This window comes from Pseudomonas sp. CCC3.1 (genome assembly GCF_034347405.1).
GTDB lineage: Bacteria > Pseudomonadota > Gammaproteobacteria > Pseudomonadales > Pseudomonadaceae > Aquipseudomonas.
In genome coordinates this window covers 459,749-517,419 of sequence record NZ_CP133778.1, presented here as the reverse complement: position 1 = coordinate 517,419, position 57,671 = coordinate 459,749, and the positions used below count along the sequence as shown (strand labels likewise).

The 57,671-nt window shown below is 58.2% G+C and carries 45 protein-coding genes (1 of these 45 cut by a window edge); 23 read left to right on the top strand and 22 right to left on the bottom strand.

The window, feature by feature from the left end; translation table 11 throughout:
* Positions 1 to 172: 172 nt before the first annotated feature.
* Together RHM56_RS02375 and RHM56_RS02370 are read right to left on the bottom strand one after the other, a co-directional pair.
* The gene (locus RHM56_RS02375) at positions 173 to 934 is read right to left on the bottom strand and encodes an SDR family oxidoreductase (RefSeq protein ID WP_322238178.1); all 762 of its coding nucleotides are present in this window, start codon (positions 932 to 934) and stop codon (positions 173 to 175) included.
* Positions 935 to 955: 21 nt separating this feature from the next.
* Positions 956 to 1,693, bottom strand: coding sequence for a sulfite exporter TauE/SafE family protein (locus tag RHM56_RS02370; protein WP_322238176.1), 738 nt, complete (start codon positions 1,691 to 1,693; stop codon positions 956 to 958).
* Between the two features lie 191 nt (positions 1,694 to 1,884).
* On the opposite strand from RHM56_RS02370, the gene RHM56_RS02365 reads away from it, so the two are divergent.
* Positions 1,885 to 3,195, top strand: a complete 1,311-nt coding sequence (locus RHM56_RS02365) for an aminotransferase class III-fold pyridoxal phosphate-dependent enzyme (protein WP_322238175.1) — start codon at positions 1,885 to 1,887, stop codon at positions 3,193 to 3,195.
* A 122-nt stretch (positions 3,196 to 3,317) separates the two neighbouring features.
* Here RHM56_RS02365 and RHM56_RS02360 read toward each other — a convergent pair whose 3' ends face one another.
* Positions 3,318 to 4,811, bottom strand: a complete 1,494-nt coding sequence (locus RHM56_RS02360) for a PLP-dependent aminotransferase family protein (RefSeq protein WP_322238173.1) — start codon at positions 4,809 to 4,811, stop codon at positions 3,318 to 3,320.
* Positions 4,812 to 4,994: 183 nt separating this feature from the next.
* On the opposite strand from RHM56_RS02360, the gene tauA reads away from it, so the two are divergent.
* The 3 genes from tauA (at position 4,995) to RHM56_RS02345 (ending at position 7,817) form a co-directional block, all read left to right on the top strand.
* Positions 4,995 to 5,999 (top strand): taurine ABC transporter substrate-binding protein, encoded by a 1,005-nt coding sequence (gene tauA, locus RHM56_RS02355; RefSeq protein WP_322238171.1) that lies wholly within the window; start codon positions 4,995 to 4,997, stop codon positions 5,997 to 5,999.
* Between the two features lie 112 nt (positions 6,000 to 6,111).
* The gene (locus RHM56_RS02350) at positions 6,112 to 6,948 is read left to right on the top strand and encodes a taurine ABC transporter ATP-binding protein (RefSeq protein WP_322238169.1); all 837 of its coding nucleotides are present in this window, start codon (positions 6,112 to 6,114) and stop codon (positions 6,946 to 6,948) included.
* The gene (locus RHM56_RS02345) at positions 6,948 to 7,817 is read left to right on the top strand and encodes an ABC transporter permease subunit (protein WP_322238166.1); all 870 of its coding nucleotides are present in this window, start codon (positions 6,948 to 6,950) and stop codon (positions 7,815 to 7,817) included. The genes RHM56_RS02350 and RHM56_RS02345 overlap by 1 nt, the downstream gene beginning before the upstream one ends.
* A gap of 90 nt (positions 7,818 to 7,907) precedes the next feature.
* Here RHM56_RS02345 and RHM56_RS02340 read toward each other — a convergent pair whose 3' ends face one another.
* Positions 7,908 to 8,606 carry a CerR family C-terminal domain-containing protein gene (locus RHM56_RS02340; protein WP_322238164.1) on the bottom strand — a complete coding sequence of 233 codons (699 nt, stop codon included), beginning with the start codon at positions 8,604 to 8,606 and terminating at the stop codon, positions 7,908 to 7,910.
* A gap of 108 nt (positions 8,607 to 8,714) precedes the next feature.
* Between RHM56_RS02340 and RHM56_RS02335 the strand changes: the two genes are divergently transcribed.
* From RHM56_RS02335 to RHM56_RS02300, 8 genes are all read left to right on the top strand, one after another.
* Positions 8,715 to 9,830 (top strand): HlyD family secretion protein, encoded by a 1,116-nt coding sequence (locus RHM56_RS02335; protein ID WP_322238162.1) that lies wholly within the window; start codon positions 8,715 to 8,717, stop codon positions 9,828 to 9,830.
* Positions 9,823 to 11,409 carry a DHA2 family efflux MFS transporter permease subunit gene (locus RHM56_RS02330; protein WP_322238160.1) on the top strand — a complete coding sequence of 529 codons (1,587 nt, stop codon included), beginning with the start codon at positions 9,823 to 9,825 and terminating at the stop codon, positions 11,407 to 11,409. The genes RHM56_RS02335 and RHM56_RS02330 overlap by 8 nt, the downstream gene beginning before the upstream one ends.
* A gap of 2 nt (positions 11,410 to 11,411) precedes the next feature.
* Positions 11,412 to 12,812, top strand: a complete 1,401-nt coding sequence (locus RHM56_RS02325; RefSeq protein WP_322238157.1) for an efflux transporter outer membrane subunit — start codon at positions 11,412 to 11,414, stop codon at positions 12,810 to 12,812.
* A 21-nt stretch (positions 12,813 to 12,833) separates the two neighbouring features.
* A complete protein-coding gene (locus RHM56_RS02320) occupies positions 12,834 to 14,345 on the top strand; it encodes a PLP-dependent aminotransferase family protein (protein ID WP_322238155.1) in 1,512 nt (503 codons plus the stop codon).
* Between the two features lie 278 nt (positions 14,346 to 14,623).
* Positions 14,624 to 15,922, top strand: coding sequence for a carbohydrate porin (locus tag RHM56_RS02315; protein WP_322238153.1), 1,299 nt, complete (start codon positions 14,624 to 14,626; stop codon positions 15,920 to 15,922).
* A 79-nt stretch (positions 15,923 to 16,001) separates the two neighbouring features.
* Entirely contained in the window at positions 16,002 to 17,462 is a 1,461-nt protein-coding gene (locus RHM56_RS02310; protein ID WP_322238151.1) for an amidase, read from the top strand.
* Positions 17,463 to 17,515: 53 nt separating this feature from the next.
* Positions 17,516 to 18,865, top strand: a complete 1,350-nt coding sequence (locus RHM56_RS02305) for an MFS transporter (protein WP_322238149.1) — start codon at positions 17,516 to 17,518, stop codon at positions 18,863 to 18,865.
* 175 nt (positions 18,866 to 19,040) lie between these two features.
* Positions 19,041 to 24,821: a glycosyltransferase gene (locus tag RHM56_RS02300; protein ID WP_322238147.1), complete on the top strand. Its 5,781-nt coding sequence runs from the start codon at positions 19,041 to 19,043 to the stop codon at positions 24,819 to 24,821.
* Between the two features lie 64 nt (positions 24,822 to 24,885).
* Here the strand turns inward: RHM56_RS02300 and cyoE are convergent, their stop codons facing one another.
* The 11 genes from cyoE to RHM56_RS02245 all read right to left on the bottom strand — a co-directional run bounded on the left by cyoE (position 24,886) and on the right by RHM56_RS02245 (position 37,352).
* Complete coding sequence (cyoE, locus tag RHM56_RS02295) at positions 24,886 to 25,773, bottom strand: heme o synthase (protein WP_322238145.1); 888 nt, start codon at positions 25,771 to 25,773, stop codon at positions 24,886 to 24,888.
* A 10-nt stretch (positions 25,774 to 25,783) separates the two neighbouring features.
* Entirely contained in the window at positions 25,784 to 26,110 is a 327-nt protein-coding gene (gene cyoD / locus RHM56_RS02290; protein WP_019408632.1) for a cytochrome o ubiquinol oxidase subunit IV, read from the bottom strand.
* Positions 26,111 to 26,737: a cytochrome o ubiquinol oxidase subunit III gene (locus tag RHM56_RS02285; protein ID WP_322238143.1), complete on the bottom strand. Its 627-nt coding sequence runs from the start codon at positions 26,735 to 26,737 to the stop codon at positions 26,111 to 26,113.
* A 3-nt stretch (positions 26,738 to 26,740) separates the two neighbouring features.
* A complete protein-coding gene (gene cyoB / locus RHM56_RS02280; protein WP_322238141.1) occupies positions 26,741 to 28,765 on the bottom strand; it encodes a cytochrome o ubiquinol oxidase subunit I in 2,025 nt (674 codons plus the stop codon).
* Between the two features lie 3 nt (positions 28,766 to 28,768).
* A complete protein-coding gene (cyoA, locus tag RHM56_RS02275; RefSeq protein WP_322238139.1) occupies positions 28,769 to 29,707 on the bottom strand; it encodes a ubiquinol oxidase subunit II in 939 nt (312 codons plus the stop codon).
* A gap of 803 nt (positions 29,708 to 30,510) precedes the next feature.
* Entirely contained in the window at positions 30,511 to 31,020 is a 510-nt protein-coding gene (locus tag RHM56_RS02270) for a disulfide bond formation protein B (protein WP_322238137.1), read from the bottom strand.
* A 186-nt stretch (positions 31,021 to 31,206) separates the two neighbouring features.
* Positions 31,207 to 31,971, bottom strand: coding sequence for an amino acid ABC transporter ATP-binding protein (locus RHM56_RS02265; RefSeq protein ID WP_322238135.1), 765 nt, complete (start codon positions 31,969 to 31,971; stop codon positions 31,207 to 31,209).
* Positions 31,968 to 32,627: an amino acid ABC transporter permease gene (locus tag RHM56_RS02260; protein ID WP_322238133.1), complete on the bottom strand. Its 660-nt coding sequence runs from the start codon at positions 32,625 to 32,627 to the stop codon at positions 31,968 to 31,970. The genes RHM56_RS02265 and RHM56_RS02260 overlap by 4 nt, the downstream gene beginning before the upstream one ends.
* Positions 32,628 to 32,637: 10 nt before the next feature.
* On the bottom strand, positions 32,638 to 33,285 hold the full coding sequence (locus tag RHM56_RS02255) for an amino acid ABC transporter permease (protein WP_322238131.1): 648 nt from the start codon (positions 33,283 to 33,285) through the stop codon (positions 32,638 to 32,640).
* 63 nt (positions 33,286 to 33,348) lie between these two features.
* Positions 33,349 to 34,137, bottom strand: a complete 789-nt coding sequence (locus RHM56_RS02250) for an ABC transporter substrate-binding protein (RefSeq protein ID WP_322241679.1) — start codon at positions 34,135 to 34,137, stop codon at positions 33,349 to 33,351.
* 167 nt (positions 34,138 to 34,304) lie between these two features.
* Complete coding sequence (locus RHM56_RS02245) at positions 34,305 to 37,352, bottom strand: aminotransferase class III-fold pyridoxal phosphate-dependent enzyme (protein WP_322238129.1); 3,048 nt, start codon at positions 37,350 to 37,352, stop codon at positions 34,305 to 34,307.
* Between the two features lie 139 nt (positions 37,353 to 37,491).
* Between RHM56_RS02245 and RHM56_RS02240 the strand changes: the two genes are divergently transcribed.
* Positions 37,492 to 37,932 (top strand): Lrp/AsnC family transcriptional regulator, encoded by a 441-nt coding sequence (locus RHM56_RS02240; RefSeq protein WP_322238127.1) that lies wholly within the window; start codon positions 37,492 to 37,494, stop codon positions 37,930 to 37,932.
* Between the two features lie 106 nt (positions 37,933 to 38,038).
* On the opposite strand, the gene hmpA is transcribed toward RHM56_RS02240, so the two are convergent.
* The gene (gene hmpA / locus RHM56_RS02235) at positions 38,039 to 39,211 is read right to left on the bottom strand and encodes an NO-inducible flavohemoprotein (protein WP_322238125.1); all 1,173 of its coding nucleotides are present in this window, start codon (positions 39,209 to 39,211) and stop codon (positions 38,039 to 38,041) included.
* A 155-nt stretch (positions 39,212 to 39,366) separates the two neighbouring features.
* Here hmpA and norR point away from each other — a divergent pair, with 155 nt between their 5' ends.
* The 3 genes from norR (at position 39,367) to RHM56_RS02220 (ending at position 42,494) form a co-directional block, all read left to right on the top strand.
* Entirely contained in the window at positions 39,367 to 40,911 is a 1,545-nt protein-coding gene (gene norR / locus RHM56_RS02230) for a nitric oxide reductase transcriptional regulator NorR (protein WP_322238123.1), read from the top strand.
* Between the two features lie 201 nt (positions 40,912 to 41,112).
* On the top strand, positions 41,113 to 42,012 hold the full coding sequence (locus tag RHM56_RS02225; RefSeq protein ID WP_322238121.1) for a chemotaxis protein: 900 nt from the start codon (positions 41,113 to 41,115) through the stop codon (positions 42,010 to 42,012).
* Positions 42,013 to 42,017: 5 nt separating this feature from the next.
* A complete protein-coding gene (locus RHM56_RS02220) occupies positions 42,018 to 42,494 on the top strand; it encodes a GNAT family N-acetyltransferase (protein WP_322238119.1) in 477 nt (158 codons plus the stop codon).
* Between the two features lie 4 nt (positions 42,495 to 42,498).
* Here the strand turns inward: RHM56_RS02220 and RHM56_RS02215 are convergent, their stop codons facing one another.
* The 3 genes from RHM56_RS02215 to RHM56_RS02205 form a co-directional block, all read right to left on the bottom strand.
* Positions 42,499 to 44,085, bottom strand: a complete 1,587-nt coding sequence (locus tag RHM56_RS02215) for a PAS domain-containing methyl-accepting chemotaxis protein (protein WP_322238117.1) — start codon at positions 44,083 to 44,085, stop codon at positions 42,499 to 42,501.
* A 153-nt stretch (positions 44,086 to 44,238) separates the two neighbouring features.
* On the bottom strand, positions 44,239 to 44,490 hold the full coding sequence (locus RHM56_RS02210) for a hypothetical protein (RefSeq protein WP_322238115.1): 252 nt from the start codon (positions 44,488 to 44,490) through the stop codon (positions 44,239 to 44,241).
* 83 nt (positions 44,491 to 44,573) lie between these two features.
* Complete coding sequence (locus RHM56_RS02205; RefSeq protein ID WP_322238113.1) at positions 44,574 to 44,903, bottom strand: hypothetical protein; 330 nt, start codon at positions 44,901 to 44,903, stop codon at positions 44,574 to 44,576.
* A gap of 193 nt (positions 44,904 to 45,096) precedes the next feature.
* Between RHM56_RS02205 and RHM56_RS02200 the strand changes: the two genes are divergently transcribed.
* The 7 genes from RHM56_RS02200 to RHM56_RS02170 all read left to right on the top strand — a co-directional run bounded on the left by RHM56_RS02200 (position 45,097) and on the right by RHM56_RS02170 (position 54,891).
* Positions 45,097 to 46,260, top strand: a complete 1,164-nt coding sequence (locus tag RHM56_RS02200; protein ID WP_322238111.1) for an efflux RND transporter periplasmic adaptor subunit — start codon at positions 45,097 to 45,099, stop codon at positions 46,258 to 46,260.
* On the top strand, positions 46,257 to 49,352 hold the full coding sequence (locus tag RHM56_RS02195) for a multidrug efflux RND transporter permease subunit (RefSeq protein WP_322238109.1): 3,096 nt from the start codon (positions 46,257 to 46,259) through the stop codon (positions 49,350 to 49,352). Before RHM56_RS02200 ends, RHM56_RS02195 begins: the two co-directional genes overlap by 4 nt.
* Positions 49,353 to 49,360: 8 nt before the next feature.
* Positions 49,361 to 50,035, top strand: a complete 675-nt coding sequence (locus RHM56_RS02190; RefSeq protein ID WP_322238107.1) for a heavy metal response regulator transcription factor — start codon at positions 49,361 to 49,363, stop codon at positions 50,033 to 50,035.
* Positions 50,028 to 51,407 (top strand): heavy metal sensor histidine kinase, encoded by a 1,380-nt coding sequence (locus RHM56_RS02185; RefSeq protein ID WP_322238105.1) that lies wholly within the window; start codon positions 50,028 to 50,030, stop codon positions 51,405 to 51,407. The genes RHM56_RS02190 and RHM56_RS02185 overlap by 8 nt, the downstream gene beginning before the upstream one ends.
* A gap of 137 nt (positions 51,408 to 51,544) precedes the next feature.
* Positions 51,545 to 51,769, top strand: a complete 225-nt coding sequence (locus tag RHM56_RS02180; protein WP_322238103.1) for a hypothetical protein — start codon at positions 51,545 to 51,547, stop codon at positions 51,767 to 51,769.
* Between the two features lie 192 nt (positions 51,770 to 51,961).
* Complete coding sequence (locus RHM56_RS02175; RefSeq protein ID WP_322241678.1) at positions 51,962 to 53,281, top strand: OprD family porin; 1,320 nt, start codon at positions 51,962 to 51,964, stop codon at positions 53,279 to 53,281.
* A gap of 158 nt (positions 53,282 to 53,439) precedes the next feature.
* Positions 53,440 to 54,891 (top strand): sensor domain-containing diguanylate cyclase, encoded by a 1,452-nt coding sequence (locus RHM56_RS02170; protein WP_322238101.1) that lies wholly within the window; start codon positions 53,440 to 53,442, stop codon positions 54,889 to 54,891.
* 87 nt (positions 54,892 to 54,978) lie between these two features.
* Here RHM56_RS02170 and lpxC read toward each other — a convergent pair whose 3' ends face one another.
* The 3 genes from lpxC to ftsA form a co-directional block, all read right to left on the bottom strand.
* The gene (gene lpxC, locus RHM56_RS02165) at positions 54,979 to 55,890 is read right to left on the bottom strand and encodes a UDP-3-O-acyl-N-acetylglucosamine deacetylase (protein ID WP_019408608.1); all 912 of its coding nucleotides are present in this window, start codon (positions 55,888 to 55,890) and stop codon (positions 54,979 to 54,981) included.
* A 112-nt stretch (positions 55,891 to 56,002) separates the two neighbouring features.
* Complete coding sequence (gene ftsZ / locus RHM56_RS02160; RefSeq protein WP_019408607.1) at positions 56,003 to 57,217, bottom strand: cell division protein FtsZ; 1,215 nt, start codon at positions 57,215 to 57,217, stop codon at positions 56,003 to 56,005.
* 71 nt (positions 57,218 to 57,288) lie between these two features.
* Positions 57,289 to 57,671, bottom strand: partial view of a cell division protein FtsA gene (gene ftsA, locus RHM56_RS02155; protein ID WP_019408606.1) — the end only. It continues 877 nt past the right edge of the window; 383 of the gene's 1,260 nt are visible here — the last part of the coding sequence; its start codon lies beyond the right edge, outside the window — the gene reads right to left on this strand; the stop codon is at positions 57,289 to 57,291.

Genomic DNA, 57,671 nt, shown 5'->3' with positions numbered 1-57,671 from the left:
AGAAATATACGAGGCCGATCCCCTAAAAATCCGTAGCAGTTGCCGAGCCTGCGAGGCTACGTCCGGCGACGCAGTCGTCGTAAATCGACTATCGCGATCATTCAGCCCTATCCGGCTATCAGGTTTTGCGATCGCTGCGCAATCGGACGTAGCCTCGCAGGCTCGGCAACTGCTACGAGGCTCGCTCAATCGCAAAATTGCTCCACGACTGGCTCACGGGCATCAACTCAAGGCTATTGATGTTGATGTGCTTGGGCTGGTTGAGGATCCAGAAAATCGTCTCGGCAATGTCCGCGGGCTGGATGGCCTGGGCACCCGCGTACACCGCGTCGTACTTGGCTTGGTCCCCGGCAAAGCGCACCAGTGAAAACTCGCTTTCGCACAGCCCCGGCTCAAGGTTGGTGACCCGCACGCCCGTGCCTTGCAGATCACAGCGCAGGTTGAGCGAAAACTGGCGGACAAACGCTTTGCTCGCCCCGTACACGTGACTGCCGGGGTACGGCCAGTTACCCGCAATCGATCCCACATTCACGATCCCGGCCCCAGCACCATGGGCGATCAAACGCGGCAGCAATAAGCGCGTGCTGTACAGCAGGCCTTTGATGTTGGTGTCGACCATGGTGTCCCAGTCATCGAGCGAGCACTGCGGCGCTGGCGTGGTGCCCAGCGCCAGCCCGGCGTTGTTGATCAGCCCGCGCAAGGTGCTGAAGCTGGGCGGCAATTGCTCGATGGCGTGTTGCATGGCAGCGCGATCACGAACATCAAGCACCAGCGGCAACACCTCGGTGTGCGTCGAGAGTTCGTCAGCCAGCGCCTGCAAGCGCTCTTGTCGACGCCCGGTGAGCACCAGCGACCAACCGGCAGCAGCAAAGCGCCGGGCGCAGGCTTCGCCGAAACCCGAGGTGGCGCCGGTGATAAACACAGTCGAGGTCATAAAAAAGCTCCTTTGAGAAAGTCAGGACCACACCCGGCCCAGCAGGCCTACGCCTGCCAGCACCAGCAATAGCCATTGAGTGAAACGTGCGGCCTGTTCGGCCTGAACCCGCAGGAACAATTGCTGGCCCAGCCACAACCCGAGCAGCAAGGCGGGCAACATCAGCAGGGCTTGCCAGGCGGTGTCCGCGGGGATCGCCGACGCGGCGGCCAAGCCGAGCAGTGCCGCCATATCGACGGCGAAAAAAAACATGATCAAGGTTGCCCGCAACGCGTGTGCCCGCAGCCCGCAATGGCTGAGCCAAGCCACCACCAACGGGCCGCCAATCGAGAACGCGGCAATCAACGCGCCGCTGCTGCCGCCAATCAACCAGGCGCCCGCGCGGCCATCGCCCATGGGCAAGCGAATTCGCGCCAACCCCAGAATCGCCAGCAACCCCACCAGCACATACACGCCGACCGTGAGCCCGCCGCTGTCGAGCCCGGTCAACAGCCAAATCCCGCAGGGCACGCCACAGGCGGCGGCCAGCAACAAGCGCTTGAGCAAGCGGTAATCCGCTTCGCGCCAGGCGCTGCGCAACAGCATCACGCTGGAGGCCACTTCCAGAAACAGCACCAGCGGCACCGCGCGCTGCAATGAACCGAGCATCGCCAGCCCCACCACTGCAATCGCGGCAAAACCGAAGCCGGTCAAGCCGCGCACAATCGCCGCCACCAGCACACACGCCGCGCTCAAGGCCCAACAGACTTCAGGGTTCATACACCGCTCCGGGGGGCTCAATGGCGCCACTGTAGTCAGCCGCGAGGCGTGGACTTAGATCCAGCCGGAGCTTTCGATGGTGCCAAGACTGGACCCATCAAAACCCCTGACTGGATCTAAGCCGCACGCCTTGGCGTGACTAGTCTGCGAGCAACTGGACCGCCCAGACCTTTCACTCAGGAGTGACCCGCATGGCGACGAATCTGAACCACCAATGGATGCCTTTCACTGACAACCGCGAGTTCCAGCGCGCACCGCAGTTGTTTGTCCGCGCCGAGGGCGTGCGCTACTGGAATGCCGAAGGTCGCGAGTTGCTCGATGGCAGCTCCGGGCTGTTTTGCAGCGCCGCTGGCCATGGCCGTACCGAAATTGCCGAAGCGGTGTGCAAGCAACTGCTGACCCTGGACTTCACCCCGCATTTTCAACGTGCCTCGCCGCTGTCCTTTGAACTGGCCGAGCGCCTGAGCGAGTTGCTGCCACAGGGCCTGAACAAACTGTTCTTTACCAACTCCGGTTCCGAGTCGGTGGACAGCGCCATGAAGATTGCCCTGGCCTACCACCGCGCACGTGGCGAAGCCCAGCGCACCCGATTTGTGTCCCGCGAGTGGGCGTATCACGGGGTTAACTTCGGCGGCGTCGCGCTGTCCGGGATGATGCGCAATCGTCAGGCGTTTGCCGCAGGCGGCCTGCCCCACGTCAGCCATATGCGCCACACCTGGCAAGAAGATCAGCGCTACCAGTTGGGTGAGCCGCAGCACGGCGCCGACCTGGCCAGCGACCTGGAACGGATCATCGCCATGCACGGCGGCGACAGCATTGCTGCGTGTTTTGTCGAGCCGATTGCCGGATCAATTGGCGTGTACGTGCCACCTGTTGGTTACCTCAAACGCTTGCGCGAGCTCTGCGACAAACATGGAATTCTGTTGGTCTTCGATGAAGTCATCACTGGCTTTGGCCGCACCGGACAGGCGTTTGCCGCACAGAGCTTTGAGGTCAAGCCCGACCTCATCACCATGGCCAAAGCCTTGACCAATGGTGCGATCCCGATGGGCGCGGTGGCGGTCGACGAATCGGTTTACGACACCGTCATCAACGCCAGCAAAGGGGGCGGCCCGGAATTTTTCCACGGCTACACCTACTCTGGGCATCCGGTCGCCTGCGCGGCCGCGTTGGCTTCGCTGGATATTTACCGCGATGAGGACCTGTTCAACAAAGGCGCACAACTGGCGCCGTACTTTCTGGAATCGTTGGGTGCTTTGAAAGGTTTGCCGCACGTCAGTGACTTGCGGGGCTACGGGTTGCTCAGCGGTATTCAACTGACACCGGGAGACGCACCGGGAGCAAAAGGCGCACGGGTGCAACGGGCGTTGTATGACGCGGGCCTGCATGTAAAAACCACGGGCGACGCGATCATCTTTGCCCCAGCACTGGTCACTGGACGGGCGGATCTGGATGCGATGCTCGGCATTCTAAAAGACACCTTGGGGCGTGATGTTTTGTAGTTAACCATCAAGACAGCGGCCATTAAATCGAACGCAGCCCTGTAGGAGCGAGCTTGCCTCGCGATCTTTTCCAGGATCAAAAGATCGCGAGGCAAGCTCGCTCCTACAGGTTTCAGCCCGCGTTACAAAAGAGGTCGCTGTTGCATCTCCCGCCAAGCCGCACCCAGCGCGGCTATCCCAGGCTCTATCAAGTCTTCGGCAATCGCCCCAAACCCCAGTCGAAAGCAGTTGAGTGGCCGTGGCTCGCTCACGTAATGAATATCGCCCGGCTCAATCAATACCCCACGCTTGGCCACCAGCCGTTGCAGCACCCACGCATCCACCCCCGCCGGGCAGTTGACCCACAGCGATGAACCGCCCGCCATGCCGCTGGCATGAACCTCTGGCAAGTGCTCGGCCATCGCCCGGCTGATCACTCGCCACTTGCGCGCCAACCGGTCACGCAATCTGCGCGCATGCGCGTCGTAATGCCCCATCGATAAAAACAGCGCCAGGGTGCGCTGGTTGTTCGACGGCGGGTGCCGGTAGATGTAGCGCCGCATCGCCCGCAATTCATGAATCAACTCGGCATCGGCGGCAATAAACCCCAACCGCACGCCCGGCAACAGGCTTTTGGTCAGGCTGCCCAGATAGATCACCCGCCCGCTGTCATCAAAACTCTTGAGGGCCGGGTGGTTACTGCCCAGAAAATTTTGCTCGTTTTCGTAGTCATCTTCGATGATCAAAAAGTCTCGCTCGCGGGCGCTGGCCATCAGTTCCAGACGTCGATACAGCGGCATGGTCACGCCTGTCGGTGATTGATGGCTGGGGGTGCAAAACAACATTTCGCACGCGTCGAGCTGTTCATTCACCACCAGCCCTTGGCGGTCGATGCGCAGCGGTTTAAGGGCACAACCGCTCTGGCTGAAGATGTTGCGCGCATCGACATAGCCGGGCTCTTCCAGCCCCATGACCAAGCCTGGACGGCCAAGCAATTGCGCCAGCATGTACAGCGAGTTTTGCGTGCCGATCGTCACCAGCACTTCTTGCGCCGACACGCTGATCCCGCGTTTGGGCAGCACGCGCTGGATGATCTGCTCAATCAGCAGCGGATCGTCGAGCATCACTTGGTCGTCAACCCAGCTGCGCATGTGGGCGCCGGTGCTGGCGATGCGCGCGCAGTCTCGCCAGCGCGCAGCGGTCTGTTCGTCAGCTTCGACCTGACCGTAGATAAACGGGTAGCGGTATTCGCGCCAGTTGCGCGGTTTGACGATGGCCCGCAGCTGCGACGAGTGGCTTTGCAGTCGCGCTTCCCAGTCCGGCGCATGGTCGGGGCGCTCGAAGATTTTTTCGGTGGCCGGTTTGAGGCTGACGTTGAGTTGCTGGCGCAGGTATTTCTCGTTGATGAAGTAGCCGCGTCGGTCCGATGGAATCAAGTAGCCATCCTGCACCAACTGCTCGTAGACCAGCACCACCGTGTTACGCGACACCTTGAGCAATTCACACAGCTTGCGCGACGACGGCATGGGCTCGCTGGGCGGCATGGCGCCATCCAGAATTGCGCTGAGCAGGCTCTCGCGCAGTTGCTCCTGTAAACCACGGCCCGCTTCAAAGGGACGGAAATAACGCTCCAACATGGTTCAAGCTCCTTTTGCGGCGCACCCTTATGACGCACCTGTTTCGCTACAGCCCTTGTCACACAAGGCCTGCGGCGACCTCTGGCACCACAGATTGCGGCAACTGGATCTAAAGCAAGCTTTGGGCCGCCGCCTAAGATCGGGCTGACTCAAACAACGTCTTCCCCTTCCTGGAGCCTCACCATGCTCAAGCCCCTGAATACCTGGATTCGTCGTGCTGTCTTGTTGCCGCTCACCGTACTGACCTTGAGCGCTGGCGCTGCGGCGCACGCACAAACCGTGACCATCGGCGTGCAGAGCATGTTTGCCCCCTGGAAAAACGCCATCGTCCAAAAGGAGTTTGAAAAGGCCACCGGCTGGGACATCAAGTGGCGCAACTTTGACAGCGGCGGCGACGTGATGATGGCCATGGCCTCGGGCGATGTGCAGATCGGCGTGGCAGGCAGCAGCCCGATTGCCGCCGCGGTCAGTCGCGGGGTCGACGCGCAGTTGTTCTGGATTCTCGACAACATCGCCGACGCTGAAGCGCTGGTGGTGCGCAACGGCAGCGGCATCGTCGCACCGCAAGACCTGGCCGGTAAAACCCTCGCCGTGCCGTTTGTCTCGACCACGCACTTTCACGCGCTGTTTGCCCTGGAGCAGTTCGGCCTGAGCGGCAAGGTCAAGGTGATCAACCTGCAACCCTCGGACATCCCGGCGGCGTGGGAGCGCGGTGACATCGACGCGGCCTTTATCTGGGACCCGGCGTTGGGCCGCCTCAAGCAAAGCGGCCATGTGCTGCTGACCTCTGGTCAATTGACCAACTGGGGCAAGGCCACGTTTGACGGGTTGGTCGTCGATAAAAAATTCGCCGAACAAAACGGCCCCGGCATGCAAGCGTTTACCAATGTGTTGCAGAGCAGCACGGCGGACTACGTCAACGCGCCGAAAACCTGGACCGCCGATTCAGCGCAAGTGATCAACGTGGCCAAGCAGTCCGGGGCCAAGCCTGAAGAAGTGCCTGCGGTGCTGGCGCTGTACCAGTTCCCGCTGGCCCAGGAACAGGCCAGCGCCACCTGGCTGGGCGGCGGCGCAGCCAAAGCCTTGAGCGCCACCGCAGAATTTTTGAAAGCGCAGAAAAAAATCCCCGCGCTGCTGCCCGACTACAGCGTGGCGATCAACCCGACGTTTGTGCAGAACACAAAATAGCCCGCTTTGTAGCCGCTGCCGCAGGGGCTTCAAAAGCAGGACTGCTGCGCAGCCCATCGCAGCCTTCGGCAGCGACTACAGAGAATCAATTCGCTTGAAAGAGGAACACCCCATGAGCCTCAGCCTCAAAATTCATGATGTGTCGGTGCTCTATCCAGGGCAGCAAAAAGGGCAGCCGGTGCGGGCCTTGTCCGGGGTCAATCTGGACATTGCCGCCGGTGATTTTGTGGTCGCGCTCGGGGCTTCGGGCTGCGGAAAAACCACGTTGCTCAATCTGATGGCCGGGTTTATTCAGCCCAGCAGCGGGGTGATTACCTTGGGCGATTACCACGGCCAGGTCCCGGCGCAGATCAGCGGCGCCGAGCTGCGTGATCAAGTCACCGGCCCAGGCGCCGAGCGCGGGGTGGTGTTTCAAAAGCACGCGCTGTTGCCGTGGCTCAACGTGATCGACAACGTGGCCTTCGGCCTCAAGCTGCGCGGCATTCCCAAGGCTGAACGTGAAGAACGAGCCCTGCATTTTTTGCAGTTGACCGGCTTGGCCGAGTTTCGCAATCACGCCACCTATCAACTCTCGGGCGGCATGCAGCAGCGGGTCGGCATCGCCCGCGCACTGACCAACGACCCGAAAATGCTGCTGCTCGACGAGCCGCTGGGCGCACTCGATGCGCTGACCCGCGAACGCTTGCAGGAGCTGATTCTGGACATCTGGAAGCGCACGCAAAAGATGATGTTTTTCATCACCCATGACGTCGAAGAAGCGCTGTTCATGGCCACTCGGTTGATCATCATGTCGCCGCGTCCGGGGCGCATCACCCATGAGTTTTCGGTGGACTTCGGACAGCGTTTTCTCAAGTGCCGGGATGCGCGGGCGGTTAAATCCAGCCCCGACTTTATCGCCCTGCGTGAGCAGATCCTGAGCATCATCCACGGCGATGAGGAAGCCGCGTAATGAGCCTGTTAGACGAGAAGCAACGCAACGCCATACTGCGCACCCTCAACGAATTTCGGCGCGCCGCGCCCGCCAAACCGGGCGAGCAATATGGCGCGCCGGGCAATGGTTCGAGCACCGCCCTGAGCCTGGGCACCATCGTGGTGGTGTTTGCCCTGTGGTTTATGGCCACCAACAGCGGCTGGATCAAGCCGCTGTTCCTGCCCTCGCCCCAAGCCGTGTGGGCGCAAATCATTGACGTCAGCCGCGATGGTTTTGCTGACGCCAGCCTGTGGACGCACATCGGCTGGAGTGCGCTGCGGGTGTTCGGCGCCTTTGCACTGGCGGTGGTGACGGCGATTCCGGTGGGTATTTTGATGGGCGTTAACCGAGTCGCTCGAGGCGTGTTTGACCCGCTGGTGGAGTTTTATCGCCCGTTGCCACCCTTGGCCTATTTGCCGTTGGTGGTGATCTGGATGGGCATCGGTGAAGGCTCAAAAGTGCTGCTGATCTATCTGGCGATGTTTGCACCGCTGGCCTTGAGCGCCCGGGCCGGGGTCAAGTCGGTGGCCATCGAACAAATCCACGCTGCCTATTCGATGGGCGCCAGCCGCGGCCAGGTCCTCAAGCACGTGATCATGCCCGCCGCCCTGCCGGAAATTCTGACCGGCATGCGCATTGCGATTGGTTTTGGCTGGACAACGCTGGTGGCCGCTGAAATGGTCGCGGCCACCGCCGGGCTTGGGTTCATGGTGCTCACCGCGTCCAAGTTCATGGCCACCGACGTGGTGATCATGGGCATTTTGGTGATTGGTGCACTGGCGCTGCTGTTCGACCTTGGCATGCGCTGGCTGGAACGCAAACTGGTGCCCTGGAAGGGCCGCGGCTGAATCCAATCCCGTGTAAGAGCGAGCTTGCCTCGCGATCTTTTAAAAGATCAAAAGATCGCGAGGCAAGCTCGCTCCAACAAAGGGTTTGGGTTATTTGGTCAGGCTGCGCAGCACTGCGACGGTCTGTTCACGCACAATGCCGATCAGCAAGGCGTACCGCTCAGGCGTGATGGCGTCCCAACCCAGTGCTTTCATGGATTTGGAGCGGTTCAGGTGAAACGGCAGCAACTGGCCGGTCAGGCTCACCGCGCGCAAGATGCACTCTTCGTCACTGGCTGTCGGGCCCAAGAGCTGCGAGATGATGCCGCTGGTCACACTAATAATGCTCTGGCCAATGCGCTGGTTGATCAACTCCTCCCCCGACGTCGGGCCTAGCCCCGCCTGCTCGCGGGCGTAGAACTTGCGCCAGTTGTGGGTGCGATTCGACACCAGCATGAACTCGCCGATTTTGCCCTGCACCGCGCAGAAAGACTCGATCAACTGCTCGGAGTCTGGCCGGGTATCGAGCAACGCCTGAGCCGCCTCGATGGTCGGCGCCAGGTAGTCCCAGGTGCGTTCAGCCATGTACTCGGTGCAGGCCAGGTACACCCCTTCTTTGTTCTTGAAGTAGTAATTGAGCGCTGGCGCGTTAACGCCAGCCAACTCGGCAATGTCGCGGGTCGACGCGCCTTCAAAGCCGCGTTCGCCAAACAGGGTCAGGGCCGCTTCGATAATCCGTGCGCTGGTTTCATCCCCACAGGTGTAGCCGCCTTCACTGGCAGGACGCCGCCGATGCGTGGTGGTGGTCATGGGTTTCTCCTTATTTCGATGAAGGCGCGAGTGTGCCTCAATTTATATCGGTTGACATAATTTTACCGATCGTAATAATTGTTACAACCGCTAACAATTGAGACCACCATGACAGCACATCAGCCGCTCGATCCATCGACTCAGGTTCGACACACACGCAAGCCGGTAAAAACGAAGGTCTTGAGCGTACTGGTGCTGGGCGCACTGATCGGCGCTGCCGCATGGGGCGTGCACTGGTGGAGCGTAGGCCGTTTTATTGAAAGCACCAACGATGCCTATTTGCAGGCCGACAGCCTGAGTGTGTCGTCCAAAGTGGCGGGCACCGTGGCTGAGGTCTACGTCAGTGACAACCAGACAGTGAGCGTCGGCCAGCCCTTGGTGCGGCTCGATGTGCGGCCGTATCAGGCGGCTCGCGAAAAAGCCGAAGCGGCAATCAGTGCAGCGCAGGCCGACATTGCCCGGGGCGAGGCCGAACTGGCCCAGCACGCGGCGTCGATTACTCAAGTGCAGGCGCAACTGGACGGCGAAAGCGCCAACGAGCAATACGCCGCTGCGCAGGTCAAGCGCTATGCGCCGCTGGCCCAGACGGGCGCAGAAACCCAAGAGCGCATGGCTGAACTGCGTAACGCCTTGCGTCAGGCCAGTGCCCAGCGGGCGGCACAAGCGGCCGCGCTGACGGTTGCCCAGCGCCAATTGCAAACCCAGCGCGCCACCATCGAGCAAGCCCGCGCGCAGTTGGCCAGCGCTCAGGCCAACACCCGGCAAACTCGGCTCGATGAGCAGGACACAACGGTCTACAGCACCTTGGCCGGACGCGTCGGCAGTCGTTCGGTACGTGTGGGGCAATACCTGCAACCCGGTACGCGGCTGATGAGTGTCGTGCCGCTGAACGACGTGTACCTCACTGCCAATTTCAAGGAAACCCAGATCGAGCGCATGCACCCTGGGCAAGCTGTGAACGTGCATATCGATGCCTGGCCCGAGGTTGTTTTGCAGGGCACGGTTGAAAGCCTGTCGCCGGGTACCGGCTCGCAATTCGCGCTGCTGCCGTCAAACAATGCCACCGGCAACTTCACCAAAATCGTGCAGCGGGTGCCGGTCCGCATTCACCTGCAAGCCGCCCCGGATGCGGCTATCGAGTTGTTGCCCGGCCTCTCGGCCACTGTCGATGTCGACACTCGCACGCTGCTGCCCGCCCTTGCCGTAGCGCAGCCACGTGGCTAGTGCCGCCGCTGCCCCCGCAGCGCTGAACCCGCCCCAGGCCAATGCCAGCACCAGCGACTGGATCGTGGTGTTTGCCGGTGCGCTGGGCGCGTTAATGGCCACCCTGGACATTTCGATCACCAACTCCGCTTTGCCGCAGATTCAAGGCCAGATCGGCGCATCGGGCACCGAAGGCACGTGGATTTCCACCGGCTACCTGATGGCCGAAATTGTGATGATTCCCCTCACCGCGTGGCTGACTCGGGTGTTCGGGCTGCGGCGCTTCCTGATCGCCACCGCGATTTTTTTCAGCCTGTTTTCAATCCTGTGCGGGATTTCGGAAACCTTGCCGCAAATGGTCATCGGCCGCCTCGGCCAAGGCTTTGCCGGGGGGGCCATGATCCCCACGGCACAAGTGCTGGTGGCCACCCGTTTGCCACGCCATCAAATGCCCATCGGCATGACGATGTTTGGTCTGATCGTGTTGCTAGGGCCGCTGCTGGGCCCGGTGCTGGGCGGGACCTTGACCGAGAATTTCAGTTGGCGCTGGTGCTTCTTCTTGAATATCCCGGTGTGCGCATTGCTGCTGGTCATGCTCTCGGGGCTGGAGAGAAGCCGGATCAACTGGCAGGCATTTATCCAAGCCGATTGGCTGGGGATTATTGGCCTCGCCGTTGGCCTGAGTGCGCTGACCGTGGTGCTCGAAGAAGGCAACCGCGAGCGCTGGTTCGAGTCGGCGCACATCATCGGCCTGAGCCTGCTGGCGGTGGCGGGGATTGCCTTGCTGCTGGTGGCGCAGACGCTGTCAAAAACCCCGATTGTGCGCCTCAGGCTGTTGCTCAACCCGCGCTTTGCCAGCGTGATTGCCATTGTTTTTGTGGTCGGCTGCGGCCTGTATTGCGTGGCCTTTGTACTGCCGCAGTTTCTAAGCAACATCGCCGGTTTCAACGCCCAGCAGTCCGGCGCGGTGATGCTGATGTCGGGCTTGCCGGCGTTTTTGATGATGCCGATTCTGCCGCGCCTGATCGGCCGCGTAGACCCACGCCTGATGGTCATGCTCGGTCTGGGGTTTCTCGCCGGCAGTTGTTTGTTGGCCATGGGTCTGACCGCCGACAGCGTGGGCGACAACTTCACCCGTACTCAACTGATGCTGGGGTTCGGGCAAATCTTGGCCATGATGCCGCTCAATCAGGCGTCCATGAGCTCCGTGCCGCCCAGCGAAGCCGGGGAAGCCGCAGGCATTTACAACATGGCGCGCAACCTCGGCGGCTCGGTCGGCCTGGCGCTACTGGGCACGTTTATCGAACGGCGCAACAGCTTCCATGACGACACCTTGCGTGACGCCGTCAGCGTGCAATCGGTCGAAGCACAGAACCATCTCGCAACCGCCACCCAAGGCTTCTTCGCTGAGCATGGCGACCTCGCCTACGCCCAGCTTCAGGCCTTGGGGCAACTGGCCAGCGAGATCCAGCGCCAGGCGCAAGTCATGACCTACAGCGAAACCTTTTTCGTGCTCGGCATCGCGTTGCTGCTGTGCCTGCCCCTCGCCCTCTTTCTGAAAAGGCCGCCAGCCGGTACGCCCTTGAGCACAGGACACTGACCATGATTGCTTTCAAACCCTTGAGCCTGTTGTGTCCGTTGCTGCTGGTGGGCTGCACTTTGGGCCCGGATTACCACGCCGCGCCCGACAGTTCGGTGCAGGGCACGCCTTTTGAACGACTGGTGCCCGGCACTCAGGCACACGCGCCGTTGGTTGCTGATTGGTGGCGAGCGCTCAACGACTCGACCCTCGATCAACTGATCGACAATGCCTTGCACAACAGCCCCGATCTGCAAGCCGCCCAAGCCCGCTTGCGGCAAGCGCGCGCCGGGTTATCCGAGAAGCGCAGCGACCTGATGCCCACCAGTACCGCCATGGCCGCCGGGTTGTTTACCGGCTCGGGCAATCGGGATACGGCCGCGACTCATCTGTACCTGAGCGGCTTCGATGCCAGTTGGGAACTGGATATTTTTGGCGGCGCGCGTCGAGCCGTCGAAGCCGCCAGCGCCGAAGCCGATGCGGTCGGTGCCGATCTGGCCGACGCCCATGTGCAATTGGCAGCCGAAATCGGTCAGGCCTACATCGGCCTGCGCGACCAACAACAACGGCTGCGCATTGCCCGCCAATCCGAACAGCTGGAGCGTCAGTTGCTGGACTTCACCGAGCAGCGCCTGGCCCAAGGCACCGCGTCGCAACTGGACAAGGAACGCATCGCCACCCAGGTCGATACCATTCAGGCAGCTTCCATTGCACTGGAGATGGAGGTGATCGAGTCCCTCGACGAACTGTCCCTGCTGAGCGGCCTGCCACCCGGCGCACTGAATGCCCGCCTGGGCCAGGCAAGCGACCTGCCCGTGCTGCCCGCGCAGGTTAACGTCGGCGACCCCGCACGCCTGCTGCAACAGCGCCCGGACATCCGCGCGGCCGAGCGCCGCCTGGCGTCGAGCACCGCTCAAATCGGCGAGCGCAAGGCCGCCGCTTTCCCTAAGGTCAGCCTGTTTGGTTCGCTGAGTTTCAGCGCCAGCGAGCCGGGCCACTTGCTGCGCAAAGACAACCTCAGCGCGATTGGCGTGCCGTATCTGCAATGGAACTGGCTGGATTTTGGCCGGGTGCAAGCACAGGTCAAACAGGCCGAAGCCGGGCGTGATGAAGCCTTGGCCAACTACCGCAGCAGCGTGCTGAACGCCTTGCGCGATGCCGATGTGGCCCTGGCCCGTTATGGCAATGAACGCCAGCGCCGCGAAACCCTGGCCCGCGTCGAAACCAGCGCGGTGCGCGCCTCGCAGTTGACCGAACAACGCTACCGCGCAGGCACCAGCAGCGTGCTCGACTGGCTGGATGCCGAGCGCACCCGCTATAGCGCCGAACAAGACCGCATTCACAGTGACGGCCAGCTCATCAAGGACTACATAGCGCTGCAAAAGAGTCTTGGGTTAGGGTGGCGCTCCGCGACCGAGCTTTAGACTTTCGTTTCAAGGACCGCCATGCGCGCAAGCCAGCATGATTTGATGTGGCGTCAACTACTGCCCACCGTGCGCAAGCACGATGAACCGCTGCAAGTGCAACTGTGCACCGCCTTCGTCACGGCCATGCTGGAGGGGCGCTTGCCTGCGGGCACGCGTCTGCCGTCAAGCCGCGACCTGGCGATGCTGACCGGGGTTTCGCGCAACACCGCCGTGCTGGTTTACGAGCGATTGGTGGCCGAAGGTTATGTCGACTCACGCCCCCGTGATGGGTTCTTTGTGTGCGGGGCCATCTCGCCCACGCAACAGGCCCAGCCATGGCCCGAACCCGCCGTGCAGTCCCCCGACTGGTCCACACGCATGCACCGCCCGCAGTCGACCGTGGCCTGGGCCGACCGCCCGCCGACCTGGCGTGAAGTGCGCTATCCCTTCATTTACGGCCAATTCGACCCCAAACAATTTCCGCTCACGCAATGGCGCCAATGCAGCCGTCAGGCCCTGGAATGGAAGGCCGTGGACCGCTGGTGGCAAGAAGGTGAAAACGTCGGTGCCAGCCAACTGATCGACCAACTGATTCGCCGCGTGCTGCCCCGTCGCGGGATCGCGGCCACCCATGATCAAGTGCTGCTGACGCTGGGTCGCCAGCAGAGCTTTTATTTGCTGGCCCGCTTGTTTGCCCGCCCCGGCAGCGTGGTGGGGGTTGAAGAGCCGGGCTTTCGCGACCCACGCAACGCCTTTGCTCACGATGGCGCGCAGATGGTCTCGCTGCCCATCGACGAACACGGGCTGAAGATCAGCCCCCAGCTCGCCCAATGCGACTACCTGTATTGCACCCCCGCCTATCAATGCCCGACGGGCGTGACCATGAGCCAAGGTCGGCGGCTGGCCTTGCTTGAGCATGCACACCTGCATGACCAGGTGATCTTCGAAGACGACGATGACCCCGAAACCGAATATGACGGGCGCGCCCTGCCCGCCCTGAAAGCCATCGACACGGCGCAACGGGTGATTTACCTCAGCAGCTTGTCCAAATTGCTGTCCCCGGGTTTGGGGATTGGCTACATCGTCGCTCCGGCGCCGGTGATCGAGCAATTGCGCCAGTTACAGCGCCTGATGATCCGCCAGATCCCCGGCAACAATCAGATCACCGCCGCACTGTTTATCCAGCAAGGCCACTACGACCGCCTGTTGCAACAAGCACGGGAAAAACTTCAGGTCCGGGCGATGGCGATGGCCGCGGGCCTGCGTGAAGCACTGCCCGACGCCGAGTTCGCGATGCCCAGCGGCGGCGCCACCTTGTGGCTGAAACTGGCGGGGCAGCACGACCTGCTCAGCCTGTATTACGCAGGCGAGGCCAAAGGCGTGTTGTTTGATCCGGGCAATGCGTTTTGCTCCGAGCCAAACACCATGACCCGCCCCGGCATTCGCCTGGGCTTTGGCTCCATTGCCCAGGAAATGATTGCCCCGGGCATACGCGAGCTGGGGCGGGTGATCAATGCGCACGCCAAACGACCTGTCATTGTGCGCTCCTGAGCGATTTGCCCCACAACAGCGCCTCTGGGACACCCAAATCCGTAGTCGCTGCCGAGGCACGAGGCTGCGATGGTCTGCGCAGCAGACCCATAGGGCGGTCCTGCGACACGCATCGCAGCCTCGTGCATCGGCAGCGACTACAGATTCCTCAACCTGGTCCTATCGATAGTCCCCGTTGGCCCCATCCGCTGGTCATGGATATGCAGTACTAATGCTGACCACCAAGTACCTTGGCGTCGTCCTGAAAACAACACCTAAAAGGATGGGAAGCTCTCACTATGTTTGACGCAAAGTATCCGTTAGTTGTCAGCCTTGCCGCCGTGGCGTTTGCCAACCCTGTGCTGGCCGCTGATGCGCCCGCCGCCCCCGAATGCGCTCAGTACGAAAAGCTGCTGACCCGGGCCGAGTTGTCGTTCAAGAACGTCCCGATCTGCGCACGGATCGCGCCCGACCTGTGGGGGCTGCGCAAAGAACTGGCCGAGCACGGCATCGGGTTTACCGCCACCTCTTACAACGGCTACACCTATGACGTGTTGGGCAACAATGCGAAAAAGCAGGTGTATAACGGGCAAAATCCCAGCTACAACACCTTGCTCAACCTGTACCTGACTTACGATCTGACCCGCATTGGTTTTGCCAACGACGCCCAGCTGACGCTGGCTGGCAACTGGGTCGATGCCACCTACACCCCAGCCAATCCACGGGTCAAAACCGTGTCGGTGTTCGCCATCAACCAGTCCTTTTTCAATCACCAGTTGGAACTGGAGTACGGCTTTATTCCCGGCGTGCGCCTGTTCTACGGCATGGCACTGGGCGGCAGCGCGTCCACGGCGGCCCTGGGTCCGAGCAGCGTGGTGCCGTTTCAGGTCGGCATGTCGGCCACCGAACCGACGCCCACGTTCAACGTGATTGTTCGCGACCCGTCGCTGCACTTCTACAACAGCACCGCCCTCACCCGCAGTGTCAGCCCCGAGGGCATTCAGAAAGACGTCGACCTCAACCCCAGCGGCCTGCGCCTGAAAGTGCCCGACGCCCGCGCGATGCTGATCAACGAGGCAGGCTACAAACAAGCCCCGTCGGCCACCACCAACGCCATGTGGCTGCGCGCCGGGGCGATGTACAACACCAGCCATTACACCGAGTTTCTCAGCGGTGAAAAGTCAGATAACAACTACGGCGTGTACTTGGCTGAAACGGTGCAAGTCACCAAGCCCTACGGTGATGCACGCGGCTGGTACCTGGACAGCAAAGTCGATTACTCGCCGGACTCGGTTAACGCCATCAACAAGGCGTTCCAGGTCAGCGCCTTCAACGTCGGTCCGTTCGCCAGCCGCCCGGCCGACATGGCCGCCGTGGGCCTTACCAAGAGCTATTACAGCGAAGACTTGCGCAAAGCCACCACCCGCTATGGGCTGGAAGCGGCGCCTTACACGCTGGCCGTCACCGCCTCATACGCCGCGCGCCTGATCCCTGGCGTGTACCTGATCAGCGGCCTGACGTACACCAAAAACCCGGTATTTACGCCCCTTCACTCCGATGCCTTGTTGCTGCAGGAATCGCTGAACTTCCTGTTTTAAGACACGGGTTATATCCCTGAAAACCGTCACTTTGCCTTTTGAACATTCAGGTCGAAGTGCTTTCGCGAGGCCATCGAACATGAGCAACACATTGAATCAACTCAGCCCCCGTGACTATCTGGCGCTGGATGCCACGGCCATGGTCGCGGCCATCAAAAGCGGCGAAATATCGGGCCCTGCGCTGCTTCAGGCGGCGCAGGCGCGCTGCGATGCCGTGAACCCGCAGATCAACGCCGTGGTCATGCGCCATGACGCGCATGCCCAGGCCGTACTCAAGGCCCAGCGCGAGGCGGGCACCGACCGTTTGGGCGCTCTGGCCAGCGTGCCGATGCTGCTCAAGGATTTGAACACCTACCTGAAAGACACCGTGACCACCAACGGCTCACGCCTGCTGGCCGACACCCCGCCTTCGCGCTTCGACAGCACCATCGTGCAGCGCTATCAAGCGGCAGGCATGGTGATTTTCGGCAAAACCGCGAGCCCCGAGTTCGGCCTGACCACCACCACCGAGTCCTCCTTGTGGGGTAAAACCTGCAACCCGTGGAACCTGGCCCACAGCGCGGGCGGCTCATCCGGCGGCGCCGCTGCGGCAGTGGCCGCAGGCATTGTGCCCGTGGCCCATGCCACTGACGGCGGGGGTTCGATCCGCATCCCGGCCTCGTATTGCGGCGTGTTCGGCCTCAAGCCCACGCGCTATCGCAACCCGCAAGGCCCCAACACCTTTGAAGGCTGGTTCGGCGCCAGTTGCGGGCATGTCGTGTCGCGCAGCGTGCGCGATTCGGCGCTGTTGCTGGACATCAGCCACGGCCACGAAAAAGGCAGCACCTATTGGCTGGCGCCGCAGATCGGCAGCTTCAGTGACGCCGTGCAGCGCGCACCCAAGGCGCTGCGCATCGGGGTCATCGAGCAAGCCATGACCGGCCTGGAGATGGAGGCGGATATACGCACGGTTTTGAACACCACTGTTGATGTGCTGTTGCAGCTGGGTCACCACGTAGCGCCTTTGAGCCTGCCGATTGACCCGCAGCAGGTCTACAGCGCTCACGGCGCAGTGGGCGCTGCCGCTTTACTGGCCGCAGTACGTGATCGCGAAGCCGCCCTTGGCCGCGCCTTTGAGGAAGACGAACTGCACCGGGTCAGCCGCTATGTGCTCAACAATGCCACTTCCGCCAGCGCCGAAAACCTGTACCGTGCCCGACGCGGCTTTGAGCTGATTGGCAGCCGTATGGAGCAGGTTTTCGATGACTTCGACGTGCTGCTGAGCCCAGTCACGTCGAGCGTCACCCCGCTGCTGTCGCGGGCCAGTCTGGACAACGACTACGAGGACTATATCCAGGGCGTGATCGGCAGCATTGGCTACACAGTGCTGGCTAATGTCAGCGGCCAGCCTTCCATGTCGGTGCCGCTGGGCACCAGCCGCGAAGGGCTGCCCATCGGCATGATGTTCAGCGCTGCATTGTGCCGCGAAGACCTGCTGTTTCAACTCGCCGGGCAGCTCGAACAGGCCTGCCCATGGGCTGATCGGCGGGCACCGCTGTAACGCATTCACCCCGTGAGCCCCTGCTCCTCTGAACTGTGCTGGATAGGATTGAAATGATGAACACCCAAATCTCCGGATTTCGCCGTCATTACACCTTGTTTGTGTTGTTCCTGATTTCGGCGGTCAGCTTGATCGACCGCCAGGTGATGGGCGTGGTGATTGAGCCGATCAAGGCTGAGTTTCACGTCTCCGACACGCAGATCGGTTTACTCACCGGGCTGGCGTTTGCGCTGGTCTATTGCCTGTTTGCGATCCCGCTGGGGCGTTTTGCCGACCGTGGTCATCGACGCAACCTGATTGGCTGGTGCTGCGCGTTCTGGAGCGTGATGGCCATGCTCTGCGGCTTCGCCAGCAACTTCTGGACCCTGGCGCTGGCGCGCATCGGCGTGGCCGTGGGTGAGTCGGGCAGCGGGGCGGCGTCCATGTCGATGATCGCCGACCTGTACCCACCGCATCAGCGAGCCAAAGCCATCAGCGTCTTTATGCTGGGTGCGCCCATTGGTGCGTTGCTGGGCATGAGCCTGGGGGCGTACATCGCGTACTACCATGGCTGGCGTGAAGCGTTTATCTGGATGGCCATACCGGGTATTGCGGCGGCGCTGCTGCTGCGTTTTACGGCCGCAGAACCCTTGCCCGGCCTCTGGGAAAAAGCCCGCGAGACGCGCATCGCCGCGCCCCACGAAAGCGTGATGCAAGTGATGCGTTTGGCCTGGCAGTCAAAAACCTTTGTCGGCATTGCCGTGGCCGGGGCGCTGCTGGCGTTTGCCAGTTACGCGTTCAGCATCTGGAGCACGGCATTTTTGGTCCGCAGTCATGGGCTGACCCTCAAAGACGCGGGGATCATCATGGGGCTGGCCGCAGGGCCGGGAGCCATTATCGGCTCGCTCTCCAGCGGCTGGTTAAGCTCGCACCTGGCCCAGCGTGACAGTCGCTGGCAACTGGGCGTGCCGATTGTCGGCGCGCTGATCGCGTTTCCGATGTCGGTGGCTTTTGCGTTGTACCCGGCCGGTCATCCGTGGGCACTGGGCGCGCTGCAAGTGCCGCAGGCGACCGTGTTCATGTTCGGCATGTCGGTGTTTGGCATGTGGTGGATGGCGCCGAGTTACACCGCCATCGCGCAGCTGGTGGCGCCTGAACGGCGGGCGACGATGATTGCGCTGTACAACTTCGGGATCATGGCCATCGGTGCGGGTTTCGGGCCACTGGCCGTGGGGGTGTTAAGTGATCACCTGACCCCGGCGCTGGGTGTCGAAGCACTGCGTTGGTCGCTGGTGATCTGTGCGGCAGGTTATGTGCTGGCCAGCGGGTTGTTGATCAGTGTGTTGCGCCCTTACGGGATTGCATCCGGCGTGGCGAGCGTGTTGCCGGTCTTGCCGATTGCCAGGGAAGAAGTGGCGATTTAGTTTTCAGGGTCTGTACGAAATGTTTTCGAGCGAAGGTTAGGCGAGCCTGTTTTCAACGCCGCATAACCGAGCGTAGATACATTTCGTACAGAGCCAAACCGGTTGATCTATATACCACCCGCCCCCGAACCCTCGATTTACCTTGGTGTTACTCCCCACCAGTAAGTGACATCCCATGAACACCCACAGCAGCCAAAAATTAGCGAGCATTGGTATCTATGACATTGCTAATAACCTCGGCTATCGCACGACCGACCGCAGTGACTCAGCCGCCTTTAACCTGGCGATGAAAATCATTGCCGGAATGCTCAGAGAGTGTTCCGCCATTGATCTTACGAAGGAACAGTGCGCACATCCGCTGTTCCTGAAGGCGTTTTGCACACAACTCAGTGCACGCCGTACAACTGCGCAGGCCATTGGCACTGATCTTGATAAAACAGATCATCGGCACGTACGGGACCTTGTTTCCAAGCTGGCCAATCTGATCTGGAGCCTCGAGTTTACGTCGCTGAGTTATCCCCTGCTCCAGCCGCATCGAACATCACGCGCCAGGTTCAGAGAGAGCATTATTGCAACGCTATCGAGTTTTCCGCTGAACCGGGTGATGAGCGAATGCACCACCCATTTCATCGCCAATCTGCTCGACCACCAGCACCTGAATAACCTGCAACAAGTACTGACCAACAGACTGATGACCAACAACAGCATTGAGATGCTGTTGGCCAGGCAGCCAAGCCTGATGGTCTGCATGCACGCGGAGCTCAAGGTCATTTTTACCGACCTGCCGGATACGCTGCTGCTCGCCAACTTCGACTCACTGTGGTTTGTCGACAGAACAGGCAGCAACCTGTTTGAACAAAGCCTGGCAGGCCTGATCCAGCAATCGTTAGCGACCTCAGCCCCAACAGAGCCGGGGCATCTGCCCCTTGAGATTCGCTTTTTGACGCAACAAAACTCACCCCAGGAAGAGTACCTGTCGATCACGGCGCCTCAGTACAGGGCCTTCTATGAACGCATCAAAAATCTCAACACCACCTACATCGAGTTCTTGAAACGCTACTGGAGCAGCACCACAGATACCCGCACAGAGGCCCTGACCAGAGAACAGAGCTACACGGCCCACTTGAGGTTGTTTCTGGAAACACAACTGCAGCTTTTGTGCGCCGATGGCAGCCTTGACCATGACGATCACCAGGTCATCCGCTCCCTCATTTTTCAAGACACTCCTCAAGACACTCCTCAAGCGCCAAATGCACTGCGGACTGCGCGCCTGGCCATACGCAACGCCGAATCATTAACACCGCGGCGCTGTTCATTTACCGCGGCCTTCAAGCTCAGGAGTACACCCGCAGCACCGGCGTTGACCACCTATATATTCACCCCGCAAAACGGCTTTGAAGCGTTCACCAGCATTCAGCAAGCAAGATCCGCGCTGAACCAGCGATTGAACAACCGCCAGACACTCCCTGCCTGGGTTGAGCATGTGGCCTTTGAACATAAGGCTGAAACGGCGTTTTTCAGCCACCACGTGCGCAAAACCGTGAAGGTGGAGCCCCTGAGGAAAAACATCGTTGAAACGTTGATCACTTTTCAGCTCGAACAAAGCTACCAGGACATCAACACCGTTTTTAATCTGGCCCGTGCAATTGAAAGCAAAGCACAAGCGGCACACCTGAGCATCGTGTTCGACCTCGCAACACGGCGTACATGGGAGCCCACCACTGGCGCTTTTTTAAATGCCCGCGCTGAGCGGGTCATTAAACGCATCCCCCCCGAAGCGATAGCTCAGGCTTTTTTTCTCCAGCAAAATCCGGGCATGGCGTTGCCCCTTCACCACTCGCTGCCAGTGCCCAACATCGTCAACGAACTGAAGCCCTCAGACGCACTGCAAACACTGATCACCGATGCTCAATTCAGAGCCTTCGCCAGCGACCTGCTGGCTACGCCGCACAATCAAACGCTGCTGAGGAAGGTGCTGGATGAGGGACTTGATCCAATTCCAGAAAGTGTGCCGATCACTACCGAGATTGGTCTGACGCTGATCCATAAATATGTCAGCCATACGCGAGCAATACCCGAGGTTGATAGCATCAATCACCAGGTCACCATTGCGGCGCAGCAAGCGGTTCGAAAAAGCACGTTTTTCCCCGCCGATTATCACTACCTGACGTCGTGTTTTCTGTTGCTGGGCAGTGCTGCTGCAGAAGACTCTGGCACTGGACCGATGGACTCAAGCTTTAGGGCATCGGCCAACACGCCAGTGCCCTCCTCAACGCTGGACATCAATAGTTTTATTTCAGCAGGCGAGCGCACGCCCGATATCAATGCGCTAGCGGCGTATCTGGAGTTCTTCACGTTTTTCCCTGACCCAAGGGTTCCCGACTCAGGACTGCCTCGCGGCGCGACACTCACCACGGTTATGAGTGTAGTGGTCGATTCACCTATTTTTCATCAATTGGAACGGGCCATTGTCGGCACGTCCTCATGGACAGAGCAAGAGCGCAAGGACGCAACGCCAAGCATGACCAGAGCGCTGGCGCTGGCCTGTATCACCGACTACCTCTACCCACCCGAGAACCACAGCGAAGGCTATGTCTGCGGGCTTAACTTGAATACGCCTGCAATGGGCGGCCAGCCGATCAGAGAGGTCCGGCGCCAAGTCATGGAGCATCTGCGCAGCACGCTCCATTGCACGACCGAACCCGCCATGCTTCTGGCTTTCGAGTTGATTGCAGGACGCTACTGCCCGCAGTTGATGGTGTATGACGAGCCACAGGATCTGCGCTATGGCGATACCCTCGACGCAATCAACTTTCGCCACGCCGTAGCTCTGGCCGAATCAGCCCACACCGGCGCCGCAGTCGCGCTGGGGTATAAGCGCCTGATCGAGCTCTTGAACACGACCCTCACTCAATCGCTGAGCCACGATGAACAACTGGCCATAGCCGTGCTGCGTCGAGAGCCAGTTCTGCAGTTTGCGATGTGCCGCAGGAAAATCCCCATCACCGACACGGCAGAGGTGGAACCTGTAGACGTGATGATCGCCCTCGAATACGTCAACGACCTTGAAGAGCAACAGGCCTCGGCCATGACGACTCTGGTGCAGCTCCCGCCGGATCGCAAAAAAATGGCACTTCAGCAATTGTCAGAGCAACTCCCGCTCATCAATGTGCACAAGAAAAGGCCGTTTACTGAAGCTGAAGTTCATGAATACTTCGTCCCCGGTTTCAAAACTCGCGGCCGACACATGAGCATGTCTTTGCTGGAGCGGTACATGACCTGCGGGCAGGACCGCGCCTTCACCGACAGCGTGCTGGGCTTCGAATCCAAGGGATTGGGAGGTTGCACGCTGTTGAAAGCGTTCAATGAACAGTTCGATGCATTTCAACAAAAATACAACGCAGCTCTGATGGTGTTGCTCAAACAAGCGATCAATGACTTAACCCCCGAGCTGCGTCGCGACCTGCTCAATGCCGATTATTTCCTGAGGGTATCGTTCACGGTTGAGGGCACAGAAGTACCAGGTTTCTATGGCGTGCTGGCCTTTTCAACAGCCCCGCAAACCACCGACTTTTATGAAGTGTTTTGCCCTTCCGGGACCATCAGGAAGATAAGGGCCGCGGGCAACGCACGGGTCCTGTTTGACTCTGATGACTGGGCACCGACCGATGCAAAGCAGTACGTCACTGGCGTACCTGAACTTGACCAAGAAGCCTACCTGACAGGCACGCCCGGTGCTCTGAAAGTCACGCCAGCACTGAAGTTGAGCTTTACCTGGAATAACCCGGCCGGGATCAGCGAGGAGGTGCGTGTGCACCAACTGTGCGAGAAGCTGATCGACTCAATCTTCAGCCAGAGCCTAGCGAGCCTTCGCCCCGCATTTAAGGACACCACGCCTTACGAGTTGTACAAAGATGAGTTGGTCGGCCGAACCGAAGCCATTTTCAGAGTCATTATTCCGTTCTACTCCCTGTATCGAGACATCGAGAGCAAGAACGTGAGCGCATGGACCGTGATATTTGGCGCCCTGGAAGTACTGTCGTTTGTTGTGCCCTTCGGTAAAGCAGCTTATAGCGGGTTTAGAGCTTCAATCTCACTGGGCAAGATTGTGGTGCGCAGTACCTCGTTCGGCGTATCCAGGTTTGCACTGACGTCCATGAAAGCGCTTTATGCGAGCAGAGCCTTTGCCACGACGCTGGGCAAAGGATTGATTTCTGCCGCCAACCCCTTGGCACTGGCGGGGCTTTTGTTCCGAGGCGGGCTCAAAGGGGTGGCATTCATTCAGCGCAAACTGCAAGCCGGTAAGTCGCTGAATAACGTGATTGCATTGGTAGAACTTAAAACCACACTGAACCCCGAGGCCGCTTATCCCTCATTTTTGACGGCCCCTTTGATTCAGCAAAAAATACTTAACAGCCCCCTCGTCAGTCCACCTCTGGTTCCATTCAACCCAGATTTTTCCTGGGGTTTACGAAAGCTGAACATTGCCCAACAGCATCAATTTCATATCGACGATGTTGACTTGTCCAGTGCACTGCAGGTCGATAACACTTACCAAGTGGCGGGATTAAACTACATAAAAATGCAGGGGAATATATTTGCAGTAACTCGCACGTCTGACAGTGACTCATTGAAGCTATATAAGGGCACTGTCATAGGCCCGGAGGTTCACTTCAACGCGGCTGAAAACCTATGGGAACTTGCCCGTGGCGGACTGGCAGGAGGCATGGAAACATCCTCGACCGTCACATTCTTTCAACGCAGCTTGAATGTCCCCATGGATGAAGTGACTAATCTCAATCCACTTGGGCACAAGCCCGAATATACAATTGAGCTGGACAACTACATGGTTCCAGTGACGTTTGACGCCCACCTTGGTCATTGGCGTGAACGTATCCTGCGGCCAATACGCGGGACACGCGCAGAAGTTGATATGACCTTCGGCGATCCGGTTTGGCGCAATACTGAGGGAAGATGGCAGAAAGGCAGTATTGAAACCTTAAACGCCGTTAAGTCGTCACTGCCGCCGCCCAAAAAGCTTGTGCCCTTTACCCTGCCTCAATTACCTCAACTGCCTGAAAACCCAGTGGCCATTGCGAATCAAATTCACTACCTCTGGATCGGCACCCAGGCACCGGGTAACCATTTGATTAATATCATTGCTCAAAACTTGAGGCTGTCTTCTGAGTTCACCTCGACCTTGCACCTTGATGTCAGTCCCGCTCTGTTCGAAAGCATAAAATTGACCTGTGCGATACACGCACCCAAATTGCAACTCTCGAACATCAAAGAGGAAGCTTTTTACGAAGTGTTCAAAAACAGTTCGAACGCCGAGCAATACACAAGCATTGTAGAGGCCGAACATAAAACCTGGTCTGCGGCCAGCGACGTGATGCGCTTTCCATTGATCAACCATTACGGCGGCCTATATCTGGACCTGGATGATGTATTGATCATCCCACTCGTTGCAGACGGTATTAAAGCAGCGCCGCATGACCTTTTGTTAGGTGGCATCGTCACGGAAAAAATGGTGGATTTTGAAGGCTATAACACCAGCCACTTCGCATCACATCCGAACAATAACCTGTTAACCGCCATCTCTGCCGAAATGCATAAGCGTTTTCTAGACAACAAGGCTTTTTACTTACAGCCCAAGCCCGTGCTGGATAAGACCCTGACGGGTGAAGCATTGATCAAAAACCAGGCCGATTTCAAAACCTATCATAAGAAATACTTTCAACTCACCGGCCCCACCCTGATGAATGATGTGTTGATCGAAAAAGTACCCGACGTGTATAGAACGGTGTTTCAGTTGATGCCCAAGTACAGCACATTCCAGACACAAGGTATCTATGACCTCGTGCATCACAAACACGCGATTGACTGCACCAACCACTACTTCCCGTTTGCAACTAAATACATTATCCAAGTTGGAAACGAACATTCTTGGGCTTAATGCCCTGTAAAACGAAAAAAACCGCCCTTTTTATCAAAGGGCGGTTTTTTTCAGTCTGGCTTTATCAGTGCGCGTAGGTCAGTAACAACTCACTCGGCACTTTGAAGTCCAGGGACATCATGACGCTCAGGGCGGTGATGGTGAAGATGGAGAACACGAACAGCTTGCGTGCCCACACCTTGTCGTCGACCGCTTTGTAGCCAGTCCACGCCATGTACAGCCAGTACATGCCCATCGCAGCTGCCACGGCCATATAGCTCATGCCGGCGTAACCGCCGAGGGTGAGCATCAGGGTCGCGATCAGGAACGCGAGGATGTAGAGCAGGATGTGCTTCTTGGCTACCTTGATCCCGCGCTTCACTGGCAACACCGGAATCGATGCAGCCAGGTAATCGTTGAAGCGGAAGATCGCGATGGCGTAGGAATGCGGCATCTGCCACAGGCTGAACATCACCAGCAAAGTCAGTGCGGCCATGTCGAAGTGATTGCTCACTGCAACGTAACCAATGACGGGCGGCATTGCACCAGACAGGCTGCCGATAAGCGTGCCGTGAACCGACTTGCGCTTGAAGTACAGGCTGTACAAACCCACGTAGATCACGAAGCCAATCGCGGCGAAAAATGCCGCCAGCGGGTTGGCCACGCGATACAGCAGCACAAGCCCTGCAACCCCCAGCAAGGTGGCGTAAATCAACGCCACTTTGAGGGAGATGAGGCCTTGAACCAGTACGCGATTTTTGGTGCGGTCCATCTTGATGTCGATGTCACGGTCGATGCAGTTGTTAAACACGCAACCAGACGCAACCACCAAGGAGGTGCCGATCACCGCGGCCAGGAAGAGGGCAAGATCAAAATGCCCCTTCGAGGCCAGGAAGAACCCGCCTGCCACAGAAAGCACGTTACCGAAAATGATCCCCGGTTTGGTGATTTGGATAAAGTGCTTAAAGGACATCGGGTTTACCTCACTTCGCCATCATTTCAGCGTGGATGCTGAACATAATCCACAGGGACAAGCCCACCAGCAGGACAATCACCAGCGCCGAGAACACCAGCGCTGCAACACTGTTGCGTTGTTCTGGCGAACGGTCCATGTGCAGGAAGTACACCAGGTGAACAACAACCTGGATCACTGCGGTCAACAGCACGATCGCCAGGGTGGTCGATTTAGCCAGGATTGGGTTCATCACCAGCCAAAACGGAATTGCGGTCAGGATCACCGACAAAATGAAGCCAGTTGCGTAGGACTTCACGCTGCCGTGGTTCGCGCCGTCAGAATGTGCGTTAGCCATTTACAGAGTCCCCATCAGATAAACAACGGTGAATACGCAGATCCACACCACGTCCAGGAAGTGCCAGAACAAGCTCAGGCAGCTCAGACGCGTTTTGTTGGTCGAGGTCAGGCCTTTTTTCTGCACCTGATACATCATGATCGCCATCCAGATCAGACCACAGGTCACGTGCAGACCGTGGGTGCCGACCAGAGTGAAGAACGCTGACAGGAAGCCGCTGCGGTGCGGGCCGTAGCCCTCGGAGATCAACAGGTGGAACTCGTTGATTTCCATGCCGATGAAGCCGGCACCCAGCAGGAAGGTAATGCCCAGCCAGGTCAGAACCTGGCGCTTGTTACCTTTGTAGAACGCCAGCATGGCAAAGCCATACGTGATCGAACTGAACAACAGCAGTGCGGTTTCACCCAGCACGTACGGCAGTTCGAAGATGTCGTGGCCCGACGGGCCACCGGCTACGTTACCTACCAGTACTGCGTATACCGCGAAGAGCGATGCAAAGATGATGCAGTCGGTCATCAGGTAGAGCCAGAAACCAAATACGGTTGTCTCGCCCGCGTCGTGGTGGTGCTCATCGTGCTCATGGTCGTGGCCATGAGCGTGTCCAGCATTGGTCGCTATATTCGACATGGTTTATGCCTGTCCCAACTTGGTTTCAACACGGTCAGCCGGTATTGCTTTGGCGGCCAACAGACGCTTGTGCTGCTCGGCTTCGATGCGTTCGATGGTTTCCACCGGCACCATGTAGCCTTGGTCATCACGGGCAGCGTGCAGGACGAAATACCCTACGGTGCCAACCAGGCTGATGATCGCCAACCACCAGATGTGCCAGATCATTGCGAAACCGAATACGGTCAGCAGCATGCCCATTACCAAACCGGTAGCGGTGTTGTTAGGCATGTGGATCGGCGAGTACTTGGCCGGAACCTTGTACGCAGTACCGTCCTCTTTGGCCTCGGTGAACGGGTCAATGCCGTTTACGGTTGGCACAACAGCGAAGTTGTAGAACGGAGGTGGCGACGAAGTCGACCATTCCAGGGTGTGGCCATTCCATGGGTCGCCAAACTCGCAGGCGTTCTCTGGTTTGTTACGGTCACGTACCGACACGTACAGCTGGATCAACTGGCAAGCAATACCAACGGCAATCAGTGCAGCACCGACCGCAGCAACGTACAGGTAAGGCACCCACTCAGGGTTGGTAGTGGCGTTCAGACGACGCGTCATGCCCATGAAGCCCAGTGCATAGAGCGGCATGAAAGCAACGAAGAAGCCGACGATCCAGAACCAGAATGCTGCCTTGCCCCAACCTTCGTGCAGCTTGAAGCCGAACGCTTTAGGGAAGTAGAAGCTGAAACCAGCGATGTAGCCGAATACGGCGCCGCCGATGATCACGTTGTGGAAGTGAGCAATTACAAACAGGCTGTTGTGCAGGACGAAGTCAGCACCCGGGATGGCCAGCAGTACGCCGGTCATACCACCGATGGCGAAGGTCACCATGAAGCCCAGGGTCCAGAGAACCTGGCTGGTGAAACGCAGACGGCCACGGTAGATGGTGAATAGCCAGTTAAATAGCTTCACACCCGTCGGGATGGAAATCAGCATCGTCGCCAGACCGAAGAAGGCGTTGACGCTTGCACCCGAACCCATGGTGAAGAAGTGGTGCAACCAAACCATGAAGCCCAGCACCGAGATCGCGCCAGAGGCGTAGACCATCGAGTGGTGACCGAACAGACGCTTGCCGGTGAAGGTCGAGATGACTTCAGAGAAGATCCCGAACGCTGGCAGGATGAGGATATAAACCTCAGGGTGACCCCACGCCCAGAACAAGTTCACGTACATCATTGGATTGCCACCAAGTTCATTGGTGAAAATGTGGAAATCCATGTAACGGTCAAGTGTCAGCAGCGCCAGGGTAGCGGTCAGGATCGGGAACGAAGCCACGATCAGAACGTTTGCCCAGGTGCAGGTCCAGGTGAAGATCGGCATGTCCATCAGTTTCATGCCTGGAGCACGCATTTTCAGCACGGTCGCCAGGAAGTTAACCCCGGTTAACGTCGTACCTAACCCCGATAGCTGTAGCGCCCAGATGTAGTAGTCGACACCCACGCCCGGACTGTACTGCAAGCCCGACAGCGGCGGATACGCAACCCAACCGGTCTTGGCGAACTCGCCGACGCCCAGCGACAGGTTAACCAGTACCACACCGGACACCAGCAGCCAGAAGCTCAGGGAGTTCAGGAATGGATAGGCAACGTCACGTGCGCCGATCTGCAGCGGCACTGCAAGGTTCATCAGGCCGGTGAAGAATGGCATCGCCATGAAGATGATCATGATCACACCGTGAGCGGTGAAGATCTGGTCATAGTGTTCAGGAGGCAAGTAGCCCGGCGAACCCTCGGTGGCCATGGCCAACTGGGTACGCATCATGACGGCGTCGGCAAAGCCGCGCAGCAACATGATCATGGCGACGATGATGTACATCACGCCAATCTTCTTGTGGTCGACTGACGTTAGCCATTCGGTCCACAGGTAGGTCCACTTTTTGAAATACGTAATACCAGCGACGAGCGCCAACCCGCCGAGCAGAATCATAGCGACGGTAACCATCACTATCGGCTCGTGGAACGGTATGGCGTCCAGACTTAATTTACCTAACATCGTTTACTCCTCTGCCCCGGCAGCTGAATTCGAGGTGTTGTCCAAACCTTCGGTCCCGGACACTTCTTTCTTCTCGTGCTTCACAGGCTTGCCTGGGTTCATACCTTCATACTTGTCGATGATGGTCTGGAACAGGTTCGGTGTGACCGAAGAATAGAGTTCAACAGGGTTGTTCTGGCTAGGTTTGGTCAAGGCCGCGTATTCAGCGTTATCAAGCTGTTTAGGTGACGCTTTGACTTCACTTACCCAGGCGTCAAAGTCAGCCTGAGAAGTGGCGATCGCTTTGAATTTCATGCCAGTGAAACCCGCGCCGCTGTAGTTGGCAGAGATGCCATCCATTTCGGCGTTTTTGTTGGCAATCAAATGCAGCTTGGTCGTCATGCCGGCCATGGCGTAGATCTGGCCGCCCAGACCCGGGATGAAGAACGAGTTCATCACAGCGTCAGAGGTAATGCGGAAATTGATCGGGGTGTTAGCCGGGAACACAATCTTGTTGACTGTGGCGATGCCCTGTTCCGGGTAGATGAACACCCACTTCCAGTCCAGAGAAACCACTTCAATGGTAATCGGCTTAACGTCAGACTCGAGCGGACGATATGGGTCCAGCGCGTGAGTCGACTTATAGGTAATCACGCCCAGGGCGATGATGATGAGAATTGGCACAGTCCAGATCACAACTTCGATCTTGGTGGAGTGCGACCATTTCGGTGCGTAGGTGGCGTCTTTGTTCGACGCACGATATTTCCACGCGAAGATCAGGGTCATCAAGATGACCGGGACCACGACCAGAAGCATCAGCAATGTTGCAGTGATGATCAGATTCCGCTCTTCGATCCCTACCTGCCCCACCGGATCGAGCAATGTCCAATTGCAGCCTCCCAGCAGCAACGTGCCGAAAAGTGGCAATAAGCCAAGGAGTCTGGGGTACCTTTTTTTAGTCATCTCACGACCTCTAAAACAGCTTGCACAATGCAGTTGGTTTTTTTCGCCAACACTTCGCCCTACCAAGGGTTGGCTCTTTTCCGGGCTTGAATAAATGCCTGCTCGTCACCATCAGGTGAATTCGCAAATCCCGGGCTAGCAGTGATTTCTTATTCGATACGTGGTCAATGGCCTTGTCTCAGACCAATTCCATTTGGTGCAGAACTTAGAAGGGTTGCCAGTACCTGGAAGCCGCACGGGACACCTGTCATGAACTGCCCAGGCGACCGCCGACTACCCGCTTGGGCTCAGGGACGAGCAGGCTGGACGTTCAGTGCAGGCGATTGTAGTTAGGAAGCTCTCTACACACCATGTCTCATCCAGAAATAATTCTTCTCGGTTCCAGTAACAATCCCTCACTATTGTTACGTATCGCGGGCAGACATGCTCCTCAAACAGCCTGTAGCACGCCTCTCCCCCGCACCTGATACGGCCCTTTTTAGCGCACCAATATGGGGCGCAAAACCCTGCAAACGCCCAAACAAAGAGGCTTACAGCCGATTTGCATTGAGCCGGCAAAGGGCAATTTCAAGCGCCTGATCCGCAAAAAAAAGTCTTAGCCGATAAAACCCGACTAAAACGGTTTGTGCGCTTGTGTCCTACAGGAAACGCCCTCTGCGACACTTTGTGCGTGACAATATGTCGCACAAGCACCCTCTAACTTTAGTGCGCGGATTCACATCCTGTTGACATTTTTGCGAGGCCAAAAAAACGCCCCGCATTCTCAGGAAAAGTGCGGGGCGGCTCAAGCCAAATTTAACAACTCAGCTGTGTTTTTTCCGATTGCGGTAGATGCCCAACGGCACCAGCACGCTGGTCAGCACAAAGGCCACCAGCGCCCACTGCGCCAACGACAGGCCGAATACCGGTGGATAAGGGGTGGAGCAGAAGCCGTCGACCTGAAAGCCCAGCGGGAAAACCGTCGCCAGCGGCAAACCATCAACAATCGGCTGCAGTACATCAAGGCCGCAGCTCACTTCCGGGTTCGCCAAGATAAAGACATGGCGCCCGGCGGCGACTACACCGCCAATGGCGCTCAGCACCACCAGCACCTCACACACCGTGAGACTGCGCCGTGTCGGCATTGCGGCGCCTATAAAGGCAAAGATCGCAATCAACAACAATGCGTAGCGTTGCAGGATGCACAGCGGGCACGGCGCTTCGCCGAGCACGATTTGCATGTACAACGCGCCGCCAATCAAAGCCAGACAGATAAGCCCGAGCAAGACCAAAAAGCGCTTCTCACGGCTCAGTCGTATCATTTCATCTGTCATCCCGCTTCCCTTTGCCACGTTATGTATGGAGTTTAGCCGCTGTCACAAGGCGCGCAGTTTACACCCAGGTCTTGGATCTGGATGTAGGAGACTGTGTAGGGAAAATGTCGCAAAGGGATTAATACAGAATTAACGAGGGCCTCGTGGTGGCCCCAGTAGCCGTTACCTCGCAAAGCTCGGCACCTGCTACGCGTGCAGGTGGTTTTTCAAGAATGATCGGGTTCGTTCGTGGCTAGGGTTTTGCAGGATGTCTTGCGGGGCGCCCTCCTCGACGACTACGCCGCCGTCCATGAAGACAATCCGGTCGGCCACTTCGCCTGCAAAGCGCATCTCGTGGGTGACGATCAGCATGGTCATGTGCTCGGCCGCGAGCTGTTTCATGACCAGATTGACCTCTTCAACCAACTCCGGGTCCAGGGCCGATGTGGCTTCGTCGAACAGCATCACCTTGGGCTGCATCGCCAAGGCCCTGGCAATCGCAACCCGCTGTTTTTGCCCACCGGACAGGCGAGACGGGTATTCATCAAACTTGTTGGCCAAGCCCACTTTCTCCAAGTAATCCATGGCCAACTCACGCGAAGCCTTTTTCGTAAGGCCTTTAAGTTTTACCGGGCCAAGGGCGATGTTTTCATAGACGGTCAAGTGCGGGAATAAATTGAAGTGCTGAAACACCATCCCCATCTGCTGACGCACGGCATTAATGTGCTGTTCAAATGCACGCCCTTTCAAAGGCCGATTGACTTGCTCGCCCTCTAACCATATTTCGCCGTCGTTTAGCACTTCCAGGTGATTGATTGAGCGCAGCAGCGTGCTTTTTCCTGATCCACTTGGGCCGATGATTGCGATGATCTGTCCGCGAGAGACAGAAAGATCGATGCCTTTGAGTACTTCAAGTGCGCCATAGGCCTTGCGGGCGCCTTTGACCTCAATCATGAATTCTTTTTTGATCATCGTGACATCTCTACCTTTTTTTCGAGAAGGTGCAGGCCGGCTTCGAGAACAAGGTTGGCTGCATAATAAATAACCGCAACAGCCAGATAAAACTCAAACGGGCTGTACGTTTCACTCACTGCAAGCTGTGCGCTATAGACCAACTCGGCAATGCCGATGATAGAGACCAGAGACGTGTCTTTTAACAGCACTATCAGGTTGTTCCCGAGCGGCGCAATGGTCTTGCGAAGTGCTTGCGGCACAACGATGTAGCGCTGCGTCTGTCCACGGCTGAGGCCGATAGACCGGGCACCTTCGATCTGCCCAGGGTCTACGGATAACACGCCAGCACGAATAACGTCGGCGTTGTAAACAGCAAAGTGCAAACTAAGCCCAATAATGCCGGCCACCGGCGCTGGAATATCAATGCCAACTTGTACCAGTCCGTAATAAATCACATACAACTGAAGCAGCAGTGGCGTGCCCATCAACAACCACGTCATAAAGCGCACGGGCAACGCCAGAAGTTTAGGGGCATAGAGCACGATCAGTGCAAAGGCTATCCCCGCAATCAAACTCAATAGGCTGGAGCTGATGAACATGACCACTGTCCAGCCAAGTCCCGTCGCCAGCAACTCGGAATAAGGCGCAACGATACTAAGGTCCAGGCTTTGCATATAAATACTCTCACCTAGCTGCGAAGCGGTTATCGAGATAGTCAACAACGAACCTGACCGAATAGACCATCACAATATAAAGAAGCGCAGACACGATAAAGATTTCGAAAGGCTTGTACGTAGAGCTGATAAAGCGTTGCGCGGTATAGGACAGTTCAACCACAGAGATCGTCGACACTAAAGCAGACCCTTTGATCAGTGCGACAGCATTAACACCCAGCGGTCTTATCATTAACTTTGCCGTTTGCGGCAGGGTAATAAGCCATAAGGTTTGCCCTCTGCCGAAACCAATTGAACGTGCAGCTTCTACCTGGCCGGGATCAACGTTGGCGATAGCACCACGAATGGATTCAGCCATGTAAGCGGCAATATTCAGACCCAGGCCAATGACGCCCGCCGTGAACGGTTCCAACTCAAGCCCGATTTGTGGTCCGCCAAAATAAATGATGAACAACTGCACCAGACAAGGCGTGCCGCGAAAAACACTGATATAGAGCCGCGCCAGGCATCGAAAGATGAAAACCGTCGACAACCGTGCAGCCACCAGCACGATGGCGACCAGCAAACCCAGTAACAGTGCAAGGACTGAGACTTGCACCGTTATCCAGGCCGCTTCCAGAAAAAACGGAAAGGTGCGCTGTATGAGAGTCAGATCCATGGGAACACCCAGAAAAGTCAGATTGACTGACCCGACGCTTCGTCGGATCAGGCTGAATATGAGTTAGCGGATGTCGCTGCCAATCCACTCCATCGAGATCTTTTCGTAGGTGCCATCAGCGAGTATGCCTGCCAATGCTTGTTGCAACGCGACCTTGAGTTCAGGGTTGTTCTTGCGCAGTGCGATACCCATATCCTCAACGCCTCCTTCGCTCTCGGGTGGCGTAATGATGCGGACCTTTTGCCCGGTTTTCTTGACGGCGACCAGCACCGGAACACTGTCCATCACCAACGCGCCGAGGCGACCCGCATCCAGATCGACCAGCATTTCGGGCAGACCTTTATAGCTTTTCACCTTTAAATTGCCGCGCGCGCGGGCCCATTTATCGTGAGCATCACCAAGCGTCACGCCAACCGACACATTTTTAAGGTCATCAAAGCTTTTGATCGGTGAGTCTTCCTTGACCACGATGGTGCGACCCGCGCGGTAATAAGGCCCAACGAAATCCACGGCTTTTAGGCGTTCCGGGGTGATGGTGGTGGAAGCGATAATCGCGTCGTATTTATTCGCGCGAAGGCCTGCAATGATCCCGTCGAATGGCGTGGTGATGATTTTCACTTTCACCCCCAGCCGCTCAGCCAATGCTTGGCTGATGGACGCGTCGAATCCGACCACCTGGTTTTGCTCGTTGGCAAAGCTGAAGGGCGCATATTGGCCGCTCATTGCGATGCGGATTTCTTTAGCGTCCTGGATCGATTTCAAATCATCCGCTTGAACGGCGAAGGTTGAGAGCAGCGCCGAGGCTGCAACAGTGGAAGCGATAATCAAACCCTTGAGCTTTTTAGTGAGCATCGAATGGCACCTTGGAAGAATTATTATTTTTTTAGAAGGGCTATTCACCCGGCCTTCACGAAGAGCTTTGCATAGACACTTTTGGAAAGCACCCAGCAAGGTGCCAGCCTGCCTGACACATTGCCGGAGTTGGCCGACACTATGCCGGGCAGGCTGACCTTTAACGCTTACTGAAGTGCAGCCTTAAAGCTTTCGTCCAGCACCTCAAGCAGGAAATCAGCATTGGCCTGGCTGAAGATCATCGAAGGGCGCATTTTCAGAACGTTGTCATGGGGGCCTTCAGTGCCGATCAAAATGCCTCGTTCCCTGGCGCCATCCGCGACTTTCTTGGCCAGCGCCGTGGCTGGCGCCTTGGTTTTGCGATCAGTGACCAACTCTATTCCCAGGAAAAGCCCCAGCCCGCGCACATCACCGATGGCTTCGTATCGCTGTTGCAGCCTGCGAAAGCCGTCCAGCAAGTAGTTACCGATCGTCAGTGCGTTGAGCTTCAAGTCGTCGCGCTCAATCACATCAAGCACGCTGAGCCCAACAGCACAGGACACCGGGCTCCCGGCAAAGGTATTGAAGTACTCCATGCCATTGTTGAAGCTGTCTGCAATCTCACGCGTGGTCACCACCGCCGACATCGGATGCCCGTTTCCAATGGGTTTGCCCATCGACACCGCATCGGGCACAACGCCCTGGGTTTCAAAGGCCCACCAGTGACTGCCCACACGGCCAAAGCCAACCTGAACTTCGTCCGCCAGGCACAGCCCGCCCTCGGCACGCACCATTGCGTAGACTTCTTTGAGGTAGTTTTCCGGGAAGAACAGTTGCCCGGCGACACTCGGAATGGATTCTGCCAAAAAGAACGCCGGAGCCCGACCCTGCTTGCGCATGAGGTCAATCTGGTCCGCCACACTTTCGGCAAAACGCTTGCCAAGCTCTTCAAATGCCCACTGATCCACACCCCGGTACGCATCCGGGACAGTGGCCTCAAACACATGATCTGCACGGCCTTTGCCAGCTTTGCGCTTGTACTTGTAAGGGCTGAGGTCAATCAGTTCCTGTGTGGTGCCGTGGTAGGCCCAATCCAGCACGATGGCATCGTTGCGCCCGGTGTGATTGCGCGCCATGCGCAGCATGAGGCTGTTGGCCTCACTGCCTGAGCAGCCAAAAGAGGCGACTGCCAAACCTTTGGGCAGCGTCGCAGTGAGCCGCTCGGCGTACTCGACGATGTTGTCGTGCAGGTAACGCGTGTTGGTGTTCAGGCGAGAAGCTTGCCGCGAAAGCGCTTGCACCACATCAGGGTGGGAGTGACCGAGGTGGCACACGTTATTGAAGCAATCCAGATACGCTCGACCAAAGTTGTCGATCAACCACACCCCGTCGCCGCGAACGAACTTGATCGGATCTGAATACGAGATCGACAGGTTTGGAAGCAGCAATTCTTTACGCTTGACCACAATCTCAGCCTTGGTGCGCCCGTCCTGGCGGTAGGTTTCGGGTGGAATCCCGGCCAGCGCCGAGGTGTCGGGAAACAGGTCGGCCCACACGTCTAGATAAGCCTGCTCACCGACGCCGATGAACTCGCTCGCTTTTAACTCGGTGTCCGTGGACATCTGGAAATGCACATGCGGGATCCATCCGCCATTTTCCGTGTCAGCGCCCATGTGTCCGACCAATGAGCCCGCCTCTAGGCGATCACCGGGCTTCAATCGCGCCAGGGCTTCATGGGCCATATGCCCCCACAGCGTCAAAAACGGCGGGCATCCTTCAGGCGAATGTTTGAGCATGATCAACCCGCCATAACCCAGCGGTTCGCGCTCGACCTCGACGCTCTGCACGACACCGGCAACCGGTGTATAGAGCGGCGTGCCAGCCGGCATGATCAAATCAACACCGATGTGCAAGACGCGACGCTGGCCTTCGATGAATCGCGATTCAAACGCTGTGTCGGTGTAGATGGTTCTTTCTTCACCCCATGGCCCGATCCCCAGCGGCACGTTGTGTTGCGCCGAAAAATCATCCCACCACTGGGTCGCCTCGGCCGGGCGCTGCGCGGCGGAAGCGATGGTCATGACGTGCGAAGCATCCCCGAAAGGTGCAATCACCTTGTTCATGGTCGCCGCCGATGGATGCACGATGTCGGCGAAGGTTTTGCTGTTTTCGCTCACCCAGCGGCGAATGGCACCCGCGCCTTCGATGGCGTCAAAACCGCAGGCTTTGCGCAGGATCGCCGTCGCCAGCCGGGGGTTCATGCGGTCCATCCTTTCCAGCAGACGCCAGGCTGGCGCTTCGCTGATGGCAAGGTAGGGATTGTCTTGGGTCTGGTCGTGCCGCGAAGCCGACAAGGTGACGCTGGTGACCAGGCGCATCGCAATGAGATTGAAGAGCACATCCAGCTCTTGCGGCTGCAACGGATACTTCTCGTGGAAACCGGCCGTCAGCGCGGCGGCAGCCCCTATGGGGTCTTGCATGTCGAGGATGGAATAGGCGCAGGTGATGGCCACTTCAGCGATCAGAACGGTGTGGATCGCATCGCCAAAATCGATGACGCCTGAAACCTTCTGATGATTGCTGGCGTCGACGAGGATGTTCCAGTCATTGCCGTCGTTGTGAATAACCTGGGCACGCAGGCGCGCCAGTTTTGGTTCGACGGTTGCTTCAAAACGATCAATGAAACGCTCCAGAATGGCCCTTCTGGCAGGGTCTTTGACGAAATGCAGACGTGACCTCGAACGTGCGGCGTGGCGCAAATCCCAGTCCATGTCACGTACCGCTCCTGGGTGCATGAAGCCCTGCAGTGCGCGGTCTATCTCACCGAATGATTGCCCCAGACTGCGCAGCAACTCGAACGTACGCTCGACCTCGGCCAGTGGCGTGCCGTGCAACCAGCTCACCAGACGCACCGCATGGGTTTCGCCCGAAGGCGCCACCGTGCAGGCCAGAAATTCACCGGCCAGGCTTTTCTTGAGAAAAGGCACGGCAAGCTCGGGATTATGGCTGGCCAGGTGACTGAGAATGGCCGTCTGAAACTCGCTTTCAACACGCGGCTCAGTCGAATTGACGACCTTCAGAATCCACCCCGCATCGGTTCCAGTGTTCAGCCGGTAGTTGCGGTCTCGCTCGCCGTCCAGCGGCGAGGCTGTACCGATAACGTTGAAAAGCTGCGCACTGAGCTTTTCGGCATCCCCCGTCGAGAACTGGGGTGCTGGGTGGGAAAGGTTCGTCATAGTAATTGTTTTCCAAGCCATTTTTTTCAGTTAGCTTGGCACGCGAAGTCTTGGTCAGCAGTAGGTATGCGGTCGGCTTTAGCCTGCATATTGCCGGAATCGACCGGCACAAATCCGGAAGCAAAATAAGGGGGTTCTGATGCGCGACCTAGACACGAAAGATCGCGAAATACTCGAGATTCTGTCTAAAGAAGCTCGCATTGCCCTTAAGGCCCTGGCGGCGCGAATCGGGCTTTCAAGAAGCGCGACCAGCGAGCGCGTGATCAACCTTGAACGCAATGGCGTGATCCGCGGCTACCGGGCTGACATTGGCGAAATTGATGCCCACGTGATTCGCGCCATACTGCTCGTCAACCTCAAACGCACACCGGCAATCAGCCTGCTGGACCTGCTTGCGCAAAACTCGCAGGTGCGACGTGTCTCGTCAGTGAGTGGCCAGCTTGATCTGGTCATAGAGATCGAGTCACGCACGATTGATGACCTGAACCGAGTCAGAGATGCCGTCGCCAGCCACGAAACCGTTGAAGACATCACCACCGCCGTCGTGCTTCGACGCGATATTGATCGGCAGAGTTCGTGATGCACTGGCCGACGGCTGTAACGACGTAGGAGCGAGCTTGTCTCGCGATCTTTTAAACGATCAAAAGATCGCGAGACAAGCTCGCTCCTACAGGGGGACTTGCGGGTTATTCCAGAGCTGCGGCCGGGCCGAAGAATTCGTAGCGGCTTTGCTGCTCGGGTACGCCCAGTGCTTTCAAGTGGCGTTTGACGGCGCCCATAAAGCCTTTAGGCCCCAGGAAGTACGCGTCCACATCACGCTCTTGCCCCAGCCATTCGCCCAGTAATTCTTCGGTCAGCAGGCCGACATGGTCCGCCAGCGCGTCGGCTTCCTGGTAGCAGTAGAACCGTTGCAGTTGTGGGTGCTGCGCGGCCAGTTCATCGATCCAGCCACGGAATGCATGCACGTGAGCATTGCGCGCGCAGTGGATAAACCGAATCGGGCGTTGCGTGGCCAGTGCTGCTTCCAGCATCGATAAGGTTGGAGTAATACCCACGCCGCCACTGATCAGCACCAGCGGTTTTTCACTGGCAGTGAGGGTGAACTCACCTGCTGGCGGGAACAGTTCAACAATGTCGCCCACGTGCAGGCGGTCATGCAGGTAGTTCGAGACCTGCCCACCCGCCTCGCGCTTAACGCTGATGCGATAGCGGCCGACCTGGGCCAATGCCGACAACGAGTAGTTGCGGCGCACTTCTTGGCCATCAATGTTGAGTTTGATGCCTATGTATTGGCCGGGTTCGAACTCAAGGATCGGCTGCTGATCGACCGGACGGAAGTAGAACGAGGTGATTTCGGCGCTTTCTTCCAGCTTGGCGGCCAGTTTAAAGGCTCGTCCACCGCGCCAGCCGCCGGGTGCTGCAGCTTTTTCGTCATAGATGGCACCTTCAGCACCGATCAAAATATCCGCCAACTGGTTGTAGGCCGCGCCCCAGGCCGCCAGCACTTGCGGGGTCGCGATGTCACTGCCCAGCACTTCCTCAATGGCACGCAGCAGACAGCTGCCGACAATCGGGTAATGCTCAGGCAGGATTTGCAGCGCAACATGTTTGTTGATAATGCGTGCCACCAGGTCGCCCAACTGGTCCAGTTGGTCAATGTGCCGCGCATACATCAACACGCCATTGGCCAATGCCCGTGGCTGGTCGCCACTTGCCTGGTTGGCCTGGTTAAACAACGGCCTGACCTGTGGGTATTCAGTGAGCATCATCGTGTAGAAGTGCGTCATCAACGCCTCGCCACCGCTCTCAAGCAACGGCACGGTGGATTTAACGATGGCACGATCCTGAGCGGTAAGCATAAGGTTGACTCCTGAGCATAGAGATAAAAGCTAATTACCTATTAGCAGTCAGTTTCCGTGCCAACTTTAAAACCCTTTAAAAACAGTAATTTAAAAACAATATAGTCATTATGACTAAAGCTGATTTATAGTCACTTCGACTACATGAGGTCAAAATGACTGCAAAACTGCTGCTTACCGCCCTGCTGCCCTTGGTCGCGGACTTGTCCCGCGAACTGCCCGAGAGCGAGCGCTACCGACGCTTGCTTGAAGCCATGCGTGCCGTACTCCCCTGCGATGCTGCCGCGCTGCTGCGCCTTGACGGCGAATGGCTGGTGCCGCTGGCCGTGGACGGTTTGAGCCTCGACACGTTGGGGCGGCGCTTTAAAGTCAGCGAGCACCCACGTTTTGAAGTGCTGCTGAGCAGCACCGGGCCGACGCGCTTTCCCAACAACTGCGAACTCCCAGACCCGTATGACGGACTGGTCGACGGCCTGGCCGAACACCTGGAAATTCACGACTGCATGGGCTGCCCGCTGTTTGTCGATGAGCGCCCTTGGGGCCTGCTGACCCTCGATGCGCTGGACCCAAAACGCTTTGAACCTATTGAACTGGATGCCCTGCAAGCCTTTGCCAGCCTCGCGGCGGCCACGGTCAACGTGGCTCAACGTATTGAGCGCTTAGCCCTGCGGGTGGCCGACGAACAGCAAAAAGCCGAGCTCTACCGCCAGGCCCATCACGCGCCGAATAAAGAGCTGATCGGCCAGAGCAAAGCCCATAAACGTTTGCTCGAAGAAATCGCCCTGGTGGGCAGCAGCGACCTGACGGTATTGATCACTGGCGAAACCGGGGTCGGCAAGGAGTTGGTGGCGCAAGCCATTCACGCGGCATCGCCCCGTGCGGACAAACCGATGATCAGCCTGAACTGCGCCGCCTTGCCCGACACCCTGGTTGAAAGCGAATTGTTCGGCCACGTACGGGGTGCCTTTACCGGCGCAACCAGTGACCGCCGTGGCAAATTCGAACTGGCCAACGGCGGCACGCTGTTTCTGGATGAAGTGGGCGAACTGTCACTGACGGTACAGGCCAAGTTGCTGCGGGTGCTGCAAAGCGGGCAGTTGCAGCGCCTGGGCTCGGATCAGGAACACCAGGTGGATGTGCGCCTGATCGCCGCGACCAACCGCGACCTGGCCGAAGAAGTGCGCAGTGGTCGCTACCGCGCGGACTTTTACCATCGATTGAGCGTATACCCGCTCAAAGTGCCTGCCCTGCGCGAACGCGGGCGCGATGTGCTGTTGTTGAGCGGTTTCTTTCTGGAGCAAAACCGCTCGCGCATGGGCCTGGGCAGTTTGCGCCTGAGCCCGGACGCACAGGCCGCGCTGACGCATTACGAATGGCCGGGCAATGTGCGTGAACTGGAACACCTGATCGGCCGCAGCGCCCTCAAGGCATTAGGCAACTGCAAAACCCGGCCACGGATCCTGACCTTGACCGCAGCCGATCTGGATTTGCCGGGCAGCGCCCCCGATGCAGCGGTGATTGAACCTGAAGTGCTGCCGCTTGCTGTGGGCGACTTGCGTTTGGCCACCGAAAACTACCAGCGCCAACTGATCAGTGCCTGCCTGGAACGCCATCAGCATAACTGGGCCAGTGCCGCGCGAGAGCTGGGGCTAGACCGGGCCAATCTGGGGCGGATGGCCAAACGCCTGGGATTGAAATAATCCCTTATACGGGCCGCAGGACCGCCGTCTGAGGGTCGCTTCGCAACCCATCGCAGCCTCATGCTTCGGCAGCGGCTACAGGGTTTTGCAAGGCTCTGGAGGTCGGCTCTTGTGGGGGTGCCTTGGCGACGGGGATCTCCTATAGAATTTAGCGCCCGGGTCGATAACCTTGTAAAGCTGCTCTTATCACAGAAGGTATTTATGTCATCCACCCACGCCCGCGCCGACTCGATGTCTTTGCTGCTGTTTACGTTGCGCAGCGGCAAGCTGATGGCAATCAATCTGCTGAAGGTCAGTGAGATCATTCCTTGCCCGCCTTTGACCAAAATGCCCGAGTCGCACCCGCACGTGAAAGGCATTGCTGTGTTGCGCGGGGCGTCGCTGTCGGTCATCGATCTGAGTCGCGCCATTGGTGAACAACCTTTGCTGGACCCCGACGGCGGCTGCCTGATCGTGACCGATGTCAGCCGTTCCAAGCAGGGCCTGCACGTGCAGGCCGTGAGCAAGATCGTGCATTGCCTGAGTACCGATATTCGTCCACCGCCCTACGGCTCTGGCAAGCGTTCGTACATTACCGGCGTGACTCAAGTCGATGGCGCATTGGTGCAGGTGCTGGACATCGAAAAAGTGATTCACGGCATCACCCCCGCCCGCATTGAACAGCCCACTGAAACCCTCAGTCGCGAAGACGCCAAGCTGCTGACCAACGCCCGGATTCTGGTGGTCGATGACAGCCAAGTGGCGTTGCAGCAATCGGTGCTGACCTTGCGCAATCTCGGCCTGCATTGCCACACCGCCCGCAGCGCCAAGGAGGCCATCGAGCGTCTGCTGGAGCTGCACGGCACGCCGGAACAGATCAATGTGCTGGTCTCAGACATCGAAATGTCAGAGATGGATGGCTACGCCTTCACCCGCACTGTGCGCGAAACCCCGGACTTTGCGCATTTGTATGTGCTGCTGCACACCTCGCTCAACAGTGCGATGAACAGCGAGAAAGCCCGTCTGGCCGGGGCCGATGCGGTCTTGACCAAGTTCTCGTCGCCTGAGTTGACGCAATGCCTGATCCTCGCCGCACGCACCGTGACCGAGCAAGGTTACTGAACCCGATGAGCGAGGAATATTGCCTGCTGTTGCGCAAAGACCTGCGTGAACCCTTGGCCCCTGTGCCGTGGCCAAAAGGCCTGCGGCTCACGCCACTGAACGAGCAACTGTTGCCCCGCGTGCACGCCTTGCTCGAACAGGGTTATGCCACCGGGCACGGCAGTGTTGAATCGCTGCCAGACTGGCAACACGCCCTGCTGCATGACGCCGAATATGACCCGCAATTGTGCTTTGTCAGCCTGCTCGACGATGAAGTGGTGGGCGTGGCTCAGGCCTGGACCAGCGCTTACCTCAAAGACTTGGTGGTGCATCCGCGTCTGCAAGGTCGCGGCTTGGGCGGTGCATTGCTCAGCCATGTGTTCAGCGTGTTCAAGCAACGCGGCGAGTTCTGCGTCGACCTGAAGGTCATGGAACACAATCACCCTGCCCGTCGTTTTTACCAGCGACACGGCATGCAGTTGATCCGCCGCGAAGCCCTGTAAACCGTCAGTGACGGGTCTGCCAGAACTCTTGCGCCAGCGAGCGCAAGCTCGCCGCCAGGTCAGCCACATCGCCAGAATTGCGATGACTTTGCTGCCCGGCACGCACGGTGACATCCCCGGCACTGCGAATACTGGCGATGTTGCGATTGATGTCTTCACTGACCACGCTTTGCTCTTCCACCGCTGAGGCGATTTGCAGGCTCATTTCGGTGATTTTTTTCACTTGCTGGCTGATTTCACCCAGCGCGCTGCTCGCCAGCTGCGTTTGGCTGACGCTGTTTTCAGCATGCTGGCTGCTTTGCTGCATCACCTGCACCGCGGCCCGCGCGCCGTCTTGCAGGGTGTGGATCATCTGTTGAATTTCGTTGGTGGACTGCTGAGTGCGTTGCGCCAGCCCCCGCACTTCATCGGCAACCACGGCAAAGCCACGCCCTTGATCGCCCGCCCGAGCCGCCTCGATGGCGGCATTCAGGGCCAGCAGGTTGGTTTGCTCGGCAATGCTGCGGATCACTTCCAGCACCGATGAAATATCGCTGCTGTGCCCTTCCAGGTGATGAATCACATCAGTTGCCCGCGCCAATTCGGTGGCCAGATGCTGCACCGAACTGCGACTGAGCATCACCAGTTCATGGCCCTCGCGGGTTTCATTTTCGACCCGGTCGGCCGCTTGCGAAGCTTGCTGGGCATTGCTCGCCACTTGCGCCACGCTGGTGCTCATTTCATGGATGGCCGTGGCCACCTGATCGGTTTCGAGTTGCTGGTGCAAGGTGCTGGCGTGGCTGCTCTCCAAGTGTTGCACCAGCTCACTGGCATGCCCGGCCAAACGCTGTGAAGCATCGCCGATGCGCCCGACCACCGCGCCGGTCTGAGCCTGGAGCATGTGCAGGGCGAATTCGATCTGACCGATCTCGTCACGCCGCCCGGTGTAAATATGCTGGCTCAATGGGTTGTGCCCCACGTCTTGCGCGCGGCGCGTCAAGGCATTCAGCGGGCGCAGCAGCCAGGCAATCGCAGCCGAACTCAACAGGCTGCCCAATAACCAGATCATCACCCCGGCCGGCCAGTCGATGTGCGGCAGCAAGGCTGTGCCAACGGCTGTCGCAGCAGCAAATACGGCACTCACAAACAGCGCCAGCTTGCACACCAACCCCGCGCCCGCCAAACGCTGCCACAACGACGCGCGCCCTGAACGCAGTTGCGCGTAGGCCGCCTCGGCCTTGTCCACCCGCTCAGGCGTTGGACGGGTGCGTACCGATTGATACTCGACAATTTCACCGTTTTTCATCACCGGTGTGACGTAGGCGCTGACCCAATAGTGGTCGCCATTTTTGCAGCGGTTTTTCACCATCCCCATCCACGAATGCCCGGCCTTGAGCGTTTGCCACATATGGCTGAACGCCGCTGACGGCATGTCGGGGTGACGCAGCAGGTTATGCGGGTTGCCCAGCAGTTCGCTCAACGAATAGCCGCTGACCTTGATGAAGTCGGGGTTGGCGTAGGTGATGGCACTGTTCAGGTCAGTGGTGGAAAGAATATTGGCGTCGGGTGCGAAATCAACGGCTCGGCCGGTAATCGGTAGATTGATTTTCATGACAGCGCGCTCGGGTTATGAGGAGGAAGAGTCGGCAGGGCCGTCGACTCTAAGCCTCCCCATTAACCAAACACTGATCTAGCGCATATCAAATGAGATTAATTCAGCCCAAACAAACAATAGTGGCATTGCGCCACTTTTCGAGGCATTAAATCAGCGTTTACCCATCGAGCGACGCGTGCCAGCAGGGGCTGCGCCTGGGGTTTTGCGGTGGCCGTGGCCTTCGCCCTTTTTGTAATGGGTCTGCCCTTCGGTGTTGGCCTTGGCTTTGGCAAACTCAGAAGGCTTGAACGGGAAGCTGAACGCTGGAATCACCGGCTTTTGCGGGGTGTTCACAGCGGCTTCGTGTTCAGCCTGTTCAGCGCTCACGGCATCGGGAGCAGTCGGTTGTGTAGGAGTAGTCATGAAAGCTCCGGATTACGGGTCAGGATCAGGCCAGTTGGCGCAAGACGGCGCAGTATACCTGCCCGATCTACCCCGCGGAGCACTCACCGGTAGGAAATAGTCAATACGCCTCTTTTGCCGCCAGACGGGTCGGCACTGGTTTTCAGCGCTTCAAAGGAGGTGTCAATCAGCGGCTCGCTGCCACGGGAACCCGGCAAGGCCATGTTCACGGCAATGACCACGCCGGGGGCCACGGCGATCAGTTTTGTTGCCTGCCCGAAATTCACGGCATTGGCCGGCATTATTTCGTAAGACGGCTCAGTAATTGCACCGCGAAAGTGAATCACGCCGCCACTCGTCATCGATTGCGCGTTCACCTCATTAGAGAACAGAGAAATCGTGAAAGCCGCAAAACCCAGCGCCCAGCTCTTCATAGTGCCCACCCCGCTCAACGGAAACGCTTCAGCCTTTCCTCTAAAGGCTATCGACGCAGGCCCAGTTTTCTTGACGCCGTTGACACTATTTTTACCCGCCTGTCCGTAATGTCAGTTTGCTGTCACCTTGCTGACCGGGTTGAAACGCTATAACCCTCACATCCCTTTTCCACGCACACGGCGTCTTTACGGCATGCGCATTCAAGCTAAAAAAATAGTAGTGGGCACGTTGGTTGTAGTCCTGATAGGCGCCGCTATATGGCAGTTCAAACGCCCCGCCGCGAATAAACCTGTCGCGGGCACGGCGGTCCCGGTACGCGTCATTCAAGTGGTGCAACACGATGTGCCGCGCTATGTCAGCGGGATCGGCGCCGTGTTGTCGCTGCACAGTGTGATGATTCGCCCGCAGATCGACGGCATCCTCACTCAGTTGCTGGTCAAGGAAGGTCAGACCGTCAAGGCCGGTGATCTGCTGGCGACTCTGGATGATCGCTCGATCAAAGCCAGCCTCGATCAGGCCAAAGCGCAACTGGGGCAAAGTCAGGCGCAGTTGCAAGTCGCACTGATCGATCTCAAGCGTTACCAGTTGCTCAGCGTCGACAACGGTGTCTCCAAGCAAACACTCGATCAACAGCAAGCGCTGGTTAATCAACTAAAAGCGACCGCGCAGGGCAATCAGGCGGCCATTGACGCCGCCCAGGTGCAGTTGTCATACACGCAGATTCACTCCCCGGTGACGGGCCGCGTGGGGATTCGCGCGGTCGATCCGGGTAATTTCCTGCGGGTCAGCGATACCCAAGGGCTGTTTTCCGTGACCCAGCTCGACCCGATTGCCGTTGAGTTTTCACTGCCTCAGCAATGGTTGCCAACCCTGCACGAATTGCTCGACGCCAAAGACCCGGCGCGGGTCAAAGCCTTTTTGGGTGACGCCGATCACAGCGCCACGCCGCTGGGCGAAGGCCGCTTGAGCCTGATTGATAACCAGGTGTCCGCCACCACCGGCACGATCAAGGTCAAAGCCCAGTTCGACAACCCCACACACACGCTGTGGCCGGGGCAACTGGTGAATGTCGAAATTCAGACCGGGCTCGATCAACGCGCGCTGGTCGTACCGCCGCAAGTGGTGCAGCGCGGGCTGGACAATCATTTCGTGTACCGAGTCAAAGGGGATACGGTCGAAACGGTGCCCGTGCAGGTGGTCTATCAGGACACCGAGCTGAGTATCGTCAGTGGCGTGAATGTGGGCGATACGTTGGTCAGCGATGGTCAATCGCGGCTTAAACCCGGCTCACGGATTGAAACCTTGAGCGAGCCAGATCTGGCTAACGCGGACAGCGTCAAACCGGTGCAACCATGACCCGTAGCCGTTCACTTTCAGCCTGGTGCGTTGACCATCCGGTTGCCACGATCCTGCTGACGTTTGCCCTGGTGTTGCTGGGGCTGATTGCCTTTCCGCGCTTGCCGGTCGCCCCGCTGCCCGAGGCCGAGTTCCCGACCATTCAGGTCTCGGCGCAACTGCCCGGCGCCAGCCCGGACACCATGGCGTCGTCGGTCGCAACGCCGCTGGAGGTGCAGTTCAGCGCCATTCCCGGCATGACGCAGATGACGTCCAGCAGTGCGCTGGGTTCGACCACGCTGACCCTGCAATTTACCCTCGATAAAAGCATCGATACCGCCGCGCAAGAAGTGCAGGCCGCGATCAACACCGCGTCCGGCAAACTGCCCAAGGACATGCCGACGCTGCCGACCTGGAAGAAGGTCAACCCGGCTGACAGCCCGGTGCTGATTCTGAGCATCAGTTCGTTGCAGATGCCCGGCACCGAACTCAGTGATTACGTCGAAACCTTGCTCGCCCGGCAAATCAGCCAGATCGACGGCGTGGGCCTGATCAACATCACCGGCCAGCAACGTCCGGCAATTCGGGTACAAGCCTCAGCCGACAAGCTGGCCGCCATCGGTTTGACCCTGGCCGACATTCGCCTGGCCCTGCAACAAACCAGCCTCAACCTAGCCAAGGGCGCGCTGTACGGGCCGTCGAGCATTTCCACGCTGTCGACCAACGACCAGTTGTTCAATGCCGAGGAGTACGGGCAGTTGATCGTCTCGTACAAGGACGGCGCGCCGGTGCAGCTACGCGATGTGGCGCGGGTGATCAACGGTTCCGAGAACGACTACGTGCAAGCCTGGTCCGGGCACCAGCCGGGGCTCAACCTGGTGATTTCACGCCAGCCGGGGGCCAACATCGTAGACACCGTGGACCGGATTCAAGCCGCCCTGCCCGGCTTGCAAGCCATGCTTCCAGCCTCGGTTGAGGTCACGGTGCTGAGCGATCGGACCAAAACCATTCGCGCCTCCTTGCATGAAGTGGAAATCACCCTGCTGATCGCGGTGCTGCTGGTGGTCGCAGTGATGGCGCTGTTCTTGCGCCAATGGTCGGCCACCTTGATTGTGTCGTCGGTACTCGGCGTGTCGCTAATCGCCAGTTTCGCCCTGATGTACGTGCTCGGGTTCAGTCTGAATAACCTGACGCTGGTGGCGATTGTGGTGGCCGTGGGGTTTGTGGTCGACGATGCGATTGTGGTGGTGGAGAACATCCATCGCCATCTCGAAGCCGGCGAAAGCATGCGCGATGCGGCGATCAAGGGCTCCAGCGAGATTGGCTTTACCGTGGTCTCGATCAGCTTCTCGCTGGTGGCGGCCTTTATCCCGCTGCTGTTTATGGGCGGCGTGGTCGGACGGCTGTTTAAAGAGTTCGCCCTGACGGCGACCTCGACCATCGTGATTTCGGTGTTGGTGTCGCTGACCCTCGCGCCCACCCTGGCCGCGCTGTTCATGCGCTCGCCCGTGCATCACGCCGACGCCAAACCCGGCTTTGGCGAGCGCTTGCTGGCGCTGTACGAAAAAGGCTTGAAGCGTGCCTTGGCCCACCAACGCCTGATGCTGGGGATCTTCGGCGTAACGCTGGCCATGGCCATTGCCGGCTATGTGCTGATCCCCAAGGGGTTCTTCCCGGTGCAAGACACCGGCTTTGTGCTGGGCACCACCGAGGCGGCCTCTGATATTTCATTCGCGGACATGACGCAAAAACACTTGGCGCTGGCCAAAATCGTCAGCGATGACCCGGCCGTGCAGGCCTTTTCGCACTCGGTGGGCGTCACCGGCAGCAACCAGACCATCGCCAACGGACGCTTCTGGATTGCCCTCAAGGACCGGGGGGATCGTGATGTGTCGGCCAGCGAATTTATCGACCGGATCCGCCCGCAACTGGCCAAGGTGCCGGGCATCGTGCTGTACCTGCGCGCGGGGCAAGACATCAACTTGAGCTCCGGGCCAAGCCGCAGCCAGTATCAGTACGTGCTCAAGAGTAACGACGGGCCGACGCTCACGACCTGGACCCAGCGCCTGACTGAAAAACTGCGCGCCAACCCGGCCTTCCGCGACCTGTCCAACGACTTGCAACTGGGCGGCAGCATCACCCACATCAACATCGATCGCAAAGCTGCGGCACGCTTTGGCCTGACCGCCACTGACGTCGACGAAGCGCTGTACGACGCCTTCGGTCAGCGCCAGATCAATGAGTTCCAGACCGAAATCAACCAGTACAACGTGATTCTCGAGGTCGACACCCAGCAGCGCGGCAAGGCCGAAAGCCTGAACTACTTCTACCTGCGCTCTCCGTTGACGGGCGAGATGGTGCCGCTGTCAGCCGTGGCCAAGGTCGATGCCCCCACCAGCGGCCCGTTGTCGATCAGCCATGACGGGATGTTTCCGGCCGCCAACCTGTCATTCAACCTGGCCCCCGGCGTGGCCTTGGGCGATGCGGTGCTGATGCTCAATCAGGCGAAGAATGAAATCGGCATGCCGAGCACCATCAGCGGCAACTTCCAGGGTGCCGCACAAGCCTTCCAAAGCTCGCTGGCCAGCCAGCCGTGGCTGATTCTGGCGGCGCTGGTGGCGGTGTACATCATTCTGGGGGTGCTGTACGAAAGCTTTGTGCACCCGCTGACGATCATCTCGACCTTGCCTTCGGCGGGTCTGGGGGCGCTGTTGATGCTGTGGATATGTGGCCAGGACTTCTCGATCATGGCCCTGATCGGGCTGGTGCTGCTGATAGGGATCGTCAAGAAAAATGGCATTCTGATGATCGACTTCGCGCTCGACGCCCAGCGCACCCGCGGCCTGAGCCCCGAAGAGGCGATTTATGAAGCCTGCCTTACGCGTTTCCGGCCGATCATCATGACCACCCTCGCCGCCTTGCTCGGCGCTCTGCCGCTGATGCTCGGCTACGGCACCGGCGCCGAACTGCGCCAGCCACTGGGGATTGCCGTGGTCGGCGGCTTGCTGGTGAGCCAGGCGCTGACGCTGTTTACCACGCCCGTCATATACTTGTGGCTCGAACGATTGTTCCATCGATCCCAACCTGCCCGTTCACTGGCGGCGGATCACTGAGGCGGGTTATGCGCGTTCTAATTATTGAAGATGAAGAAAAAACCGCCGACTACCTGCACCGCGGGCTGACGGAGCAAGGGTATACGGTGGATGTGGCCCGCGAAGGCGTCGAAGGTTTGCACCTGGCGCTCGAAAGCGATTACGCCGTCATTGTGCTCGACGTGATGCTGCCCGGCCTGGATGGCTTTGGTGTGCTGCGGGCCTTGCGCGCACGCAAGCAAACGCCGGTGATCATGCTGACCGCCCGCGAGCGGGTTGAAGACCGGATTCGAGGCTTGCGCGAAGGCGCCGACGATTATCTGGGCAAACCGTTTTCGTTTCTGGAACTGGTCGCCCGCCTGCAAGCCTTGACCCGTCGCAGTGGCGGTCATGAGCCGGTGCAAGTGACCGTCGATGACCTGTGGATAGATTTAATCAGCCGCAAAGCCAGTCGTGCCGGAAGTCGCCTGGACCTGACTGCCAAAGAGTTCGCATTGCTCAGCGTGCTGGCGCGGCGTCAGGGCGAGATTCTCTCGAAGACCTCGATTGCCGAGATGGTTTGGGACATCAATTTCGACAGCGACGCCAACGTGGTCGAAGTCGCCATCAAGCGCCTGCGCGCCAAGCTCGACGGGCCTTTCGAGCACAAGTTGCTGCACACCATTCGTGGCATGGGGTACGTGCTGGAACGGCGCAGTGTTTAAGCGGCCCAACGGCTTGAACTCCATCGCCCTGCGTCTGAGTGCGATGTTCACGCTGGTGGCCTTGCTGGTGTTTGTATTGATCGGCGGGGCGCTGTATCAGCAGGTCGACAAGGGCATCGGCCTGTTGCCCGAGGCCGAACTGGATGCGCGATTCAGCGTGCTGGAGTCGTCGATCAACCGCTTTGGCAACCCGGATCACTGGGCCAAGATCACGGCAAAGCTCACCTTGCTCAGCGAGGAAGACAAGCGCATCCGATTTTGGGCCGTGAGCGGTGATCCACACTACGAGTACGGCACGCCCGACGCGCAAATACGCGCGTTTGCCCAACGTCCGACAGGCGTTCGTGACCTGTATTTGCCCGGTGAGTCGGCCCCCTACAAGGTGCTGATCAATCAAATCCCGGCCAAGGAACAACGCCCGGCGCTGCGTTTTTTAATCGCCATCAACACCGAAACCTTTCGCCAGACTCAACACCATTTGCTGGTTGCCCTGATCAGCCTGGCGATCATTGGCGTGCTGCTGGCCTCCGTATTGGGTTATTGGGTGGCGCATATCGGCCTCAAGCCGTTGATCAAACTGTCGCATGAAGCACAAAAACTGGCGCCGCCGCGCTTGTCCGGGCGGCTCAAGTTGTCGCCGCTGGCGCCTGAACTTGAGCAACTGGTCAGCGCCTTCAATTCAACGCTGGACCGCGTTGAGCAGGCCTATACACGCCTTGAATCGTTCAATGCCGACGTGGCCCACGAACTGCGTTCACCGCTGACCAACCTGATCGGCCAGACCCAGGTGGCGCTGACCCGCGGGCGTTCGGCCGAGCATTATTTTGAAGTGCTGCAATCCAACCTCGAAGAGCTGGAGCGGCTGCGCAGCATCATCAACGACATGCTGTTTCTGGCCAGCGCCGATCAGGGCAGCAAGGCCAGCAAACTCACCCGCGCCTCACTGGCGGACGAAGTGGCAACCACGCTGGACTACCTGGAGTTCATTCTTGAAGACGCGCAGGTCGCGGTGCAGGTGAGCGGCGATGCCGAGGTCAACATCGAAACGGCCCATTTGCGCCGGGCGTTGATCAACTTGCTGAGCAATGCCGTGCAGCACACCGAGGCCGGGCAGCAGATTGAGGTGTTGATCGAGCACACCGGGAAACGGGCCAGCATCAGCATCAGCAACCCCGGGCAGCCGATCAGTGCAGAACATTTGCCGCGCTTGTTTGAGCGCTTCTACCGGGTAGATGCCGCCCGGCACAACAGCGGCGCCAATCACGGCCTAGGGCTGGCCATTGTCAAAGCCATTGCGCAGATGCATGGCGGGGATGTGTTTGTGCGCAGTGCTGACGGGCGCAATACGTTTGGGTTGTATTTGCCAGTCTGACGCACCTACAGGTTTACCCCCCCGCTTTGTTACTCAAAACGCAACAGTCCTTGTACGAATCGGCTCTGTTTCGGGTGCGGCAAGCGCTATAAATTAGCGCCTTCACACAGCACTTGCTCAGCAAGAAGGTCTTTGAAATGTCCACCAGTATGGGTATGGCTAGCGTTTTCGTTTTGTCGTCTTTGTTGTTGTCGCCCTTGGCCATGGCGGAAGAGTCGCCTGCGTTCGTCGCTCAAAATGCAGCCCGCGCAGCCACCTTTGAACAGCACCAAACGGAACTCGCAGCCAGCCATCAAAATGATGCCAAACACCAGCAAACGCAGGTTAAAGCCAGCGTGTCTAATGAATCAAAAGACAGCTGATTTCACGTGCAAAAACTTCCCGACCCAGTCAGTCTCAGGCTTCATATGTGACTGATTGTTTCAAAAGCCGCTATGCTAGCGGCTTTTTTTTGTTTTAAAAAAAGGCATTGCCACCGTGCTGGTGCCTTCAAATAAGAACTGAAGACTTAAAGAAAATAAAAACTGCCGCCACTATCAAGGAGCCTTCCAATGGTGAAGCACTCACTCAAAATCAGTCCTTTATTCATCGCATTAACTGCAACGATCCCGGCTTTTGCACACGCTGACGACGACACTTCCAAAGACGGTTTTATCGACGGTTCAAGCCTGAACCTGCACTTGCGCAACTACTACATGAACCACGACATCCACAGCTCGCATCTGGATGACAGCAAAGAGTGGGGCCAAGGCTTCATCGCCAAGTTCTCGTCAGGTTTCACGCCCGGCGTGGTCGGTTTTGGCCTGGATGCGTATGGCATGCTGGGCCTGAAGCTGGACGGCGGTGGCGGCACAGATGGCAGCAGCATCCTGCCGGTCGGCAGTGGCAACGGCAAAGCGCCCACCGATTTTTCGTCTGGCGGTGCCGCGTTTAAAATGCGTGCGTTTGATACCGAACTCAAAGCCGGTGACATTTTTCTAACCAACCCGGTGATTGCAGGCGGTGAAACCCGCATGCTGCCGCAGACCTTCCAGGGCATCAGCCTGACCAATCACAGCTTCGCTGGCTGGATGTTCGAAGGCGGCCAGGTCAGTTTTGACAAGCCTTACAACCAGAGCGGCATGAAGCGCCTGACCACCACCTACGGCGATTTGGGCGATCAGACCAGCAAACACCTGACGTGGGCAGGCGCGTCGTTCAGTGGTCTTCCCGAGATCACCAGCAACCTGTACGCTGCCCAACTCAAGGATGTCTGGAACCAGTACTACTACGATCTGGATTACACCCACACCCTGAGCGACAGCGTGACCCTGAACCCCGGCCTGCATTTCTATCACACGCAGGACAGCGGCAAGGCGCTTCTGGGTGACATCGACAACAACACCTTCAGCCTGCACATGGCGGTGGGGATTGACGGGCACAAAGTGACGGCGGTGTATCAGCGGGTCAACGGCAATACGCCGTTTGACTACATCAACCAGGGCGACAGCGTTTACCTCGACAACTCGCAGCAGTATTCGGATTTCAACGGCCCGAACGAGCGCTCCTGGAAACTGCAATACGAATATGACTTCGCCGGCCTCGGTATTCCCGGCCTGAGCAGCACCGCCTCGTACTCACGCGGCGAACTGGACCTGACCAAAGCCGACCCCAACAGCATCGGCTACAGCAACTGGTACAACCCGGACGGCAAAAACGCCCATCACTGGGAGCGTGATCTGGGGCTCAAGTATGTGGTTCAGGAAGGCAAGGCCAAAAACCTGGGTCTGACCCTGCGCTGGGCAACCAACCGGGGCAATGCGGTTTATCAAACAGTCGACCATGACGTCGATGAGTACCGCGTGATTATTGACTATCCTCTCGATGTGTTTTAAATCGTGACCATAAGGCCAGCTTTTTAGCTGGCCTTATGCCTATAGGGCTGTACCTTAGGGCGTATGCGATTTACAGCCGCGAGGGAAATGCCATTAAATATTCTTTGCGAACACCCATCATTACCCGAGGCATGTTGATCTGGGCGACCGCATGCTCGGTGCTTGTCATTCTCAGCATCGTCGGCTTTTTGCTGGTCCGCGAGTACCGTAATACCGAAGAAGAGGCCAAACGCTCAGCACTGAACATCGTGCAATTGATCAATCGCGATATTCGCAACACGTTCTCGATCTATGATTCGGCACTTAGCAGCCTGGTTGAACTGCTGCAAACCAAGGCCTTGTCCACACTCCCGGCGAACACCCAGCAGTCATTGCTCTTTGACAGGACCAATGAGACTCCGTCAAATGCCGGTTTCTTTGTGCTGGACGCTCAAGGCAAGCTGATTACCCGTTCTAAACCAGACGTGCGCGCTCCAGACAACGCCAGCCAACAGCCGTGGTTCGAGGCCCATTTGAGCCAGAACAGCACGGACCTGTACATCAGTCACCCTTACCTTGCCAACCCGGACACTCAGGATTGGGTCATTATTCTCAGCCGTAGAATTTCGGCGCCGGACGGTGCATTTGCAGGGGTAGCGGCCGGACAAATAAAGCTGGCCTATTTTCAAAGCCTGTTTCGGGGCCTCGACATTGGGCCGACGGGCAATATCAGCCTCCTCAGCACAGACGGCACACTCCTGACGCAATACCCGCCAATCACCAAAATCGCGATCGGCCAGGACCTCAGCCAAGCGCCAAACTTTATTCGGTTTTTAAACGAGCGCTATGGCAGTTTTATGGCCATGTCGGGGATTTACCACCATAAACGCCTGTTCAACTTTGCCCAGGTTCGCGACCTGCCCATCATCGTGGTGGTGGCCGTTTCGGCGTCGAGCATTTTCAACAACTGGCAGCACACCGCCATGCTGATCGGCAGCGCAACGCTGCTGTTGTGCCTCGGTTTGCTATGGCTGACCTGGCTGCTGCTTCGCGAACTGCATCTACGCCATTATGCAGAACGCGAACTCGCTGCACTGGCATCGACTGACCCCATGACCGGGCTGGCCAACCGTCGCACCCTGGACCGGACCCTTGATCTGGAATGGCGCAGAGCACAACGCACGGGCCACCCGGTTTCGCTGATCATGATCGATATAGATCACTTCAAAACGTTCAATGACAGCTACGGGCATCAAGCGGGTGATGAGGCGATACGCCAAGTGGCACAGGTCATTAAGGCGCACGTACGCCGACCGGCAGACCTGACCGCTCGCTACGGGGGTGAAGAGTTCGCACTGGTGCTGACTGAGACTGACGCGGCTGGCACACGGCAGCTATCCGAGAAGATTCGCCAGGCGGTTGAGCGCATGCCGCCGGTGATGCCGGGGCATCGAACACTGACTGTCAGCGTGGGCACCTGCACCCGTTATGCAAAACCGGGGGAGCATCAGGACACGCTGCTCAGCGCCGCCGATAAAGCGCTGTATCAGGCCAAGAAAGCCGGGCGAAACCGGGTGGTGAACATCAATGAAACGGGGTTGAATGCACTGAAGCCCAAGCCTGCCAGCTGATCCAGATCCCGCACGAGCCGAAATTCCGAGCACAAAAAAAAAGACCACCCGAGGGTGGCCTTCAAAAACTAGAGAAAGAAGTTTTACTTAAACTGCCGCAACTGGACGCATGTACGAGATCGGTGCAGTGCTGGCGTCTTCAAAGGTCACGACTTCCCACGCATCTTTCTGCTCAATCAGCTTGCGAAGCAGCTGGTTGTTCAGTGCATGGCCAGACTTGAAGCCCTTGAACTCACCAATCAGGCTATTGCCCAACAGGTAGAGATCGCCAATGGCGTCGAGGATTTTGTGCTTCACGAATTCGTCTTCGTAGCGAAGACCGTCTTCGTTCAGTACACCATCCGAATCGACTACGATCGCGTTTTCCACGCTGCCGCCGAGTGCGAGGTTGTGCTTGCGCAGGTACTCGATGTCACTCATGAAGCCAAAGGTACGCGCGCGGCTGACTTCTTTTACAAACGAAGTGCTTGAGAAATCCACGGTTGCACTTTGGGTGCGGTTACGGAAAACCGGGTGATCGAAATCGATCTCGAAGCTCACCTTGAAGCCTTCGAAAGGGACGAAAGTGGCGCGCTTGTCGCCATCTTCCACTGTCACTTCACGCAGGATACGGATGAACTTCTTCGGCGCGTCCTGTTCTTCCAGGCCGGCAGATTGAATCAGAAACACGAAAGGTCCGGCGCTACCGTCCATAATCGGGACTTCAGACGCGGAGAGTTCGACGTAGGCGTTATCGATCCCCAGGCCAGCCATGGCCGAGAGCAAGTGCTCTACCGTGTCTACTTTTACATCGCCGTTGACCAACGTGGTCGACATCGTTGTCTCGCCGACGTTTTCCGCGCGAGCAGGAATCTGCACAACAGGGTCAAGGTCTGCACGACAAAACACGATGCCGGTGTCCACAGGCGCAGGCTTGAGGGTCAGATAGACCTTCTCACCGGAGTGCAGGCCGACACCTGTGGCACGGATAATATTTTTCAGGGTGCGTTGTTTAATCATGGCATTGGCCGCTTCAGCGCAAATTGCGAACTGGTATCAACAAAGGCTGGCGATAATAGCAGACCGAGCCTTTGCTGAACACCAATCACCTTAATCCCCCTGATTGATTTCATTAATCAGCCTGACGACGCAGGAATGCCGGGATGTCCAGGTAGTCCAGATCATCTTGCGGATTCAGTTTGGCAGCCGCAGTTGCACCATGCTGAGCCTGATTACGCATCACGGTCGGGCGATCCAGATCACGGTAGTTAACCGCTGGCAGCTCTTGACGCTCTACACGGGTTTCTTGACGCGATGGAGCCGACTGGGCCGATTGAGCCGCGTACGACGCCTGAACGGTGTTGTCGATCACTTTGACCGGCTTCTCGATTTTCGCGCCCAGACCGGTAGCAACCACGGTCACGTGCAGTTCGTCGCGCATGTCCGGATCGATAACAGTACCGACCTTGACCATGGCGTGTTCCGACGCGAAGGCTTCGATGATGCTACCCACGTCGGAGTACTCACCCAGAGACAGGTCAGGACCGGCGGTGATGTTGACCAGGATGCCGCGAGCGCCTTCCAGGTTCACATCTTCGAGCAACGGGTTGCGAATCGCCGCTTCAGTCGCTTCACGTGCACGGTTCGGACCGCTGGCGCAGCCAGTGCCCATCATCGCCATGCCCATTTCGCTCATCACGGTGCGTACGTCAGCAAAGTCGACGTTGATCATGCCCGGACGCTTGATGATGTCGGAGATACCGCGAACGGCACCGGCCAGTACGTCATCGGCCTTGGCGAAAGCCGACAGCAGGCTGGCGTCTTTACCGAGGATAGTCAGCAGTTTTTCGTTCGGAATCGTGATCAACGAATCGACGCTTTCGGACAGCAGACGAATACCTTCGTCAGCGATCTGCATGCGCTTGCGACCTTCGAACGGGAACGGACGCGTCACCACCGCAACGGTGAGGATGCCCATTTCCTTGGCCACTTCGGCAATGATCGGCGCAGCACCGGTACCGGTACCTCCGCCCATGCCCGTGGTGATGAACACCATGTTGGTGCCCTGCAGCACTTCTGCGATGCGCTCGCGGTCTTCCAGAGCGGCCTGACGACCGACCTCAGGGTTTGCGCCGGCACCCAGGCCTTTGGTCACGCCAGTGCCCAATTGCAGGATGGTACGCGCGCCAATGCTTTTCAGCGCTTGCGCGTCAGTGTTGGCGCAGATGAATTCCACGCCTTCGATGTTGCTCTTAACCATGTGGTTAACAGCATTGCCACCGCCACCACCAACACCGATAACTTTAATTACCGGGCTTTGCGGGATGTTGTCTACGAGTTCGAACATGGTCCCTCTCCTTTCAGTTCTCTAGTTTTTCGCCTACTTCTACTGCTTTTGAATCTTTTACTGCTCAAGCTTTAAAAATTGCCCTGAACCCAACGTTTGAGGCGCTCGAACACAGGGGCTTTTTGTTCATCACTGCTGTAGTTGTCGCGGTTGCTGATACCCGATATGGAAATACCGTCTGACTGCTTTTGCAGCCCGTACAGCAACAAGCCCACAGCGGTGGAGTAAATCGGATTGCGCACAACGTCGGTCAAGCCTTTGAAGCTATGCGGCACGCCCAGACGAACCGGCATGTGGAAGATTTCCTCTGCCAGCTCGACTGCGCCTTCCATTTTCGAAGTACCGCCAGTCAGCACGATGCCGGCCGGGATCAGGTCTTCGTAGCCGCTGCGACGCAGCTCCGCCTGGATCAGGGTGAACAGCTCGTCGTAACGCGGCTCGACCACTTCGGCCA

Coding starts and splice junctions, on each gene's coding strand:
- RHM56_RS02375 (WP_322238178.1), bottom strand. CDS start 934: ATGACCTCGACTGTGTTTATCACCGGCGCCACCTCGGGTTTCGGCGAA.
- RHM56_RS02370 (WP_322238176.1), bottom strand. CDS start 1,693: ATGAACCCTGAAGTCTGTTGGGCCTTGAGCGCGGCGTGTGTGCTGGTG.
- RHM56_RS02365 (WP_322238175.1), top strand. CDS start 1,885: ATGGCGACGAATCTGAACCACCAATGGATGCCTTTCACTGACAACCGC.
- RHM56_RS02360 (WP_322238173.1), bottom strand. CDS start 4,811: ATGTTGGAGCGTTATTTCCGTCCCTTTGAAGCGGGCCGTGGTTTACAG.
- tauA (WP_322238171.1), top strand. CDS start 4,995: ATGCTCAAGCCCCTGAATACCTGGATTCGTCGTGCTGTCTTGTTGCCG.
- RHM56_RS02350 (WP_322238169.1), top strand. CDS start 6,112: ATGAGCCTCAGCCTCAAAATTCATGATGTGTCGGTGCTCTATCCAGGG.
- RHM56_RS02345 (WP_322238166.1), top strand. CDS start 6,948: ATGAGCCTGTTAGACGAGAAGCAACGCAACGCCATACTGCGCACCCTC.
- RHM56_RS02340 (WP_322238164.1), bottom strand. CDS start 8,606: ATGACCACCACCACGCATCGGCGGCGTCCTGCCAGTGAAGGCGGCTAC.
- RHM56_RS02335 (WP_322238162.1), top strand. CDS start 8,715: ATGACAGCACATCAGCCGCTCGATCCATCGACTCAGGTTCGACACACA.
- RHM56_RS02325 (WP_322238157.1), top strand. CDS start 11,412: ATGATTGCTTTCAAACCCTTGAGCCTGTTGTGTCCGTTGCTGCTGGTG.
- RHM56_RS02320 (WP_322238155.1), top strand. CDS start 12,834: ATGCGCGCAAGCCAGCATGATTTGATGTGGCGTCAACTACTGCCCACC.
- RHM56_RS02315 (WP_322238153.1), top strand. CDS start 14,624: ATGTTTGACGCAAAGTATCCGTTAGTTGTCAGCCTTGCCGCCGTGGCG.
- RHM56_RS02310 (WP_322238151.1), top strand. CDS start 16,002: ATGAGCAACACATTGAATCAACTCAGCCCCCGTGACTATCTGGCGCTG.
- RHM56_RS02305 (WP_322238149.1), top strand. CDS start 17,516: ATGATGAACACCCAAATCTCCGGATTTCGCCGTCATTACACCTTGTTT.
- RHM56_RS02300 (WP_322238147.1), top strand. CDS start 19,041: ATGAACACCCACAGCAGCCAAAAATTAGCGAGCATTGGTATCTATGAC.
- cyoE (WP_322238145.1), bottom strand. CDS start 25,773: ATGTCCTTTAAGCACTTTATCCAAATCACCAAACCGGGGATCATTTTC.
- cyoD (WP_019408632.1), bottom strand. CDS start 26,110: ATGGCTAACGCACATTCTGACGGCGCGAACCACGGCAGCGTGAAGTCC.
- RHM56_RS02285 (WP_322238143.1), bottom strand. CDS start 26,737: ATGTCGAATATAGCGACCAATGCTGGACACGCTCATGGCCACGACCAT.
- cyoB (WP_322238141.1), bottom strand. CDS start 28,765: ATGTTAGGTAAATTAAGTCTGGACGCCATACCGTTCCACGAGCCGATA.
- cyoA (WP_322238139.1), bottom strand. CDS start 29,707: ATGACTAAAAAAAGGTACCCCAGACTCCTTGGCTTATTGCCACTTTTC.
- RHM56_RS02270 (WP_322238137.1), bottom strand. CDS start 31,020: ATGACAGATGAAATGATACGACTGAGCCGTGAGAAGCGCTTTTTGGTC.
- RHM56_RS02265 (WP_322238135.1), bottom strand. CDS start 31,971: ATGATCAAAAAAGAATTCATGATTGAGGTCAAAGGCGCCCGCAAGGCC.
- RHM56_RS02260 (WP_322238133.1), bottom strand. CDS start 32,627: ATGCAAAGCCTGGACCTTAGTATCGTTGCGCCTTATTCCGAGTTGCTG.
- RHM56_RS02255 (WP_322238131.1), bottom strand. CDS start 33,285: ATGGATCTGACTCTCATACAGCGCACCTTTCCGTTTTTTCTGGAAGCG.
- RHM56_RS02250 (WP_322241679.1), bottom strand. CDS start 34,137: ATGCTCACTAAAAAGCTCAAGGGTTTGATTATCGCTTCCACTGTTGCA.
- RHM56_RS02245 (WP_322238129.1), bottom strand. CDS start 37,352: ATGACGAACCTTTCCCACCCAGCACCCCAGTTCTCGACGGGGGATGCC.
- RHM56_RS02240 (WP_322238127.1), top strand. CDS start 37,492: ATGCGCGACCTAGACACGAAAGATCGCGAAATACTCGAGATTCTGTCT.
- hmpA (WP_322238125.1), bottom strand. CDS start 39,211: ATGCTTACCGCTCAGGATCGTGCCATCGTTAAATCCACCGTGCCGTTG.
- norR (WP_322238123.1), top strand. CDS start 39,367: ATGACTGCAAAACTGCTGCTTACCGCCCTGCTGCCCTTGGTCGCGGAC.
- RHM56_RS02225 (WP_322238121.1), top strand. CDS start 41,113: ATGTCATCCACCCACGCCCGCGCCGACTCGATGTCTTTGCTGCTGTTT.
- RHM56_RS02220 (WP_322238119.1), top strand. CDS start 42,018: ATGAGCGAGGAATATTGCCTGCTGTTGCGCAAAGACCTGCGTGAACCC.
- RHM56_RS02215 (WP_322238117.1), bottom strand. CDS start 44,085: ATGAAAATCAATCTACCGATTACCGGCCGAGCCGTTGATTTCGCACCC.
- RHM56_RS02210 (WP_322238115.1), bottom strand. CDS start 44,490: ATGACTACTCCTACACAACCGACTGCTCCCGATGCCGTGAGCGCTGAA.
- RHM56_RS02205 (WP_322238113.1), bottom strand. CDS start 44,903: ATGAAGAGCTGGGCGCTGGGTTTTGCGGCTTTCACGATTTCTCTGTTC.
- RHM56_RS02200 (WP_322238111.1), top strand. CDS start 45,097: ATGCGCATTCAAGCTAAAAAAATAGTAGTGGGCACGTTGGTTGTAGTC.
- RHM56_RS02195 (WP_322238109.1), top strand. CDS start 46,257: ATGACCCGTAGCCGTTCACTTTCAGCCTGGTGCGTTGACCATCCGGTT.
- RHM56_RS02190 (WP_322238107.1), top strand. CDS start 49,361: ATGCGCGTTCTAATTATTGAAGATGAAGAAAAAACCGCCGACTACCTG.
- RHM56_RS02180 (WP_322238103.1), top strand. CDS start 51,545: ATGTCCACCAGTATGGGTATGGCTAGCGTTTTCGTTTTGTCGTCTTTG.
- lpxC (WP_019408608.1), bottom strand. CDS start 55,890: ATGATTAAACAACGCACCCTGAAAAATATTATCCGTGCCACAGGTGTC.
- ftsZ (WP_019408607.1), bottom strand. CDS start 57,217: ATGTTCGAACTCGTAGACAACATCCCGCAAAGCCCGGTAATTAAAGTT.